This is a genomic window from Halomonas profundus (assembly GCF_020865425.1).
Classification (GTDB): domain Bacteria; phylum Pseudomonadota; class Gammaproteobacteria; order Pseudomonadales; family Halomonadaceae; genus Vreelandella; species Vreelandella titanicae.
This window is the reverse complement of record NZ_CP086344.1, coordinates 3330012-3386918: the sequence shown is the minus strand read 5'-3', so window position 1 is coordinate 3386918 and position 56907 is coordinate 3330012. Positions and strand designations below refer to the sequence as shown.

The following is a 56907-nucleotide window of genomic DNA, read 5'->3' as shown; positions in this document are numbered from 1 at the left end:
CAGCGCATAGGGGTTGTCGGCCCCAACGGCTGCGGTAAATCCACGCTGCTTCGTGTGCTTGCAGGTCAAATTGAGCCATTATCCGGAACCTGCAAAGTAACCTCTAAAAGCGTCTATCTCGACCAGCGACTAGCGAATCTTGAGCCGGATAAAACTGTGCTCGAACAGTTGCAAATGGCTAACCGCTCAACGACGGAAGGCGAGTTGCGTATGCTACTGGCCCAACTAGGCCTGGACGCGCAGAAGATCACCACACCCAGCGGACTATTAAGCGGAGGTGAACGTCTGAAAGGAGCACTGGCCTGCCTCCTCTACGCCGACTCGCCACCGCAACTATTGCTGCTGGATGAGCCAAATAACCACCTCGACCTGCCATCGGCACAAGCGCTGGAAACGCTGTTGCGCAGTTACCAAGGCGCGTTAGTAGTGGTATCCCATGATGATGCGTTTCTGGAAAACCTCGCCCTGACAGACCGCCTGCTGGCAACCGAACAAGGGTGGCATTTGGAGCCTCAATCCAGCTGAGCTTCTATTGCTGTCTTGTCGATCACCGACCAGACTTCCTGAATCTTATTATCACGGAAGAGGTAGAACGCGTTCTCGCAAAACGTCACTTTTTTGCCGTCCACCGCAAGGCCGAGGAAGCTACCTTTGGGTGTGACATCGAATCGCAACCTGCACGCGACATAGGGTGGATCAACGGTCAAAAGCTCAATGTTGAAGTGAAGATCTGGTATCTGTTCATAATCGGCTTCCAGCATGGCGCGATAGCCATCAACGCCTAGGCGCCTGCTGTTGTGGTGGACATCGTTATGCACGAACTGGTCAAGGTTCGTCCAATCCTGATTATTGAGGCAGGTGATGTAATCACGGTAGGTTGCTTCCAGGTCACGTTTGTTCATCTTGGTTCTCCTTTCCTGGTTAGGCGTGAAGGCATTCGCCAAGGGTATACAGGCTCAGTATCATAAGCAGCCTAAACCAAACCACAGAAGTCATCATTCATGTCGTGCCCACCTTGCCCCCATTGCCAATCCGAATTTGTCTATCAGGATCAAAGCCTGTTCATCTGCCCCGAGTGCGCCCACGAATGGAACCCTTCTGAGACTGAGGTGGAAGACACCGTGACGGTAAAAGATGCCCATGGCACGCTGTTAGCGGAAGGCGATAAGGTAACGATGATCAAAGACCTCAAGGTCAAAGGCAGCTCACTGGTACTCAAGGTGGGCACCAAAGCCGTTATCAAGCGGCTCTTGGATAGCAAGGATCACCAACTGGACTGCAAGGTCGACGGCGTCGGCGACATGATGGTGACCGCCCATTTTGTGAAGAAGGCCTGACTAAAATCTGAACTTACATGACAACCGTGCCGCCGATGACTGCTAGCCGACATTACCGCTGGATCATTTTGCTGATAGCCACCCTGGCTCAAGCAGCGGCATGCTTTTTCGTTCAAGGCATCGGCGCCATCAGCGTTTATATACAGGCAGATATGGCGCTCTCTGCATTTCAGATTGGGACGCTGGTCTCGGCGGCTCAGCTGGTGCCGTTGGTTGGGCTGTTGGTTGCCGGAGAGTTGCTAGACAGATTCAGTGAGCGTTTGGTGGTAGGGGTGGGAACCCTCGTTGTGGGCATTGCGCTTAGCGCTGCCGTGCTGGCGGAGAGTTACTGGGCCATGCTGCTGTTTTTGGTCATCGTAGGGGCAGGCTACAGTACCGCCCAACCCGGCGGTAGCAAATCGGTAGCCGCTTGGTTTGATAAATCCCAGCGCGGCTTTGCCATGGGGATTCGTCAGGCGGGATTGCCGCTGGGTGGTGCGCTGGCGGCGATTATACTGCCAACAGTTGCGATCACCTGGGGGTGGCGCGCCTCTTTTCTGGTGGGTGGGCTGATTGCGATCTTCGGGGCGTTGGTCTTTATGCTCTTTTACCGTGCCCCGGGTGGCGTGGTGCCGGTTGCAAGAGCCTCTGAAGGTAGCGTAAAAAAAGTCGTCTTATCGCGACTGGCGATGATTCGTGAGCCGGCCATGAAACAGATCATGGCGTCCGGTATTAGTTTGATCTCGGTTCAGTACGGCATTTTGATTTTTACCGTGCTCTATCTGCATAGTCGTTTGCAGATGGAGGTACTGCAGGCGGCGACTTTGCTATTCGTAGCCCAGGGGGCTGGGATAGCCGGGCGTATTTTGTTGGCGGCCTGGAGCGACCGCTGTCGCTCGCGCTATTTTCCGGTAATGGTGTGCATGGTGGCGGTAATAGTAGGGCTGCTGGTATTGGTTTGGCTGCCGCTACACTCAACGCTCATGCTGAGCGGTTTGATGGCCTGGCTGGGCTTTTTTGGTTTTGGTTGGTACGGCCCTTGGGTAGCTTATGTGGCTGAGTCTGCACCTGCTGATAAAACCGGTTTTGTACTGGGATTGGCTATGGCGATTAACCAACTGGCGATTGTATCGATACCACCACTCCTTGGGTGGCTGTTAGATATAAGTGACAGTTTTATGCTCGGCTGGAGTCTGCTGATCGCCATGACGTTATTGGGGCTATTAATGACCATCCAGCGGCAAGGAGAAATTAATGAAAGCGATCGTGTTTGACGTATTTGGCACTATTGTTGATTGGCGCTCCAGTTTGATTCATCAGTTCAATGAGCTAGAGAAAGATCTGGGGATTGAGCTGCCTAGTGAAGTGCTGGCTGATCAATGGCGTCAGCTTTATGCGCCTTCCATGGACAGGGTACGCAGAGGGGAAATCCCCTGGACGGTATTAGATGATCTGCATCGAGAAAGCTTAGTCAAACTACTCAATCAACATGGGATTGCGCTAGACGAAGCGACCATTGATCGCGTCAATTACTTTTGGCACCAATTAGAGCCCTGGTCCGATGTCCCACATGGCCTACAGCGCTTGAAAGAGCACACCATCATCGCAACACTGACCAACGGTAATGTCTCATTAATGGTCGATGTTGCCCGTCACGCCAAGCTACCCTGGGATATGATTTTTTGCGCCGAGTTATTCGAGCACTACAAGCCTGATTCGGAGGTTTATTTAGGCGCTTGCCGTCTGCTACGCCTACCGCCTGAAGAGGTAATGCTGTGTGCGGCGCATAATGCTGACCTGCGTGCTGCCCGTGCATTAGGAATGAAAACAGCGTTTATATCCCGTCGTACAGAATATGGCCCCCAACAGAGCAAAGATTTAGAAGCAGAAGAAGCATGGGATTTTGTGGCTGAAGACCTCGTCGCGTTGAGCGAGAGTCTAATAGAGTGAGCCAACAATACATGCCGTTAGGGCTGGATAGCATTTGTTGAGATAGTGGCAGCTATAGGTATTGAGTGTTTGAGCAGTGAGCTTATCCCCAGGCTTTATTTAATGGTAGAGCGAGCAGACGCGCGAACACTGCGCGTCTAGTAACATCTTTTTATCGCAAGGAATGCAAAATGCAGTTAGCTCGATTTTTTGTCGCCATCATGTTGTTTTTTTTCATATCGGCTCAAGCGGTAGCAACTGATTGGACTCCACCTGATAATCCTGATTTGCTTCAGATCTTACATGAGGCGCGACTGGATATGCAGGCCAAGCGGTACGAGTCTGCGCTGGAAAAGCATATTTGGTTTCACGAGAATGCAGAGCAAATAGATGAAAGTATCTCTGCAGTCAGAACATCATTTGCACTTTATGACTGGGTGAGGCTCGGACAAGAATATCCACCGGCCATGGATGAACTTCTTCAGGTGAGAGGAGGCCTGATCACTAAGTTGATCAATGAAGAGTATGATCGAAATGCATTTCGCGATCTTGTATCAATAAATGCAGTTCTCAATGAGGATTCAAAGACAACGGAAATCTTTAAACTCCTCGACTCGGAGCAACCAGAGGCTGCCAATAGAGCTTTCAATTTCGCGCAACCGGCGTTGATCAAGGGTAAAGAATATGAACTGTATGTGAAATACGTCAATCCACAGCATGACTTTCTACGTATGAAGCATAGCTTTGAAAGCGGCATGCTAAGCGCTAACAACTCAGATTCTAATACTTCTAGATCCGATTTCTATATTAATTCATTTCGCAATAAAGCAGCGACATTAGTTGCAGTTCTTGTGGTTAATGACCGCGAAGTAGAAGCAGCCGAAATTTCTACATTAGCGAAGGAAGTGCTTGATGACCCACAATTTCATGAGGAGTTGGAGGATGCGTTAGCTGGGACTGTACCTGTTCCTTGGCCTTAAGTTAATAAATATGGCAGCAGGCCGCAAACAACCCCGGGAGGTCTTTGATCAACTTCACTGATCAGCCAGCTACCCCATGCACGACGCAGTGAGCTGTAGTTCATCCAACAGCCTTAGGCAACTCCAGGTGTTTGTATGATCGAATGAGCTATAGGAGTTAATCCTCTGCTGTCAGCATGAAGGCTTCTACAGCAATTATTAGACGTGCTACTTACCTGATTTTTTTACCAAAACGATGATAAGAGTATTTGAAGACCAGGATTTTGAAGCCATAGAGGAAATTTACACCCTCGCCAAGCTAGATGAGTTCCGGTTTGAGCGAGGCCCGTTTGAGCTGATACCGCTTCGGCAAGACGAGGAGCGCCTACGAGGGCTGATGGAATCAGTGATATTTGTTTATGCTGATAAGGGCATTCGTGGGTACGGGGCAGTTTACGAAAATGAGATTCGCACGCTGCTTGTTCACCCGCTTTTTCGCCGCCAAGGCGTCGGTAATCAACTGTTTGGTCATATGATTGCCTGGATCGGAAGACCCGTTACGCTCTGCGTCGCAAGAAGCAACGTGGCGGCAAAAGCGCTCTATCAGCAATATGGTTTTAAAGTGACCGAGGAGTTTGAGGCCTGCTACAACGGTAAGCCGGTGTTAGCCAATAAGATGGAGCAGTCCAGCACTATTTTTGGAAAATCTAGTGCTGACACAGCGTTTTCTAGAAGCCGTACAAGGTAGATATCTGGAGCCGATCCAGTCTTGTTTTTTATACGGCAAAGCCGTATATTTAAGCAATGCTATTCATCGAAACGTCTACGTTCACCAAGCTATTACCGAGTTATCTTACGGATGAGGAGTACCGTGGGCTGCAAACGTATTTGTTGCAGAAACCAGATGCGGGCGACCTTATTAAAGGGTCGGGTGGTGTTCGTAAAGTTCGTTGGTCATCAACAGGTTCGGGAAAGAGTGGCGGTATCCGAGCTATCTATTATTGGAAGAAATCTGACCACGAGATATGGATGCTCACGCTGTATAGTAAAACGGAGCGCGCCAGTATCCCTGGGCACATGCTCAAGCAGATAGCGGAGGCAATCAAAAATGGTTAAAAGAAATCTTGGAGCAGAGATACTCGACGGCATTAATGAGATAAAACATTTCAAGAAAGGTAGGGGAGCGCTGCGCACTAACGAGTTAGCAGAGCCCTCGCCACCCAAAATGATTCGGTTGAAACTGAACCTATCTCAATCGGCCTTCGCAGGGCTTCTGGGAGTAAGCATACGTACCCTTCAGGACTGGGAACAAGGCCGTAGAGAGCCACAGGGCCCGGCCATTGCTCTTTTGCGTATTGCTGAACAACGCCCGGAAGTCTTTGATCAACTTCATTGATCAGGCAGCCACCCACCTCACGACGCTGTAAGCTGAGGCTCATCCACCACCACCGCGTCACGCAACGTTTCAGCGAAGCTTGCCAGGGCGGGTGTCCAGGACTCTGGTTCGGGGGCGACAAAATAGGTATCGACATTGGCGATGGACGTGGGCAGTTCCAGCGTATGAATCCCGAACCGGTGCTGGTGGGCTTCAACCGTCCCACGGGGTAGCACCGTGTAACCCATCCCGGCAGCAACGCAGCCAAGCATCGCGTCCAGGGAGCCGAACTCAAAAATCCGGCCTGCATTGACGCCGTAGGAAGCCAGCAACAGCTCAATACGCTGGCGGTAGCTGCACCCCTGGCGAAACGCCAAGAAAGCAGACGTCAGCAGTTCTTGTGAAGAGGGCATTCTCGTCATAGGTGTTGAGCCGACTAAGACAAGCTGCTCGCTAAATGCTTTGAGCAAGTGGTAGCGGCCATGCTCGAGTCGCCCGGCCACGAAGACACAGTCCACCTGCCCGTTAAGCAACAACTCGACCAGCTCAGCCGTGGGCCCGGTCTTTATCTGGATATCAACGTCAGGCTGCGCTGCGTGGTACGCCGCCAGTATCGGCGGAAGGCGCAACGCCGTCGTGGTCTCCATGGCGCCTATACGCAGCCGCCCACACGCCTTCTCTTGGCCTTTGAACAGCGATACCGCTTCGTCGTGGGCTGTCAGCATGCGCTCGGCGTACTCCACCAGCGCCGATCCGGCACTGGTAGGGCGAACGCGTCCTGCACGGTGAATCAGCTGTACGCCTAACTCTTCCTCAAGTTTCTTGATGTGGGCCGTCACATTGGATTGCACCGTGTGCAGCTGCTTAGCCGCCGTCACGAAGCTGCCGGTTTCGGCTACGGCCATGAATAGTCGAAGTGATTTCAATTGCACACGCCGTCTCCCTGTCAGGCTATCTTTAAACAAGATAATAGCGATCAAAACTAATCGTTTCTAGAAATAGCTCCTCACGCGTAGTCTGGTTGTGTACTAACGCGCTGCCCACCTTGCCCGAAAGGCGGCACGAAAAGGACACCACATGATGACTCGAACACTCACTAGCCACGACCTGCCCGCCCTGATGACAGGGATAATGGCGACCCTGGCGGGGATTGGCATTGCGCGCTTCGCCTATACGCCGCTATTGCCTGCGATTATTCAAGAGGGTTGGTTTACCGCGAGCCAAGGCGCCTACCTGGGGGCCGCCAACCTGCTGGGGTATTTTATCGGTGCACTCGTAGCTCACTCGCTGAGTGAGCGCTTTTCTCCTCGCTTGGTGATGGCCGCAAGCTTTGCGGGTATCGCGCTAAGCTTTGTGCTCTGCGCCGGGGCAGGTGGTTTCCTCTGGTTCTTCTTCTGGCGGTTGGTGTCGGGCATTGCCGGGGCCATCTTAATGGTCGTTGGCCCCTCGCTGGCGTTGGCGGCCACACCACCTGAAAGGCGAACGCGTGTTGGTGCCATGGTGTTTACCGGTATTGGCTTTGGGGCACTGCTTTCGGCCTTCATCGTACCGTTACTTCTTGGGTTAAGCCTGACAGTCACCTGGGGCACGCTGGGGCTGCTCTGTATTGCCGCTGGCCTTTTGTGCGACTGGGGAGTGGCGCACTTAACCTCACCCATAACGGCTAGCTCGGTGGGTAATAGCTCCACAGGGTATGCGGGTGTAAAGGTCGTTGTGCTGCTTGTCATTGGTGCTTATGCCCTGGATGCGATTGGCTTTGTGCCCCATACCGTGTTCTGGGTGGACTATCTCGCCAGGGAAAACGCCCTGGGCAATCAAGCGGCTTCATTGCAGTGGGGTATCTTCGGGTTAGGCGCCTTGTGTGGGCCGTTCATGGTGGGCGTACTGGCGCATCGAGTGGGCTGGCAGGGTGGCTTGATGATCGCCTTTGCGGCGAAGGCCGCCGCTGTCTTGCTGCCGGTGTTCTCGCTTGCACTGCTCAGCCAGTCGGTTTCCTCCTTCATGGTAGGGGCAATGATCCCCGGTATTGTGGCACTCACTTCTGGCCGCCTTGCTGAGTTGGTAGGGCCAACCGCCCACAAGAAGCTCTGGGGGCAAGCCACCGCCGCCTTTGCAGCCGCCCAGGCAGTGGCGGGCTATGCCATGTCCGCGCTTTATGGCGCTTGGGGCAGCTACACGCCACTGTTTGCCATCAGCGGCCTCATCCTCGTCGCTGGCTTTTTGCTGGTGCTGCTTAGCCGTGGCATACAGCAGCGCCACTCGCATCTTTCTGCCCAACAACTTACAAAGCACGCTACACAGCACTCTTCAAAGCACTTTACACACCACGGGAAGCAATAATGGAACTCTACCTAAACGCAACCTCGCCCTATGCGCGCCTGGTGCGCATCGTGTTACTGGAAAAAGACTTGGCGGACGCCGTGACGCTAAAGTGGTGCGACCCCTGGGCAGATGATGTAGATCTGTTAAAAGCCAACCCCGCCGGGCGTATTCCCGTGCTGGTAACGGAGGAGGGCACCACGCTTAGCGAATCAATGCTGATTGCCGTTTACCTGGATAGCGTTAGCCCCAACAAGCCAATGCTACCAGCAGCCAAACTAGGGGATGTGCTGCACCTGGCGGGGCTGGGCCAAAACCTGATGGATGCCGCGTTCAATACCGTGATTGCCAGAAAGCATTACGGCAAGGGGATTGATGATAGCGAGCTGGGGCAGAGGCGTTCGCGGGCCATTCAGCGGCTATTAAAGCAGCTGGACGGTGAGCTTGGCGAAATACAACAGACCTCAACTATCAATCTGGGTCACATCGCCACCGCAGTGGCGCTGGATTATCTCGCCTTTAGGCTGCCAGAGGTGAGCTGGAAAAAAGACTACCCGCAGCTTCTGGCATGGCACGCTAGCGTTACTGCGCGAGAGAGCTTTCAGCAGACGGCTTTCTGTTAGGACTTTCTATTAGGAGAAGTGGGGGAGGAAGCGAGCTCAGTGCTGGATCTCAGCCCGCAACTTTTCCACTTCTTCAACCGGCAGTTCTTCAATATCTGCGATCATTTGATCATCCATTTCGGTGCGAGCGATCAGCTTTCGGGCCGCGTTGCGTTTGCCTTCCAAGGCACGTTGCTCGGCTTCCTGACGCCCTTCCAGACGCCCTTCCTGACGCTCTTTTTGCACCAGATTTTCTAAGTTTTCTGCCAACATGTCTTTATCCTCCACCAAACTGTTGAGCCGCTCTAGATTAACTTCTGCACCAAGCCACTGCAGATGACGTTTAATCCAGCGCGTGATGACCTTATCAATGCGTTCTTTGTTCGGATCCGCTTTGATAATGGCCACAATACGATCAACGGCTAGTTGCAGGGCTTCCCAACTCTCACCGGCGTTTTCGACGCTGAACACACCGCTTAATGGTGTCTGAACTAAGCCTAGCTGTTCATCAGTATAGCGCCCTTCATCGACTAGGTAATAGCGTAGGTGGGGCTGATAAATCTGAAGAAAGTCGGGCGGTTCTGGGGTGATCATCTCGAAGATGTCTAGCGGTGCCGTCCATCGCTCTGAGCCGTTATACAACACGACAGGGAGCACGGGCGGCAACCCTTGGCTGGGCGTGATGATCTTCTGTTTGAATAGTTCGCTATAGAAACAGGCGACGTAGTGCAGTAGTCGAATGGGCATAGTGCGATCCACCGAGGACTGAAACTCCAGCAGAATATACAGAAATACTCGTTGGGTGAGGCCTTTCCATTTCACTTCAACCGACCACACCACATCTTCAATCTTCTCTTCAAAAAGCGGCGTAATGTAGTTGCCGCTGTGGCTCTTCAGGGTGGAGAAATCCATCAGCTTAGCAATCTCAGCAGGCGTAAAGCCTTCGATCAACTGTTGCACGAATTCGGGGTAGCTAAACAGCTCCTTGTAGCCGGTATCATGATGTTTGTGAATGGTGCCCACCATGAGTGCTCCTTATTCAATGTGCCTAAGCGAGTGCATCGCAAAAAACAATATACCTAAGAATAAATAGCGGGGGCTTGGCAAGCAACTGTTGTCGGGTTGGCGTTAGACACTGCCTGCATTTGATATATCCAGCCCTTATCACCCATGCCAGACTGCATATTCAAAATAAGAATATTAAATAATCCTTTTATGCTTTTTAGGAAATTAAGGATGCACTAAAATGGTGCCCTTTCTGAGCCAGGCCGCTGGGCGCTTGCCGCCGTGTTAGGCCAAAGATAGGGATGTCACCATGAGTGAGCCAGCAAGTGATCAAGAGGGGGCGCACTTTAAGCGCAGTATGCAGACGCGCCATTTGGTGATGCTCTCGCTGGGAGGCGTGATTGGCACCGGGTTGTTTTTGAGTTCCGGTTATACCGTGCAGCAGGCCGGGCCTATCGGGGCGGTGTTGGCCTATCTGGTGGGTGGCATCGTTGCCTGGCTGGTAATGATGTGCCTGGGCGAGCTGGCGGTGCATATGCCGGATTCAGGTGCCTTCAGTGCGCATGCCAGCCGCTATATCGGCCCGGGAACCGGCTATATGGTGGCTTGGATGTACTGGCTCACCTGGACAGTGGCGCTAGGGTCAGAGTTCACCGCGGCGGCGGTCTTTATGGGGCGCTGGTTTCCCGATATCCCCGGCTGGTACTGGAGTGGCTTGTTTGCGGCGATTGTCTTTGGCGTGAATGCGTTTACCTCGCGCTTCTTCGCCGAGTCTGAGTTCTGGCTTTCACTGATCAAAGTGATTGCGGTGGTGGTGTTTGTGCTGGTGGGTGCCGTGGCGATTATTGGCTGGGTACCGCTGCATGATGCCGCTGGCGCTGAGGTCGCCTCACCGGGGCTATCGGCACTGTGGGGAGAGGGCGCCATGCCGCCCAATCTGATGGCCATTGGTACCGCCTTACTGGCAGTGATGTTTGCGTTTTCCGGTACTGAGTTGATTGGGATTGCCGCCGGAGAAACGGTGGATCCGGCCCGCAATGTGCCCAAGGCGATTCGAGCGACCTTGTGGCGATTGATCCTGTTTTTCGTCGGCACCATCGTCGTAATTGCGGCGCTGTTACCTCAAGACCAAGCCGGGCTCAGTCAAAGTCCCTTTGTGGCCGTATTCCAACGCCTTGGCGTGCCAGGCGCAGCCGATATCATGAATTTTGTGATCATTACCGCGCTGCTGTCGGCGGCGAATTCAGGGCTTTATGCCTCGTCGCGCATGCTGTGGACGCTGGGGGATCAAGGCACCTTGCCCCCGTCGCTGGGCCGACTTAACAAGCGTGGCATTCCGATGAATGCGCTATTACTCAGCATGGTCGGCGGCCTGGGCGCTCTGTTTTCCAGCGTTTATGCCCCTGAAACTGTCTATCTGGTGCTGGTTTCGATTTCCGGTCTGGCCGTGGTCGTGGTCTGGATGGCGATTGCGCTTAGCCAGCTCAACTTCCGGCGCCAATACCTGCGCGAAGGAGGGCGGCTGAAGGATCTGGTTTATCGCACACCCTGCTATCCCTGGGTACCCCTGATAGCGTTTGCGGCCTGCCTGGCAGCGTGCATTGGTATCGCCTTTGACCCGCAACAACGCGTGGCGCTCTATTTCGGCGTGCCTTTCATTGGCCTGTGCTACCTGATGCACTTTGTGCGCCACCGTTCGGCCTCCCAACGTTCTGAACATTCGCCCAACGCCGTTGAGGAAAACGCCGTATGAATGAGTTAAATCCGATCAAAGCCCTGTTGGCCGATGTGCCCTTTATGGTCATCGACGGTGCCTTGGCCACTGAGCTGGAAGCGCTAGGCTGCGACCTCAATGACGCCCTCTGGTCGGCGCGCTTGTTGGCGCAGGCCCCGGAGAAGATTCGCCAAGTGCATCAGGCGTATTTTGAAGCAGGTGCAGATTGTGCGATTACCGCCAGTTATCAGGCTACCGTGCCGGGTTTTATGCAGGCGGGGATGCCGGCAGAAGAGGCGCGGGCGTTGATTCAGTTATCGGTCACGCTGGCGCAGCAAGCGCGGGATGCGGTCTGGCAGCCCGGTCAAACCGACCGTCCCAAACCACTGGTGGCCGCATCCGTAGGCCCTTATGGCGCTTATCTAGCAGATGGCAGTGAGTACCGAGGCGGCTATGACCTGGATCGTGCCGGGCTGGTTGAATTTCACCGCGAGCGTTTTGAACTCTTGCTGGCGGCGGGGGCGGATCTACTGGCCGCTGAAACTTTGCCCTCACTGGAGGAAGCGCTGGCGATCACCGATTTGCTAGCTGAGCACCCAGGCGCTCAGGCCTGGATAACCTTCTCGGCGAAGGATGGCCAACATATCAGCGATGGCACGCCGATCGCAGAATGTGTGAGGGCCCTGGCCAACTGCCCAGGCGTAGCGGCGATCGGTGTGAACTGCACGGCCTTGGCCCACATTGAATCGCTGATCCAGGCGATCCGGCGTCAATGCGATCTGCCTATATTGGTCTACCCCAACTCAGGGGAAGTTTACGACGCAGCGACCAAAACCTGGCACTCGGCCCAATGCGCTCATACCGCTGCGAATATTTCCGGGCTGGCACACGGGGTGGAGCAATGGTTGGTGGCTGGCGCGTCAGGCATTGGCGGTTGCTGCCGGACGACGCCGGAGGATATTCAAGCGCTGGCCCAGTGGCGCCGGTCGCGCCAGATTGTTTAGGCCTTAATACTGAGTCTCAGCCCGTAACTTCTCCACCTCTTCGACGGGCAGCTCTTCGATATCCGCGATCATCTGATCATCCATTTCGGTGCGAGCGATCAGCTTACGGGCCGCGTTTTGTTTGCTTTCCAAAGCGCGCTGCTCAGCTTCTTGGCGTCCCTTTTTAATACCCAACTGCTCGCCTGCCCGACGCTCTTTTTGCACCAGATTTTCTAAATTCTCTGCCAACATATCTTTATCCTCCACCAAACTGTTGAGCTGCTCCAGATTCACCTCTGCCCCAAGCCGTTGCAGGTGACGCTTGATCCAACGTGTAATAACCTTATCAATGCGCTCTTTGTTCGGATCCGCTTGAATGATGGCCACAATACGATCAACGGCTCGCTGCAAGGTTTCCCAACTCTCCCCTGCGTTTTCAACGCTGAACACGCCGCTTAACGGTGTCTGAACCAAGCCTAGCTGTTTATCAGTATAGCGCCCTTCATCGACCAGGTAATAGCGTAGGTGGGGCTGATAAATCTGTAGAAAGTCGGGCGGTTCCGGGGTGATCATCTCGAAGATGTCTAACGGAGTCGTCCAGCGCTCCGAGCCGTTATACAACACCACCGGAAACACGGGTGGCAAGCCTTGGCCGGGCGTGATGACCTTCTGCTTGAGTAGCTCGCTATAGAAACAAGCAGCATAGTGCAGCAGCCGAATAGGCATGGTGCGATCCACCGAGGACTGAAACTCCAACAAGATGTAAAGGTACACCTCTTGGGTGACGCCTTCCCAGGTGACTTCAACCGACCACACCACATCCTCAATCTTCTCCTCAAACAGCGGCGTAATGTAGTTGCCGCTATGGCTCTTCAGCGTGGAGAAATCCATTAGCTTGGCGATCTCTGCGGGCGTAAAGCCTTCGATCAACTGTTGCACGAACTCGGGGTAGCTAAACAGCTCTTTGTAGCCGGTATCGTGGTGATTGTGGACGGTGTCCGCCATGCGCGCTCCTTGTTCAATGTGTTAGCGGGATAGCATCGCAAAAAACAGCATTTCTAAGAATAAATAGCGGTGTACAGACAAGCAACTATTGGCACTGAGCTTCGCCCATCCTGCTCAATTTAACGTTGCATTTCGTTGAGTGCCTTTACTCAGCCGAACGAATAAAGGCTTTAACTGAAGGAGATAAATGACGGTAACCTAATGTGAGATTGAATTGAGCTGCAGAACCCGGTAACGAGCGATAGCTGATTCGGTTTCCCTGAAAGCCACTCATGCTTTCGGGAACAATAGCAACACCGCCTCCGACGGCTACCAGAGACAGCACGGCATGCATCCCGTGTGCCTCTTGCGCCACCCTGGGTACAAAGCCTGCATTGGCGCAAAGGTGGATAACCTGCAGGTGAAAACCACGCCCCTCCACCATCGGCCATAGAATGAAAGGTTCGTCAGAGAGGTCGGCAAGCGTTAATGTTGGCCGCCTACAGAGAGGATGATCTTTCGGGATGGCCATGCACAAGCGGTCACTATCGAAGTGTGTTTGCTCGATATCTTCAGCATTCACAAGCGGTGGGATCAAAACGCTCACGTCCAGTGTTTCGTCGCGTAACGCGTCAATCTGTGCAGCAGTCGTTGCCTCACGTAGCTCAAGACGAACCTCAGGATGGCTTGTCCGAAATTCACGAATGACATCAGGTAGTTGCCCATAAAGCGAACTTCCCACATAGCCTAGGCGCACTAAACCTGATCTGCCTGCCGCGACATCTTGCGTTGCGGTGATGGCCTGTTCGGCTCTTTGAAGGGTTTCGTATGCTTCATCAAGGAATCTCTTTCCCGCAGGGGTTAAGCCAAGAACACGGTTGCCACGCTCAATCAGGGTGACATTGATATCGCCCTCCAGCTTGCGGATCGCACTGGTAAGAGGGGGCTGCGATATATTCAAACGCGCAGCAGCACGGTGAAAGTGTAATTCTTCCGCCACAGCCACAAATTGCTCCATTGCACGCAAGGTGATACGAGCTTTGGTGTCTGACGTCATGCGGCAACTCCGAATATGCCATTAGTAATTCAATACTCTTATGATATTTAAAATATATCAAATAACTATATTAATAGTATTTTATGTATTGTATTGCCAGTTTCATACTTTCACTCGTGTTCTCAGAAAGCACGGAGTGTGAAATGGTGAATTTTAAAGGGCAGGTGGTACTTATCACTGGATCAGGTCGCGGGCTTGGTTTTTCGTATGCCCAATGCGTTGCACGACTCGGTGCAACAGTTCTGATCCAGGATAACGGTGCCGGTTCCGATGGTAATGGCGCGGATCCTCAGGTTGCGCAGCTTGCAGCAGAGCAACTTGGGTTGGAAGGTCTGGATGCAAGAGCAGTATCAGCAGATATTGGAACGCGTGAAGGCTGCCATGCACTAGTACGCAGTGCTCTGACAATCAACGGACGGTTGGATGCTCTGATTCATAATGCAGGGTGGGTAGCCTATGAAAACATTGACGCTATAGAGGAAAGCGCCTTTGACCAAATGATGGCCATCGCCGCCAAGGCACCTCTTTGGCTCGCACAGGCGGCTTGGCCTGCGATGAAAGCAGCGGGCTATGGCCGCATCGTCATGACCACTTCTTGTCGAGCGCTCTTCCCACAGTATGTTCAGAACGGGCTTGCTTCCTACGCGGCTGCAAAGATGGCGGTGGTGGGAATCATGAATGTGCTTGCTGCTGAAGGCAAAAAGGATGGGATTATCGTCAATGCAGTTTCGCCCGTTGCCAAGACACGCATGTGGGGAATAGAGGGTGAACCAGATGAACTGCGTCCTACCGATGTCGCGCCAGGCGTGGCGTATCTTGCATCTTCGGAATGCGCCGAAAGTGGCTGGATACTGCGTGCCGCGAACGGGCAGTTTCATGCCACCAGGGCGATGGAAGCCGAGAACGTGGACTATCCGCGTGACCTGCGTGCAGTACGTGTCTCAACAGCGGATGAGATGGCGGCGAACTGGCCGCTGATCGCTGTTCCTAGCGTGGAGCCGCGCTCATGAGCGAGGTAACTTTGGCATTTGCAAGCCAAGCAGTGCAGGGAGAGTCACCGGTTTGGAGCGGATCCACCGCTCGGCTTTTATTTCAGTGTTTGTCTTTGTAGTGGCATAGTGAATTTGGTCACCTAATTAGAAGTGCTAATTTGCACCAAGAAATAAATAGGTGGCAACAAGACCAAAACGTAATTTTTTCGCCCTGGTGATGCCTTAGTGAGCTTAGATAAGCAATCTATGAAGAGTTCTGAACAGCTAAATGAGCAACTGCTACAGCTACCTGATGATTCTGTAGTAACGTGACATTGAAAGCGGTTGTTTGTGCAGCGCTCTACGCGTTGCGTTTTTGGATGCCTCGGCACGATCATTCATCGCGCTTCTTACGCCGTACCTCGATCACGTAGCGGTACACGCGGAGTACCTCTGCAGCAAACTTCTCGATGCGCTGCTCCGCGGCTGAGCCTGAGGCTTGGCCGCTCATGCGTGCTTTAAGCGCGTCATCGCTGAGTAGGGTGTCGATACGCTGACTCCAAGATTGGGGGTCAGGTGCGGTTTTGTAGCCATTAACGCCGTGCTGGACGATATCCTCGATGCCGCTGGAGCGAATCACCACCACCGGAAGCCCCGCCGCCATGGCTTCTAGCACGACCATGCCCTGGGTTTCAGAGCGTGAGGCGAAAACAAAAATCTCGGCCAGGTGGCAGTACAATGCTACCTCTTCGGGCGGGACTGCGCCGACCAGCGTGACATGCTCGCTAAGCCCTAACGCTTCGATGCGCGCCTGTAGTCGGTTGAATTCGTTGCCCTCACCAAGCAGTAGTAAGTGAAAATTATGCGCGCTGTTATCACGCAATAGCACCAATCCATCAAGCATAAAATCGATGTTTTTCTCTTTGCTCAGCCGTGAAACCGATACCAGTACGCGCTTGCCCTCAAGCCGATAGCGGTGACGTAGGGTATCGAGCGCAGCACTGTCAGCGGCGGCAAACCGTGCGTAATCAATGCCGGTTGGTTGGACAAAAACCGGTTGTTTTACCCCGATGATACGTAGGTACTCTTCTGCAGAACTGGTGGGCACAATGACTGCGTCGCAGCCATTGGCAAATCGCTTGACCAGCGCGTGGGAGATCAAATTGCGAAACAGCGGCCCTGGCAATGGCACATAATGGGCGTAGTGCTCCAAACGCGTGTGGTAGGTGTAAACCACTGGCACCCGTAATAACCGGCCCAAAAGCTGACCGGCGCGACCGATCCAGAATGGGTGGTGCACGTGAATCACCTGCGGGGCAAAGGCGCGCACGCGCTTAAGTAGGCGCCAAGAGAAAATGTTCGCTAGGCGAAACTCGTTGTGGCGGCCCAGCGGCAAAAGCGGGGCCAGACGCAGCACATCGGCTTCCTCGGTGGTCGATGGCTGGGGGTAGCGTGGGGCGACTACCAGAACGCCATTATTAAGCTCGGTCAGGCCGAGTTTTAAGCGCTCAATGGAGATCGGCACGCCGCCAATAAAGGGCAGATAGTTATTGGTGAACATAGCCACCCGAAGTGGCGTGCCAGTGCCAGCGTCGGGGTCAATATCAAAATCGGGGTAATAATCCTGCTCGGTAAAAATCCGGTTGTGTAGCCAGAGCGCGATAGCAATGAACGTGGAAACGATCAAGATGAAGTTCAGGTAGCCTACATAAAACAACGAGTAGATAAAAAACCATAAACTCTCCAGCGTGCGCCAAACTGGGTGCTGGCCAATATCCAAGCGCTGTTCGCTGATATGAACCTCCTCGCCATCGACAGTGACCGAGACAAAATGGTGATAGCTTTCATTATCATTGAGCACAAGCCCGCCGGCGCCGCCGGTAACGATATAGTCGGTGTCGCCATGGCGCTGTCGATCAAAGAGCGGTACCTGGGAGGAGAAAACCGCATCCACACCGGCCTGCTCAATCTGGCGAGTGAACGCTTGGCGTGCGGCATTCTCAAGATGGTAGTCGTCGTCATCTTCTAGTCCGAAAAGGCCAGAGTGATCCACCGGGTAAAGTGGGTGGGCGCTAAACAGAAATTGATTCGGCTCGCGCCCTGCAGCGAGCACTTCCTTAAGCCAGCGCGTTTGCCAGCCGAAATCGGTGGTGCCGGTGCTGTCAAGAAAGGTGAAGCGGCTTTTTCCTGCGGCAAAACTAAAGTGATAGGGGCCGAAATGGTCATAAAAGCGAAAGCCACCGAGGCGGCTCTCCTCCTGGGGACCGAAAGTTAAAAGGAACGGCATTTCCAAGTGATTCAGGGTACCAAATAGCGCGCGGTATTTATCCTCGCCGCCGCTGGCGACGGCATTACCTGCTGAGACAATAAAGTCATAGCCCTCGCGATTGAGGCGCGGGATAATTTTGCGCTCAAAAATGCCTACCGAGTTATTAATGTTGCCCAGCACGGCAAAACGATACGCCTCACGCTCGGCCAGCATCGTCTCGATGGCGTTGACCTGGGCGGCGTGAGCGCTGGCAAAATCTTGTTCAAAAAAATTCAGGTAGGCTTTGTAACCCAACAGCGCGGCAATGAGGACAAGGTTGAGATAAAAAAACCACGAAATGAGTCGCTGGCGGGGCACTCGGCGTGTCTCCTGGGCAGGGGTTTGGCAATAGGGCGATAAGCTGCCACAAACGGATACGAACGTCGACAACACTATTTTTATTCGCCACGTTGGGTAATCGAAATGTGGCGTAAACAGGAGGCAGGGCGGATGGCGCGTTCCATGGCAATAGCCTTAAGTGTTTTAGCGGTGCTGCTAGTACTTGGTGGGCTATGGCAGTGGCTGACGGTCAATGACCTGGTGACGGTTGATAATATCCGTGCGTGGGTCGCATCGTCACCCCAGTGGCGGGATTCGCCTTGGGCGTTTGTGTGGGTGATGGGTGTTTATGTGGCCGCACTTTTGGTGATGTTTCCGCTGAGTATCCTGGTGGCGGTCACCGGGTTGATGTTCGGCCCGGTGTGGGGGTTCGTTTATGCATCGCTCGGGACGCTGGCATCATCAGTAGTGTCGTATGGCGTAGGACACCGCCTGGGTCGCGAGGCGTTGATAAACTACGGCGGTAAACACATGAACGGGCTTTCGCGCTACCTCTCCCGGCGCGGCATCCGGGCAATGACAGTGATTAACCTTCTCCCGTTGGCGCCCTTTACGCTGACCAACATGATGGCGGGCGCCTTTCACATCAAGTTTCGCGATTATATGATCGGTTCGACACTGGGTATCGTGCCGGGGCTGGCAGCGGTCACGCTGCTGGGCAGCCAGCTTGGCGCACTTGCCACCGCCAGTGACCGCCGCGATGTCCTGCTGGCACTGGCCGGTCTAGGGATTGGCCTCTTGCTTGTATTCGCACTTCGCCATTACTCCCGGCGAAAAGCGCGTGAGCGCTAACGGCAGGCTGAAACCGCCAAGCGAGTTAGCTAATACCGTGTCTCTCACGCCACCATGGCAGTTCATTGCGCTAACACCCCGCCACGGTGGTGCTATTCCTGATGATGCGAACGCGAATGATCCTGTCGCGTCGGGAGTGCGTCGCTCTGCTAGTGCTCTATGTAGCTTTTCTTGTCTGGATTGGCGCTGAGACGTTCGGAGTACTTGACTGGGTGCCTAGCCTGCCACCAGCCTCCTGATGTTGAAACCTGTACCGTTAAAAACCAGTTGCTTCAATGACATAATGTTTAGCCCAAGCAGGAGTGTCGAGGTCTACCCCATTCCCGTTGCGAAACGCTGTCAAAACTGCGCAAGATGTTGGCACTATATTTAATCATCCATTTCAGCCGTTATGCGTACTGATCAATGTACATTGTCGGCTCTACCAAAGGGAGTGAATCCTCCATGACCCACGCAACCATCCTTTATGAAGGCACCATCCACTGCTTTCCTGCGGGCTTGCGCGATGAGAGAGGCAAACTGGTTAATGCGGAAGTTTCTGCCGTACTCTATGATGGCAAGCGGCTCATTTTGGCCAGTGACAAGCCAATCCCCGGCGAGGATCGCTCGGCGGTTTTTGCTCTGCCCATGACGTCAAAGGGCCCCGATGACAGTTCCTTAGAATACTTCACGGCGCCGCTCATCAAACAAGCTGTCAAGTATGAGGACTTCGCTCTCACCACAGATGCACGCTATGTACTGGCCACCACCGGCTTTGACCGTATCGACGATGCCAGCCACGACCTCAACGACTACAATCACCTGCTGATTTGGCCGCTGGGGGAGCCTGACAAGGTTAAGGTCGTTGATCCCGATCCTAGGGACGGCGTTGAGGGGTCTTTGGAACTACGTAACAAACTTAATCACGCCATCGGTTTTCCGTACTATAAAATTGAAGGTCTTGCGACGATTCCGGGTGAACGCGGCGATGGTCTGTTGCTATTCGGGATCCGTGAACAGGGGCAAGCTCATAATGATTTTGAATACGTCAGCCGACTAGTGGGGGCTCACTACGAAATTAGTGATACGGGCAACCTAGTATTGGTCGACGAGATGCGTGACATCTACACTTTCGATCCAAGCGATAACGAGAGTGTGCGCTTTGAATGTGGCCTTTCGAGCTTGGAATATGATCCCTATCATGGCCGACTTTATCTGGTGACCAGCTTCGAATCCGAGCAGCAGGGCGCTCCACGTATCGGCGGTTATTTGTGGGTGATCAGTCTTGAGGATCTGCGTGCCGGGAGAGGCCCCACGCTAGTGACCTCACCCGAGGGCGACGCGATTGAGTTCGAACACAAGGCTGAGGGTCTCGCCGTACTCGACCATGAGCGTCTTTTTGTTGCTTATGACAACGACCGTCATCTTGGGCTAGGTAGCATCGACGAACGAGATGAACGACATGCCTGTGAAGCGCCCTATACTCTGCTTCACGTTTCCTGACCCGGCTCGTAACCACGAAGTTATACCCTAAACGGAAAGGGACTGTGCAACCGACTCAGCGTTTTGCGCTGAGAGCAACGTTGTTGTTTCCTTCCTGATACTCTGATTATGGTCAGGGCGAAGACATTGGCAGCTGATGGGCCATGAATAACACCATTTTTAATCACTGAGGAAACGCTTTGTTCTTACCTATTCTCGCCATCATCCTGGGGATCGTTTTGCTCCTATGGAGCGCCGACCGCTTCATTGACGGAGCTGCGGCGGTGGCCGTGCATCTCGGGCTGCCGTCACTGGTCATTGGCATGGTGATTGTTGGCTTCGGCACCTCGGCACCGGAAATACTCGTCTCTATAATGGCGGCCTTGGATGGCAACCCTGATCTAGCTCTCGGCAACGCATTGGGATCCAATATCTACAACGTTGGCCTTATTATCGGGGTTTCGGCTCTGATCGTGCCGATAGCGGTACATTCTGCGATCATCCGCCGTGAACTTCCGCTACTTATTTTGTTTGGCATGTTAGCCGGCGTGCTGTTGTGGAATGGCGTACTCAGTCAACTCGAATCGCTGCTTCTACTGGCGGGCTTCTTTGGCTTGATGGGCTGGACGATCTGGAAGGCGCTGCGGGGCAAGAATGATCCGTTGGCCGCGGAGACCGAACAGGAGCTCGTCTCGCATGCCATGACACTGGGGCGGGCCATCCTCTGGCTCGTCGTTGGCCTGGCACTGCTGCTGGTGAGCTCGCGGATGCTGGTCTGGGGCGCTGTTTCCGTGGCGAGTGCTCTGGGCGTAAGCGACCTTATCATAGGGCTAACCATCGTGGCCCTCGGCACCTCACTGCCCGAGCTGGCGTCATCAATTGCCGCAGTACGCAAGGGTGAACACGACATCGCCATCGGTAACGTCGTGGGTTCCTGTATGTTCAACTTGCTAGCGGTAGTAGGCATCGCCGGTGTCATAGCGCCGATGGAAACGCTTTCAGCGGACATCATGTTGCGGGACTGGCCGGTGATGATGGCCATGATCGTGGCGCTATTCGTCATGGGCTACGGCTTTCGCGGCCGTCAGGGCCGCATCAATCGCATCGAGGCCAGCGTATTACTGGTGGGGTTGGTGGCCTACAACGGTTGGCTGGCCAATACCGTGCTATCGGCTTAAGCCCTGCTAAAACGGTCAAACATCAGAAAGCCTTGCCAGTCATCATCACCCGGTGGGGGTTTATGACTTAGTAAACTGCAAGTTGATCGCGCTTTAGCCGTAAATAAAGCTTACTGCCTGAGCGTTTAAAGTCGATCATCACGGTTTTCTCCAGGCCGCTGCTCTGTCGTGTTGCTAGAAGTGTCCTGTGTTTGTTGTGGTGTCCGCTTGCTAGAATTGCGATTACGAAACTTGCTCCAGGCGGATTTGGCTTTCTGTTGATTTTCTGGTTTACGCAGCCAATTTACGGCTGCCATCATGATCCACTTCTTCATGCAAACCTTCTGGTTTCCTTTTGAGAGGCGTATGTGTGTCTTAGCATCAGGCTCATTAGATGCCGATGTCTTCGTCATAGTCATGTTCAGAATGCCGAATCAACTGGCTATCCTCATCACAGTCGGGGTCATGCCTGAAGGTTTGGGTGACATCGACTTCTCCCAGACTCTGAATAGTGCGACGCCCGAGTAGTACCGGATAATTCATATCATCGCGATCCTCTAAGCTGAACTGCTCCTCATGAAGGGTCTGGCCCATGCAGATCGTCATCAGCACTACGGGCCGATGATCTTCCCCACCAGCACCGGTGACTAACAGGTTACGAAACACCGCACGTTCAAAGGTGCGAGATACTACCTCATCAGTCTCTTCGTCTTCGACCTCGACGAGGAAGCTAACCCAGTCTTCGCCGTTACGTTCGAATGTCTCGATCTCTTCAGCCTGCATTGAGGAGGTAAGGGCGCCAGTGTCCAGCTTCACCTTGACCTCGGCTCCCCAGGGTTCGAGCGTGGCCGTTTCTACCCAGCCATAGATTGGCTTTTCTGATGCCTTGGCGAAGCCTGTCAGCCCCCCGGCGACAAGCAACATGCTGGCATAGGATACTGATGATAAAAATTTCATTTCTGGTTATTCTCCTTGAATAAAGTGCCATTTTACTCAGCGTCGCTTGGCTCTTATACCAAGACTGCCTTTGACCGGGCGGCTGCCGAGAAATTCCTATGCCCAAACCTTTGTGCATGTCAGTCAGGTCTGGAATGAAGGTTTTTTTGCGGTGCCTGTTGTTAAGGGCGCTTATTTACACTTGCGTGCCACCACTTTTCATAGTTGCCATTGGCGGCGCTATGGTGAGGCATTTGAGAAGCGCGGTAGGGATTGACCACTCCTCCAGCAAGGAACCGCAAGCAAGCAAAACGACGCGTAAATAATCACTAGCAGTCCCTTTTACTCACTCATTTAATGAATAGTCCTCCGTATCTTTGATATCTAACGTTTGAGGTAAACGGAGGCTCTTGCTTATTAGGGGTATGTGAGCGATTAAAAATAATTGTTCAACCCAAATTTGAAATCGTTTTTAACTACTTCTACCTTGAACGACGAGTAAGATAGTTAGACATGAACTCAGTCATGCAAGGAGGTATCCATGCAGGTACTGACTCGTAAAATCCCCGCAGTATTAACTATTACCGCTACTACTGCCGCGCTGGCAGGCCTGCCTTTGGCGGCCTTTGCTGCAGAGACCCCGTACTCAAAACCTGATGGAACATGAATTAGTTTAAGCGGCACAGCTGTTGAGACAAGCCCCGATAGCTTTGTTCTCGACTATGGTCAAATACTGTAACCGTCGAAATGGATGACTGGATCTGGTACGACCAAGAGGGCGTAGGCCTGATCGAAGGCGACCGAGTAACTGTCTACGGCGAAGTGGATGACGATCTTGCAGAGATGAGCAAAATCGAAGTCAGCAGTGTTTACGTAGAATCACTTGGTACCTATTTCTACTCCGACAGTGCGGATGAGGAGTCTTTACGTCTAAGCGTTGTTACACCGATTGTGGCAGGCTTCACTGAAGTCGTTGGTACCGTCACTAGCACAAGTGACCATGAGTTCACTGTCGACACAGATCTTCAGCAAGTGACGATTGATACGACTAGCCTGTTGTATAACCCAATGGATGACGTTGGCTATCAGCAGATTGACGAAGGTGACTTGGTCAGCGTCACGGGTGACATGGAAACAGACCTTCTTGAAAGCATGGAGTTGATGGCAGATAGTCTCGTGATTCTCAATAACGCTTAAGGTTTTCGACATACGCTAACGTGTGTTTAATATTAATTTTTACGCCGTCGGCAATGTGTTGGCGGCGTTTTTTGTATTTCAATAGATGAGTTAAGCACACGAACAGAACTGCTACTGGTGGGAGTGAATAGGAACTGCTCGCTACCGATAACTACTTTTTCAATCGGATTCTGCTTATGGTGCATGGCAGACTATATCAGGATAAGCTGAAGGACTGCTTGTGGCTGAGAACCGACACTACCATCAAAGGTAATTCCAATTTTGTTACAACCTCCCCATCCCACTAACCCGCATAACCTCCCTCGCCACCGCATCATTCAATATCCCGCGTTTGGCTTCGATCAGCGTGAGCCAGTCGCGGGCGCGGGTGATGCCGGTGTAGACCAGCTCGCGGGTGAGAATTGGGTTAGGTGTTTGCGGTAGCAACAGGGCAGTGTGCTGAAACTCCGAACCTTGGGATTTGTGTACCGTCATCGCGAACACGGTTTCTACCGCGTGCAGGCGGGAAGGCAACACCCAGTGAATCGGGTTGTCCGGGTCGCTGGTCGGAAAGGCGACTCTTAAGAGTGATCTTCCTGGCGCTCCTGATGAAGAGCGGGGGTCAGGCACCGACATTGTGATGCCAATATCGCCGTTCATCAGTTTCAGGCCGTAGTCGTTTTGGGTGACCAGCACCGGGCGGCCTTCGAACCAGCCTTTTTCAAGTGTGTGGTCGTTGCCGAACAGCAGCTTTTCGCGGCGCAATGTTTTGGCGATGCGGAGGTTTAAGCCTTCTACTCCCCAGGGGCCTTTGCGCAGTGCGCACAATAGCTGAAAGCGACTGTAGGCGTTGAGTACTTGCTTCGCCCAGGCATCGTAAGCGTCGCCGTTCTCTTCAAACGCCAGTGTCGTATCAGGCCGTTCACTCGATAGGGTATTCAGGTAGTACTGGTAGCCGGTGGGCGGTGCAATCGGTTCGCCTTTGAAGGTGGTGCGGCCTTCGCCTGCGTTGGGAAAGCGTTGCGGGCTGCCGGTGATTACCAGGCGCTCCAGGGCGCTGTCTTCATTTTGTGCGTCTGGCTTTAACACCAGGTGGTGCAGGTCGGCGTAGCCGTTATTCAGTACGCCATGCACGGCTTGGTGTTTATCCCGTTCCCGCAATGTCTCACTTAGCGGCTGGTTAATCGCCTGGGCGAGCTGGCCGATGCCGCTTGTTTCAGTAAAGCGGTGGCTTACCCGCAGCATGGTAATGGCTTGGTCTAGCGGTTGGCCGTCCGGGTCGATTAATTCATTCGGCAGCGGGTGGTCGGTGAGTTCGGCCAGCCACTGCGCCGTGGCGGGAGTGTAGTGGGCGGCGTCGGCGCGGCGGCATAGGTCGCCCAGCACGGCGCCCGCTTCCACTGATGCCAACTGGTCTTTATCCCCTAGCAGCACCAGCTTGGCGCTGGCGGGTAGGGCGCTGAGCAGCGCCGTCATCATTTCGATATCCACCATCGAGGCTTCATCCACCACCAGCACATCCAGCGCCAGCGGGTTGGCGGCGTTGTGGCGGAAGTGGCGGGTGTCTGCTCTTGCGCCTAATAAGCGGTGGAGTGTGGTGACTTCTGTCGGGATGGCTGCTTGTAGTTGCTGGGTGCTTGAATCTTCGTCGAAGTGTCGAACCAAAGCTGAAGCTCCCTCCCACAAGTTGACTAAGTCACTGACGGGGAGCTTAGCGACTTGCCCGGCAATGGATTCATTTAGCCGTGCGGCGGCTTTGCCGGTGGGGGCGGCCAGGCGGATGCGTAGCGGGTGGGCGTTGAGTTGGCTCAGTTGCAAGGTTTGCAGCAAGGCCAGTAGGCGTACCACCGTGGTGGTTTTGCCGGTGCCGGGGCCGCCGGTGATGATCGCGAACGGGCTGCGAGCGGCGAGGGCGCAGGCGGTTTTTTGCCAATCCAGGGTGTCGGTTGCCGGGAATAGTGTATCCAGAGCGCTTTTAAGTAGCGGCGATGGCTCTGAGCTATGTACCGGGCTATCCGCGCTAAGCCGAGCAGCGATTTCCTGGTGCAGGGTTTGCTCGAATTGCCAGTAGCGGCGCAGGTAGAGACGTGTAGTGTTCTGACCATCGCTGCGTACCAGGGGCGTATTGCCGGGGCCGTCGCTGATCAACGTGGGGTGGTGGAGCGCGGCCTGCCACTCGGGCAGCGTTAGCGTAGCCAGCACATGGCTGGGCAGCGGCGGCGGGTCGTTGAGGTCGTCGCCTTCCGGCGGCAGCGAAAGCGCAAAATCCGGCGCTTCCAGGGTGGTGGCTATATCCAGGCATACATGGCCACGGCCAAGCTGGTGGCTGGCCAGCGCTGCGCCCAGCAGTAGCAGCGGCGGGGCGTTTTGGGTTTCACGGTCGAGAAAGCGCACCAGGGCCAGATCCAGATCCCGCAGCCAGCCACGGGAAACCCAGCGTTCACACAGTAGGAATAGCGCGGCGGTATCGCTTAGCGCGGGGTGCGGCTGGGTGGCACTGGCGGCTGATTCTGTCGGTGGCGTTACCGATGCGGTTGAATCAGGTGCAGCGGGCGGCGCGTCATCGGCGAACAGGTCAAGGTTCATGGAGCCCCCGTTCTTGGAGGCTAAGTCACGCTTACTCATACTACCGCTTCCTGGTTTGTTACTGCGGTGTCTGCCGCTGTGCCTGTAAAGAGTGCATCCAGCGCTTCGATCAGCGCGACCGGGGCGGGCACGGCGTGTACGCCGCGGGCGGTGGTGCGGCTGCCACGCAGAAATACCGTCATCGAGCCGCCCAGGTGTTGGTGCGGGTCGTAGTCGGGCAGGCGTGCTTTTAGCAGGCGGTGGAGGGCGAGCATATACAGCGCCGCTTGCAGGTCGTAGCGCTTTTCGAGCATGGCGTTGCGCAGGGCGTCAGTGGTGTAGGCACTGTCGTCGCTGCCCAGGTAGTTGGATTTCCAGTCGAGCACATAGAAGCGGCCTTCATGCTCAAAGGCGAGGTCGATAAAGCCTTTGAGCATGCCGTTGAGGGTGTCGGCATCCAATACGGGGCGTGATACCCCTGGCAGTAAGTGGTCACTGACAAGCTCATCCAGCTTGCGCGTTTGTACCTGGTGCGCGGCAAACCAGAACTCCAGTTCCACCTGATAACTTCCGAGTTCACATAGCGCCACCTGGCTGCCTTCGCTGGGCTGTGCCGGGGCCAGTGAAGGAGATAGAGGCAGGGGAAGCGGCGTGGCGAGCAGTTCTTCCAGCCAGCCCGCCAGGGTGTCGTGCCATGCCTGCCAGCCGCGCAGCTGCACGCGCCGCCGCAGCATGTCTTCCCGGGCGGCGGGGTCTTGTAGCGCTTTGTTGAAGCCTAGCTGGCCCGCCCACTCCAGCAATCCATGCAGGAAAGTGCCGGGGCCAGGCCCTCGCGGAAACCGGTGCAGGTGAAACGCTTCGGTGTTGATGGCGTTGTCGTGGGGCTCGTCCAGCACTTCCAGAGTGGTGGCTTCCTGTGGCGTGGTGGGTTCCGGCGCGGGCGTTGTCAGCGGGATGGTGCTAGATCCAGAGACCGCCCCAGAAGTACGCAGCGCTGAGTAGCTGGCGATCCACCACTGTTCCCGAGCAGGGCGCAGAGGCGTGCGGGCGTGGCCCAGTGCCTGCTGCTCCGGCGCTGGTGTGAAGCGCAGCGCAGTGGGTTCCGGGGCGGCACTTAGCGCGATATCGCTGCCTTTCACCAACTCGCCTATCGCCTGGGTAAACGCGCTGGGGGCGATGGCCTTGCCACCGTTGATCAGGTGGCCGATGGCGCTGTTCTCGCTACCTTTCAGCGGCGCCAGCCCTAGCCAGGTGGCGTGGCGGGCGCGGGTGAGCGCTACGTAGAGCTTGCGCAGGTCTTCGCCGAGGCGTTCGCGGTCGGCGGTGGCCAGCGTGGCTTCATCTGCGCTCAGGCTGAGTTGCAGCGTGCCGTCGCTATCGTGCCAGCGCAGCGGCAGGTCGGTGTCGCTGACCGGGCGATGGTTGGCTATAAACGGCAGGAACACCAGCGGGTACTCCAGCCCCTTGGATTTGTGAATGGTCACTACTTTGACCAGATCGGCGTCGCTCTCCAGGCGCAGCTTGTGGCTGTCGCCGTGGCTGTCCGGGTCGGCAATGGCCTCGGCCAGAAAGCGAATCAGCGCGTGTTCGCCATCCAGTTCCTGGCTGGCATGCTGCAGCATTTCCCCCAGGTGGAGCAAGTCGGTTAGCAAACGCTCACCCTCGGCGAACTCGCCCAGCAGCCGTGCGGCGATATCGAAATCGACCATCAAACGGCGCACCAGCGGCAGCACGCCTTGGCGCTGCCATAGGCGGTGGTAGTCGCTGAACTGCTCGACCCGCGCTTCCCAGGCCAGCTCGCTCTGGTTGAGGTGGTCGAGTTCTTCAAGGCTCAGCCCTAGTACTGAGGTTGCCAGGGCGGCGCGAAGCTTGTCTTCCGCCTGGCGGGAGTTGGCCTGGGGTTCGGCGCAGGCGCGCAGCCAAATGGCTAGCTGCGGGGCAATGGGAGAGCTGAACACCTTGTCGTGATCGGAAAGGTAGACGCTCTTGATGCCCCGGCTGGCCAGCGCTAGGCGAATCGCCCGCGCTTCCTGCAGGCCGTTGACCAGCACGGCCATGTCCGAGGGGGCCAGCGGAGTGAGTGATTGCTCTCCGTTATCGTTGCTGTAATCGGCGGCTTTCGCATAGCCCTTCGCAAAGCCCGCTTGCTGTTGGCGGCCTGCTTCCAAAAGCATGGCCATGTGCGAGGCGCAGCGCTCGGCCATCTCGGTTTGGTAGGCGGTTTTGGAGAGCGGTTCTTCGCTTTCCAGTGGCCACAAGGTCATCGCGGGTAGCGGTTTGCCGTTGTGTACCAGCGTCTCCTTGGTGCCTTTGGCATTGACGGGGTTGAACGGCAGCGGGTTGTCGCCGCCATCGGCACGGAACAGGAAGGCGCCGGCATCATGCTGGTCGGCGTAACTGAAGCAGTGGTTGACCGCTGCTACCATGGCGTGGCTTGAACGGAAGTTGGTGCCCAGCGTGACGTGTCGGCCATCGGTGTCTTGGCGTGCCTGCAGGTAGGTGAAGATATCCGCACCGCGGAAGGCGTAGATCGCCTGTTTGGGGTCGCCAATCAGCAGGATGGCGCTGTCACGGCGGGGCGTTGCAACGTCATACACGGCGTTGAAGATGCGGTACTGGATCGGGTCGGTATCCTGGAACTCGTCGATCAGCGCCACGGGGAACTGGCGCTGAATCTGCGCGGCCAGGGCCTCTTTGTTGGGGCCTTTCAGGGCGCGATCCAGATGGGTGAGCAGGTCGTTGGGGCCCATCTCGGCGCGGCGTTCCTGTTCGCGCTCCAGCCGGGCGCGGCACCACTGTACGGCGTGAATCAGCAGGTCGTTGCGCGGCTCGGGTAGGGCATCCAGCGCTTTCGGTAGTTGTACCAGCGCTTCCCAGGCTTGCGGGCAGGGCGGTGCGCCCTCTTTCCAGATATCGGCCATGCCGTCGGGGGTCATGCGTTTCCAGGCGGCGTCGGTGAGCGCGGGGCGGTCGGCCTCCGTTTCGCACCACTCGCGTAGTGCGCCTAGCCAGTTGGAGCGGCTTTTGGCGTTGAAGCTCTGGCCTTTGAAGGCTTTGCGTGTGGCGGCCTCTTCCAGGGCGGGCACCAGTTCGTCCAGCCAGGCGGGCCAGGGGACTTTGAGCTCGCTGAGCTGGGCGGCTCGTTCGGCCTGGGTGGCGGCCAGGGTCTCGCTGGGCTCGGGCTTTTCGTCGCCCAGAGCTTCGCTTTCGGGCAGTAGCCGTTGCAGCGGGGCGTGCAGGTCGTCGGGTGATTTCCAGTAGCGAGTGACAATGCCGAGGGCATCGCTGTCCAGCGGGTAGTAGAAGCTGCGCCAGTAGTCGCGCACTACTTCCTGTTCGAGTTCGCGCTGGTCGTTCTCTAAATTGAGCGAGAACAGGCTGCCGCTGTCGAAGGCGTGTTCGCGCAGCATCCGGTAGCACCAGCTGTGAATGGTGGAAACCGCGGCTTCGTCCATCCATTCGGCGGCCAGCGCCAGGCGCCGCGAACAGGCGGGCCAGGTGGCAGGGTCGTATTGGTCGCGGAGTTCTAGGAGCAACGGATCTAGTGCAACCGGGGCTTCCCCGGCGGCAAGCCTACGTGGAGGCGCTGTGAACCCATCCGTGGGCGCTACATTCAACATCCCTGTTGAATGACCTCCACTACGGCTTGCCCCCGGCGCCCCTCCTTCTACGTCCTCAGCACGAAATACTTCTGCTGCTTCTACCAGCCGGTTGCGGATGCGTTCGCGTAGCTCCTGAGTAGCGGCGTTGGTGAAGGTGACGACCAGGATTTCTGGTGGCGTGAGCGGGCGGATAAACGCTGTGTCGTCGTCAACGCTGTGGCCGCCGAGTACCAACCGCACGTAGAGCAGGGCGATGGTGAAGGTTTTGCCGGTGCCGGCGCTGGCCTCTATCAGTCGGCTGCCGTGAAGCGGGAGGCTCAATGGATTGAGGGGGGCGGGCTGGCTCATAAGAAGATACTGTCAATTTCAGCGGAAAAATCTTGCCTAGCGGTGAACAACTGACTCATGCCGCTTCCTCATTTTCAATCGGGCTCGACTGTGCCAAGGCTATTGCTTGGAAGGGTGTGGGTTCAGCTGTCGAGACATAGGTCACGATATCTACAGGCAGTTGGAGGCGTTGTTCGAGTGCCATTTTGAGTTCGGCACAAGCAAGCAGCGGAATCGTTGTCTGGGAGATCAACAGTAGATCCACATCGCCGCCTCGCTTTGTATCATCAAGACGCGAGCCAAACACATGAACGTTGACATCTGTGCCCATGAATTCGTGCACGCCTGAAAGAATGGCGGTGCGCTGTGCTTGAGTAAGACGCATGAAGACAGCTCCTTGCTTGTTAAAGTCTAGCACTGACTATATGACAGCCCCGCCACCTAATAACCTAACGTTAAGTCACTCTTGGAATATTCAGTTTACGCTTCCTAGCCAATCGGGCGCGCTTCGGCTAAGACTCTCGCTTGGGTGGGGCTTGGCTCATCAGTCGATACATAGGTGACAATTTCCACCGGCAGTTTGAGGTATTCTTCGAGTATTTGCTTGAGTTCAGCGCAAGGCTGCGGCGGTATCGCTGTCTGGGAGATCAACAGTAGATCAACGCCGCCGCCTCGCTTTGAATCATCTAGCCTTGAACCAAACACATGAGTTTCCACCGAATCACCAATAAACTCGCTCACACCAGAAAGAATGATTGCGCGATGTGTTTGGGTAATACGCATGAAGTCAGCTCCTTAACTGTATGACAGCCCCGCCACCTGATAATCTTATCGCCGAGCCACTTTAGGTGCATTTTAGTTTACGCTACCGGCGGCTTCGGTTCACTCTAACGATGGGATCTCATGCTGACATCGCTGCTGGATAATGACTTCTATAAGATCACGATGCAGAACGCCGTGATCAAACGCTTTCCTTATGCCCATGCGCGCTACGCCTTTATCAATCGTGGCGAGCACGCGTTTCCTGATGGTTTTGGCGCCGAACTTCGCCGCGAAGTCGATAAGATGGCATCGCTACGGTTGAGCGATGAGGAGAAGCGCTATCTCGAAATAACGTGCCCTTATCTCGACCCTACGTATCTCGATTTCCTTGCCGGGTTTCATTACAACCCCAGCGAGGTGAGTGTAGAGCAGCAGGGGAGTGATCTTTCGGTGATCATTGAAGGGCCCTGGTACCGCACCATTCTCTGGGAAGTGCCGCTGATGGCGTTGATCAGCGAGCTGTGGTATCGGCTGCGTGGTGTGACGATCACTCCTGACGCTGATGCGATGATTGAACAGCGCGCCCAGGAGAAGATCGAACTCTACCGCCGTTTGGGTCTGAAAATCGCTGAGTTTGGCACCCGGCGGCGCTTCTCTTCTGACGTTCACGACCGGGTGGTTGGTGCACTTAGTCACCACGGCGGTGAGGCCTTCAGTGGCACCAGCAATGTGCTGATGGCCATGCACCACGGTGTTAAGCCGATCGGCACCCACGCTCACGAGTGGTTTATGTTCCACGGTGCTCGCTTCGGTTTCAAAATGGCCAATAGTCTGGCGCTGGAGCATTGGGTGGATGTGTATCGCGGTGATCTGGGGATCGCCTTAACTGATACCTTTACCTCTAAGGCCTTTTACGACAGCTTCGATAAGAAGTTCGCCAAACTGTTCGATGGCGTTCGCCACGATAGCGGCGACCCTATCGAGTTTGCTTCCCAGACCATCGACCATTACGAGCGCTTGGGCATCAACCCGCTAAGTAAGACGATTATCTTCTCCGACGCGCTAACACCGGAGAAGGTCGAGCGGATACATACCTTCTGCAAAGGTCGCATCGGCATGGCGTTTGGTATTGGCACCAACTTCACTAATGATGTCGGTGTTGAGCCGATGAACATGGTGATCAAGATGGTCGAGGCGCGCCCGGAAGGGCAGGGCTGGCTGCCGGTGATCAAGCTTTCCGACGTGGTGGAAAAGAACACCGGCGACCCGGAGATGATCTCGCTGGCGAAGCGCATCTTGTCGCTGAATGGGAATAGTATTTAGCCTGAGGCTCGTTGCTCTCGCTGATCGTTTAGGCCCCAGCCCGGCAACATTTCGTCATCCCTTGACCGAGCGATGCAGTGGCGCATAGAGCGCATCGGTCAGCGTGGCGAAGCTGTGGCCAAGGGCACGCTCGTTGAATAGCTTTTCAAAGCTCGGCCATTGGTGGGAGAGGTAGGCGCTTTGGGCAACTTCGCCGGTTTGAAAGCGGCCGCCTTCGTAGGCGGTTTCGGCGGCGGCGTAGGCGTCGCTCTCCCTTGCGCTATCGGCTTCCAATTCCGGCGTGCCTTGTTTGGCCAGCCAGGCGAAAGCGGCTTGCGGAGCTAGCGGTAGCGGGGCCTGCATGCCATCGCACCAGGCGCTGAGTAGGGAATCTAGCTGGAAGCGGGCATTCTCGGCATCTAAAGGCTCCAGGCGTACATGGCCTGCTTTGGAAAGTAGCTGGGTAGTCATCGGGCGCTCAATATTGCCCGCCAAGTGGGCGACCCAAGGGCGTAGCAGGTGCTGCCAGCGATATTGACCGCGGCCACGCCCCTGGCTGATTAAACTACTGCTGAGCAGTAGCAGACGGCAGCGATTGCCTGCGTCATCCTGGCGAAGTTCTCCCAGCCAATCTTCCAGCGTTACCTGCCCCTCAGCGCTTTCAACAACATGCACCGCCTGGGGCACCGCCACTACTTGGGGCCACTCTTGCAACGCTTCTTCGTAGGCGCCAAACAGGGCGTCCATTGGTTCTGCCAGCGCTTCGCGCATCCTCTCGCCAAAGGCACCCACAGCTAGCACACCCTGGCCCTTGAAGCGTTCCAGTGCTGTGTGCAGTGCTTCCACTCGCGGCTGGCCGTTATCCACGGCGTGGCGCTGGGCGGCGATTAACTGATCCTGTAGTTGCCAGTTCTGTAGCCCGTCCAAAGTGAAGGGCTCTACATCCAGTTGGGTAAGCTCTTCTTGCTCGAAGTAGACCCCCAGACGGGTGTTGAAAAACGCCTTAGCGGGTTCGCGTAGAAAGCTGCCTAGCTGGTTCAGGGTTAACGTGCCTTGTTGTTCGCTGTCTGGTTTAAGCGTCGCTGGTCTCTCGCCTGATTGGCTTTCGCTTCGCGGTGCGTGCAGGGCGTGCCACTCGTGAGCGTATGTGAACAGTCGTGCTTGAGCGGGGGAGTCGCTGGCCTGGGCAGAGAAATAGCGGCGGCTGAACGGTTGCAGCGGGTGCTCGGTGGTTAACGCTTCCAGCAGCGGCTCGCCGTTTTGCGTGTGCCAGCCCGCTTCCAGGTGGTCGCGCAACTGGCCGACCAACACCGAGGGCGGCATGGGGTTGTTGTCGATCTGGCTGCGGCCTACCCAGCTAATATAGAGCTGTTGGCGGGCAGAGAGCAGCGCTTCCAGAAACAGGTAGCGGTCGTCTTCCCGCCGCGAGCGGTCGCCGGGGCGGTAGTCGCTGCCCATCAAGTCAAAGTCCAGCGGCGGCTGGGAACGGGGGTACTCGCCGTCGTTCATGCCCAATAAACACACCCGCTTAAACGGAATGGCGCGCATCGGCATGAGGGTGGCGAAGTTGACCGCGCCCGCCAGGAAACGCTGGGAAAGACTATGCTCGTCGATTTGCCCCAGCCAGTGTTCACGCACCATGGAGAGCGGCAGCGGGTCAAAAAGTTCGGCCTCTTCGGTGCTGTCCAACAGCTGCTGTAGCGCGGTCTCCAACTTGGTGAGCATGACGCTTTCCTGGGCGTCGTCGGTCAAAAAGTAGGTTTCCAGCAGTTCTCGCAGCCGGGCCACCCAGCTGGCGGCGTCGGTGGGCTGGCAGAAGGTTTCCCAGGTGCTTTCCAGTTTTTCCAGCAGATTTGCCAGCGGGCCTGCCAGGGAAGCTTCCAGCCCGCCAATATCGTCGAATGGCTCGATACCTTGCCACGCCTCTGCACTTCCCACCGTATACCCCAGTAGCAACCGGCGCAGGCCAAAGGCCCAGGTGTTTTGGGTTAGCCCTTCGGGTAGATCCAGCCGGGTGCGCTGTTCGGCATTGAGCCCCCAGCGGATACCTGCACCCTCGATCCAGCGGCTCAGGGTCGGCAGGTCGTGTTCATCGATGCCAAAGCGTGCGCGCAGCGCGGGCACTTCCAGCAAATCGAGCAGATCGCTTACCGAGAGGCGCAGCTCCGGTAAGCGCAGCAGTTTTTCCAGCGCAATCATCATCGGCAGGCGGTGGCGGCTGGCCTGATCCGAAAGGGTATACGGAATGTAGCGCGGGTCGTCGGGTCTAGCGTTCGCGTTATAGCTACCGAAAGCGGAGCGGTACTGGCCGAACACGGCTTCAATATGCGGCGCGTAGCGGTCAATATCCGGCACCATGACGATGATATCTCGCGGGCGCAGATCCGGGTCGGCGCTGAAGGCCGCCAGCAACTGGTCGTGAAGAATCTCCACTTCCCGCTGGGGGCCGTGGGCGATATGGAACACAATGGAGTCGTCGCTGGCTGGGTCTAGCGCGGGCCAGTGGGTTTGGGTTTCCGCTACTGGGCGCAGCTCGCGGATATCGTCCTGTAGCTGGCTGAGCAGGCAGTTGCGCTCTTCGCCGCTGAAGGGCTCGAACATGTCGATGCGCAGCGCCTGCTGCTCGAATAGGGTTTGGTAGTTGCCTGAATCGTCGTGTTCGTCGAGCAGGCGCAGGTAGTCGCGGCCCTGCTTGCCCCAGGCGGCCAGCAGCGGTTGGGCGTGTAGATGCAGGGCGTCGTCGGCATCACCGGTGCCGAGTACGTCCAGGGCGTCGGGCATGCCGGCCTTGCGTCGCTGGCGGTAGCGGCTGGCGCGCAGCAGGTCTTTGTGCTCGATGATATCCGCCCAGTAGTACTGGCAGGGGTTGTGCACGCAGAGCACGATCTGGCAGCAGCGCGACAGCGCCGCCAGTGCTTCTAATGTCTGTTGCGGCAGCGATGAGATGCCGAAAATAATCAATCGTCGGGGCAGGCCGGGTGGGCACGCTTGGCCTTCAAGCTGAACGGCGGCTTCCAGAAAGCGGCTGTGCACCTGGGCACGGCTGCTGTTAAGGCCCGCTTGGCCTAGGTTATTAGCCACATCGTCGCGCAGTGCGCGCCATAGCTCTGGCTGCCATAGTTGGTGCGCTTCCAGCGGGCGGGCTTCGCCCCGGGCGGTGATCAGCACATCGTTGCCCTTGGCCCAGGCGTCCAGCCAGTCGGCGCGATACACCTGATACTGGTCGAACAGATCCGCCAGCCGCTCGGCCAGTTGGTAGTGCTTGCGCTGGTCGCGATCCACTTCTAAAAAGCGTGCCAGCGGCGCAAAAGCTTCCTGCTCGGCAAGGCTGGGCAGCAGGCGCAATAAGCGCCATATCAACCGCGATTTATCAAACGGCGAGGTTTCGGGCACTGCGTGCTCGTCGTGCGTTAAGTGAGTCAGCACCGTGCGGTAGGCCTGCCATAGAAAACGCGCAGGCAGGGTGACGTTCAATGCTGCTGCTATGCCTGCACCGCCTTGGGCCGGGTCTTCTGCTAGCGCCAGCTTTAGCCACTGCCCAATGCCGTTGCTCTGTACCAGAATGGTCTCGTTCTCTAGCGGCGAGAGCGGATGTCGGCGCATCCACTCCACCGCCAAACCGCGCAAATCTTCCAGGCGATTGGCATGTACCACCATAAAGCCCGGCGTTAACGGCGTTTGCGAGAGCAGCGAGTTTGCAGACATGCACTATGTTCCTTAGTTAATCATTCCTTTACGGCAGGGGCGGGATGACTAGGATATGTTGACGTTTGGGAATGAGGCACCGGCAAGATCAGCCGAACTCACTGGTCAGAGGTGTTGCTAAAAGCAAGGAATGGGCGATAAGCGCTCTAGCTGCCCGCTTCTGGCCGCGATAGCGGTTTAATAGATAGGCGCAACCCCAAGGAGTTGGCTACTTTGCTAATGGTCGCAAAAGCCGGGTTTCCTTCCCCCGATAGGGCTTTGTAAAGCCCTTCCCGGCTCATTCCAACGTCTTTGGCGAGTTGGCTCATGTTGCGAGCACGGGCGATATCACCAAGTGCGGCGGCAAGAAGAGCAGGATCATTTTCTTCCATTACTGCATCAAGATAGGCCGCAATATCCTCCTCAGTTTGAAGATAATCAGCAGTATCGTAGTGACTGAAAGTGACATTAGGAACGGTCATGGTGTTACTCCTTCCATTGCGCGGCAATGGCTTTGGCTAGTTCGATATCGTGGGATTGGGTGGCTTTATCACCACCGCACAGCAGAACCACGATTACTGGCCCTTTGGTAATATAATAGACGCGGTAGCCTGGCCCATAAGGAATTCGCAGTTCAGAAACGCCTTTACCGACCGGCTTCACATCTCCAGGGTTGCCCAGACTCAAACGTCGGATGCGGGCTTCAACCTTGGCGCGGGCACGGATATCGCGAAGCTCGCGTAGCCATCTATCGAAAACATCGGTTTTAATCAACTCGATCATGGTGATAACTATAGTTGGCAGTTCTGAGAGTGTCAACTTTGGTTGACGTCTAATCAAAAGCAAAGAAACGATGGGGGGAACGCTATGGTGTCAGGAGTTAATCATCTTGCGGGATGCGATATATATCGCCAAGCTATGCGGATACCGTGAACAACGCTAAGAGAGATTTCTAATGTCTGATTCATCGCAAAACTCCCGCCGCCACTCTTCCCAAGTAGTCGATGGCCCAGGCAAAGCCGCTAGCCGTGCCATGCTGCGCGCCGTGGGCTTTACGGATGCCGATTTCAAGAAGCCTCAGGTGGGTATTGCCTCTACCTGGAGCATGGTGACGCCCTGCAACAGTCATATTAACGAGCTGGCTGAGTTTGCCCGTGACGGTGCCGATGCAGGCGGTGGTAAAGGTGTTATTTTCAATACTATTACCATTTCCGATGGTATTGCCAACGGCACCGAAGGGATGAAGTACTCGTTGGTGTCGCGGGAGGTGATCGCCGACTCCATCGAAACCGTCGCCGGTTGTGAAGGCTTTGATGGCCTCGTGGCCATTGGCGGCTGTGATAAGAACATGCCGGGCTGTCTGATGGGCCTGGCGCGCCTGAACCGCCCCAGCGTGTTTGTTTATGGCGGCACCATTATGCCTGGCAAGGGGCATACCGATATTGTTTCGGTCTTCGAGGCCATGGGCGCGCACTCCCGTGGTGATATCGACCTGATCGAGCTTAAGAACATCGAAGAAACGGCGATCCCTGGCCCTGGCTCCTGTGGGGGGATGTACACCGCCAACACCATGGCGTCGGCGATTGAAGCCTTGGGCATGAGCCTGCCGGGTAGCTCGGCGCAAAACGCCATCTCCCAAGAGAAGCGCGACGACTGCAAAGCGGCGGGCGAGGCGGTGCTGGCGCTGTTAGCCGACGATATCAAACCCTCCGATATTATGACCCGCGAGGCGTTCGAGAACGCGATAACTGTCGTCATTGCTTTGGGTGGCTCTACCAATGCGGTGCTGCACCTTATCGCCATGGCGCGCACTATCGGCGTTGAACTGTCGCTGTCCGATTTCACTGAAATAGGTAAGCGCGTACCGGTGCTTGCCGACCTGCGCCCCAGCGGCCACTACATGATGAGTGAGCTGGTGGCGATTGGCGGTATTCAGCCGCTGATGAGAATGCTGTTGGATGCGGGCTTGCTCAACGGCAACTGCTTGACCGTCACCGGCAAAACGTTGGAAGAGAACCTTGCTGAGGTTGAGCCTTACCCTGCTGAGCCGCCGATTATTGCATCGCTGGGTAATCCGATTAAAACGGAAAGCCATCTGCGCATGCTCTACGGCAACCTGGCACCGGAAGGCGCGGTAGCGAAGATTACCGGGAAGGAGGGCACTCGCTTCTCTGGTTCAGCGCGGGTATTTGGCTCGGAAGAAGAAGCCCAGGCGCGTATTAACGATGGCACCGTCGTTGCCGGCGATGTGGTGGTGATTCGCTATGAAGGGCCGAAAGGTGGCCCCGGTATGCGCGAAATGCTCACACCGACCTCGGCGATTATGGGTCGTGGTTTGGGTAACGACGTGGCGCTCATTACCGATGGGCGCTTCTCCGGTGGCAGCCACGGTTTTGTGGTCGGCCATGTGTCACCGGAAGCTTTTGACGGCGGCCCGTTGGCGCTGGTGAAAGATGGCGATACCATCACCATCGATGCTGAAGCGGATACTATCGATGTTGACCTCTCCGATGAAGAGCTGATGCGCCGCCGCGCCGCCTGGCAGCAGCCAGAACCCCGCTATACACGCGGTGTGCTGGCTAAGTATGCGCGTTTGGTTAGCTCGGCCAGCACCGGCGCGGTGACCGACCAGGAGTAATCTGCGTTGCCGTTATGAGCGTATCCTCATGAGCACGCTGTCATAAAGAGTTAAAGCGCAAGGCTTAGTATAAAAGCCTTGCGCTTTTTTATTGGAATAACAGGTGGCCGAAATGGTGGAGCAAACGCAGGCACGTGGGCGCATAGGTGAGGTGTTTTGGGTATTTTTAGCACTCGGCTTAACGTCCTTTGGCGGCCCGGTAGCGCACCTGGGGTATTTTCGCACGGCCTTTGTGGAACGGCGCCAGTGGCTCTCTGAGCAGGCCTACGCTGATCTAGTGGCGCTGTGTCAGTTCTTACCGGGGCCCGCTAGCAGCCAGGTGGGCTTTGCTCTTGGCCTATTGCGCGCGGGGCCTTGGGGGGCTGCCATGGCGTGGCTGGCGTTTACACTGCCCTCGGCGATTATCCTGGTGCTGTTTGCGTTTGGCGCGGCGGTGCTGGATGGCCCTATTGGCAGTGGCATTATCCATGGCTTAAAAGTGGTGGCGGTGGCGATTGTTGCCCACGCGGTGTGGGGCATGGCGCGTAATCTCTGCCCGGATAAAACCCGCACGGGAATCGCGCTTGCGGCGGTATTGACGGTGGTGCTGGTCAGTGGCCCACTGGGTCAGGTGTCGGCGATTGTGTTGGGGGGCTTAGCCGGGCTAACACTGTGTCGCGATAGCGCTGTCGCTACGGCAAGTGAGTCGCTGCATTTTCCGGTGACGCGTAAGGCAGGCATGGTGGCGCTGGGGGTATTCGCAGGGCTGTTGATTCTGCTGCCGTTATTGGCGGGGATGGCAGTTTGGCTGGATATCGCCGATGCGTTTTACCGTTCAGGCGCATTAGTGTTTGGTGGCGGGCACGTAGTGCTTCCGCTGTTGGAAGCGGAAGTGGTGCAGTCGGGTTGGCTTACGTCGGATGAGTTTTTGGCTGGTTACGGTGCCGCCCAGGCGGTACCGGGGCCGCTGTTTACGTTTGCGGCTTACTTAGGCGCGCTGCTGCCCGGTATCAATGGTTTAGTCGGTGCTTTGCTGGCGCTGCTGGCAATCTTTATCCCCGGCTTTTTGCTGTTAGTGGGCGTGCTACCGTTTTGGAATCAATTTCGTCAGTGGGGCAGTGCCCAGGCGCTAATGCGCGGTGCCAATGCGGCGGTGGTAGGCATTTTAGGCGCAGCGCTTTATCAGCCGGTGTGGACGAGTGCGATCATTGGTGCAGAGGAGTTTGCCCTGGCGTTAACCGGTTTCTTGCTATTAACCGTATGGAAGCTGCCCGCTTGGGTAGTGGTGGTTGTTGTAGCGTTTGGGGGTATTGCGATTGCGCCATGAGCCGTCATTACGAACGAAGTGAAGTAATCTCGGGATTGGGGTAGGCGTGAAAAAAAGCTTTCTTGGCAGACCGCCGGGAGGCGGCCTGCGTGGAGTGGAGAAGTGGGAACAGCAGAAAAAGTGTCTGCTATGGCGCCTCCAGCTCTAAGGTGCGACGCAGGGCGTGAAGTTCATCCACTCCCAGATGCTCAAGCCTTCCGGCGAGCAGGTCGCTGATTTTCTGAACGGGAAGCCCAGCCCGGCGGGCAATTTCTCGGCTTCCTAAGTCTGATACGGCGATCAGACGCGTGATAATACGCATTAATCGCGTACGTTTTTCAAGTTCCCTGACGTCGAGGTCAGGGCTGCTTCGCGGAGGATCAAGCTGTTCCGCAGTGGCAGTTGCGCGTGCCGTGCTCATGTGGCTCCATCAGTCTGAAATGACAAACACACAATGCCGCCAACCGGTGCGCATTTCAATGCCTATTTTGATGAAAATTTCGCGACCTCGGCAACGCCCGCAAACGGGCTAGCTCTGGTAGACTATTCGCCTTCCTATTTTGATGTGTGCCTGACCCGGCGCACGCTGTTTTTTAATTTAGTTTCGCTTTTTATAGGCCGTTGGGCCGAGGAGTTTTGCATGTCGTCGAACAGCGCACCCAAGGTGGGCGTGATCATGGGATCCAAGTCCGACTGGCCAGTCATGGAGCACGCTGTTTCCATGCTGGAGCGTTTGGGCGTGGCTTATGAAACTCGCGTGGTGTCAGCACACCGTACACCTGACCTGCTGTTTGACTATGCCAAGAGCGCTGCTGAACGCGGTTTGCAGGTAATTGTGGCGGGTGCGGGTGGTGCTGCTCACTTGCCAGGTATGGTGGCCTCGCAAACGCCACTACCGGTACTGGGTGTGCCGGTGGAGTCGAAAGCGCTAAAAGGTTTGGATTCGCTGCTCTCCATTGCCCAGATGCCCGGCGGCATCGCAGTGGGCACCTTGGCGATTGGTAAAGCGGGCGCGACCAACGCAGGGTTGTTAGCAGCGCAGATCGTTGGCCTGCAAGATGCGACCGTACGCAGCGCGGTTGAAGCGTTTCGCGCCGAGCAGACTCAGAAAGTTCTCGACAACCCTGACCCGCGCCCCGAGCCGGAAGCGGAATAAGGAGTCTGGCTATGAACTCTGGTATTGCAAAAAACATTGGCGTACTGGGTGCAGGTCAATTAGGCCGCATGTTGGCGCTAGCGGGTTATCCGCTGGGTAATCGTTTCACTTTTTTAGATACTACGGGTAATCCCAGTGCTGGAATTGGCGATGTAATTGTCGATCCTAATAACCAGCACCTGGCTGAGTTTTTGGCCAAGGTTGATGTAGTGACCTACGAGTTCGAACACCTGCCCGTTCAACTGTTGCGCGAAATTGAGCAGCACAAGCCGGTTTATCCCAGCAGTCGTGCCATTGAAGTGTGCCAGAACCGGGTCGAAGAGAAGACACTGTTTGATCGTCTAGGCATTCCGACCCCTGCTTACCGGGTAGTGCAGAGCGCCGAGCAGCTTGAAGCCGCCGCCCGTGAGTTGGGTTGCCCGGTGGTGGCAAAATCGGTCACTGAAGGCTACGACGGTAAAGGCCAGGCCGTCTTGAAACAGCCCGAGCAGGCTGGCGAGGCGTGGAGCGCAATTGGCCATTCGCAGTTGGTCGTTGAGGCCTTCGTCGACTTCGTGCGGGAAGTCTCGATGATTGCCGTGCGCGGTCGTGATGGTGAGGTGGTGTTCTACCCCATGGCCGAAAACCAGCATGTGGATGGCATCCTGCGCTACTCCGTGGCGCCACTGCCGGATCTGGATGCAAGCGTTCAGCAAACCGCTGATGGCTATATTCGTGCGCTGCTCGATGAGCTGGATTATGTGGGCGTGCTGGCGCTAGAGCTGTTTCAAACCCGCGATGGCAGCCTGCTCGCCAACGAAATGGCGCCCCGGGTGCATAACTCCGGCCACTGGACGATGGATGGCGCGGTGACCAGCCAGTTCGAAAACCACCTGCGCGCGATACAGGGCTTGCCCTTAGGCGATACCCAGGCGATTGCCCCCACCTGCATGATTAACGTGATTGGTCGTGAAGGTGATAACGCAGAGATTCTAGCGCTTGCCAATACGCACCTGCATCGCTACGACAAAGCTGAGCGCGCTGGTCGCAAGCTTGCCCACATCAATATTCTGGCACCTAACCATGCCGAACTACTGGAAAAAGTTAACGTCTGTAGTGCGTTACTGCCGGAGGCGCCGCCGCCACAGCTAAGCTTTTCCATCAAACAGTAGTTTCTACAGCCGCCTGCTTAGCTCAGGCGGCTTTTTTCTACCAATGTTGTCCAATCATGCAACTTTTATCGCTAAAAGTGACTAAATGCGCTAAAAAGGAGCCACAACAAAAAATCAGCTAATTATGCTGATCTTAATAGCGACTTTTAGGCGGATAGTTAGTATGCCTCACTCTTCAACTACTGGGTCTGCCCCTGGGCTGCGCAGTGGTTTCCATCGCGACCACCATGTCACTGTAAAGCGCCTGCATAGCGAAAAAGTACGTCTGCTGTACGACAACCTTTGGCAACCGGTGCTAAGCAGCGTGTTGGCAGGCATGCTGCTAGTCGCAGCCATGTGGCCAGTGGTCGCAAGCTGGGTACTGCTCACCTGGCTCGCAGTATTGACCTTTGTTTCGTTCGCTCGCCTTGCCTTGGCCTACTATTTTCGCCGCTTACCGGCACAGCAACAGCAGCGCCGCCGCTGGCTATACCGGTTTAGCGCCGGGGCAGTTTTAGCTGGCTGTGTCTGGGGAGTCGGCGGGGTCGTTCTGTTTACTGGCGAAAATCACGGTCAGGTGGCTGCGCTTTCGATTGTATTGGCGGGCATTGCTGCCGGTGGTGTCACAACGCTTTCGGCCGTTTGGTGGGTGGCACTCGGTTTTGTGCTGCCGATTTTGCTTCCCCTGCTAGTGCAGTTTTTACTATTAGGTTCACCGCTGGCAGTTTTAATTGGTGCCATGCTTAGCCTGTTTCTTGGCCTGATTGTTACCACTAGTCGACGTTTAAGCAGAATTATTCACGATAACATTGCCCTGCGGGTGAATATGTCGGCCCGGGAGGCGCAGTTGCAAGAGAGCGAAAATCGCTACCGCTCTATCTTTCAACGCTCGCCGTTGGGAGTGCTGCATTTTGATAGCCAGGGTTTCATCACTGATTGTAATAGTAAGCTGTTGGAGATACTGGACGTTAACCGCGCTCAGTTGCTCGGCTATAAGATGCTATCCAGCTCGGCGAATCCAGAGGTTGCCAAGGCCGTGCGCAATGCCCTCGCTAAAGGAACTGGCTATTATGAGGGAACTTACTATTTGCCCAAAGCGAGCGCAGGCACCCCGCTACGGGCATTCTTCAACGGTGTGCATAGTGCCAGTAATGAGATGGTCGGCGGCGTAGCCATTATTGAAGATTTCACCGAGCGTAAGCGTGCTGAGGCGATCATTTACCGTCAGGCTTTTTATGACTCTCTCACCGATCTACCCAATCGGCGGCTGTTTATCGAGCGTTTGGCAACTCTTTGCGATGAGAAACAAACAGAGCCTCAGAGCGGGTTACTGATGTTTTTGGATATGGATCGCTTTAAGTTGATTAATGACACTTTGGGACATGCAGCGGGCGATAATCTACTAGTGCAAGTGGCTCGCCGCCTTGAAAGCTGCTTGAACGGGGAGGATATGGCTGCTCGTCTCAGCGGGGATGAGTTTGTGCTAATGGCCCTGCTTGGCAAGGGGGCAGATGAGACCCTGGAGGCGCGTGCTGAGACTTATATGCTTAAGGTTCAGCAGGCTCTCTCTCAGCCTTACCGACTGGCAAGTAACGATACCAACGTAACGCCCAGCATAGGCTATACCTGCTTCACAACCGTCGCTTGCGATTACGAAGAAGTACTTAAACAAGCGGATATTGCGATGTATCGTGCAAAAACAGAAGGCCGGGCGCAGCTTTGCCGCTACCAGCCCTGGATGCGCGATAAAATGCAGTGATCCGAACGCTTAAGCCAATTGACCGATTAGCAGCACCCATAAAGCGATTAACGCAAAGTGGCCGGGGTACCACGCTAACCATAAACGTCGCGGCATCACTAAGTAGACGGGGGGGATTCGTTGCGCTGCACCTGCAGCAAGTACCAGCACGATGAGGCACGTACCTACAGTAAACGATTTGGCCATGTCAGAGGCATTCATTTGCCCGGCAATCCAGAGTGCTGGAAATGCCGCTAGGCCTGCCCATAGGCGCGCTTGGAAATGGCTCTCAGTTTGGCTCAAGGCGTGCATCGCGAACATTAATAGCGGAATCAGCAGCAGCCCGTTGTGCCCGTACTCCACCCAAAAACCGAGCAGATACCACACGGTCACACCTACCGCTGCACCGGCTAACAACCAGGGCAAACCTAACGTTTGCTGCTGGTAGTGCTGCCAGCCTTGGCGCACTAGCGCACCTAAGGTTAAACCACTGGCCAGGGTAAAGCAGACGTTGAGGATAAATGCGTCTGATGCGCGTGGCATCATCATGTAGGGGAGTTGGGCAACCAAGCCGATAATTAGAATTCGGCGCGAGTAGCGCAGTGGGTTGCGGGTATTAAACAGGCCGTGCCAGGCCACCATGGCGGCAAACAGCGGGAAGGCGATACGGCCAATGGAAGACCCGGCCCAGCTTAGATCCCAATCGCCGGGCAGCACATAGCGAGTGAGGTGATCCACGGTCATGGTGATCAGGGCCAGCCACTGCCCCCAGCCGGTCCAGTGAGAAGAGAGGCGAGGTAGCGTGCCTGCATGTGGGCTAGTCGGGTGAGCCATAAAACCTCCGTGTTGAACATGCTCGATGATACACAGACAGAGGCAGCTTTACCTAGTTCACTGAATTTTCAGCGTTAGGTAGAAACGCATCACCCCGGCGGTTGCCGGGGTGATGGACACTAGGGCCTGTTGACGTTTCATCGCGAACCGCGTTGCCCCACAAAGCGCGTCAGACAAGGCGCAAAACGCTGGGAAGGGTGGTTCCCTTTTCAAGTTTTGCAACGCCGTATGGCGCGCTTTGCGGGGCAACCCGAAGGGCTGGGCCCGTTTTTATCCGCGGCGGCGTTAGTCGTCGTTCATTTGGAACCACCAAACTTCTCTCCTCCTGCCTTGCCGCGAATAAAAACGGGCTCCAGCGCGGCCGCGAGTGAAACGTCAACAGGCCCTAGGGCTTGCTGTGATGCTTACTCTTGCCCACCGAAATAACGGTTGTAGATCTCGTCGTAAGTGCCGTCTTCTTTCACTTCAGCCAGGGCTTCGTTGAACTGCTCAGCGAGTGCTTCGTCGCGTTGACGGAACGCGATACCAAAGCCATCACCAAAATACTCTTTAGGTTCGGTGAGCATCTCGCCGACAACAACGTAGTTGCCTTCTTCGCTATCCAGTAACGTGGACTTACCGACTGGGTAGTCGAGGAACAATATGTCCAAACGCTCGGACTCCATGTCCAGCACCATGTCATCGGCGGTAGAATAGCGGTTGATGTCGGCGACATCGCCATACATGTCGGTGACGTAATTGTCCTGCAGAGTGCCGCGCTGAACGCCGATAGTCATGCCGGCGAGCGACTCTTCATTGGTTGCATCAAGGTCGGTGCCTTCAGGAGCAAACCAGGCGGACGGTGGGGTGATGTAGGGGTCAGAGAACAGCACTTGCTCGCGACGGTCATCATTGATCGTCATGGAGGACATAATAGCGTCGTATTTACGTGCCATGAGACCCGGGATAATGCCGTCCCAGCCCTGTACAACCCATTCACATTCAACGCCGATACGCTCGCAGAGGGCGTTGCCCAGGTCGATATCAAAGCCGGTCAGCTCGCCATCCGGCGTGCGATATTCCATCGGCTCGTAAGGCACATCAACCCCGATACGTAGTTGGTCTTCTTGCGCCTGGGCGGCGCTTGCTGCAACGGCTAAGCCTAGCAGTGAGACAGACAGCAGTTTTTTCATTATGTATCTCCTTGGAAGCAGAGTTCATCTAAGCAACCACTGCCTAATGATGGCGTTGCCTATAGGGCGTTGACCACGTTAGTCACAGGTTGCGTTGTGATGATCATTGATAACTTATCCTAACTCGGCGTTGACGAAAAGCGCTTGATGATTCGTAAACCAACGTTTGTTTCACACTAGGAGTTCTGTGGCTGTAGATGTGCGAGCAGCTTTTTCTCTAGATAACGAAAGAGATACAGGATGGTGAAGGTTAAACACAGGTATATCGCTGCCACAAACAAGAATGCGTCAAAAGGTGCATAAAAACGCGCATAGACAAAGCGCGCCGCGCCGGTCAGGTCCATAATCGTCACTACGCTGGCAATAGCGCTGGCATGTAGCATGAAAATGACTTCGTTGCCGTAGGCCGGCAGTGCGCGACGAAAAGCGCTGGGGATAATAATGCGCCGCATGGTCTGCTGAGGTGACATGCCATAGGCACGAGCCGCTTCAATTTCACCTTTCGATGTAGACTTAATCGCGCCGCGAAAAATCTCGGTCGTATAGGCGGCGGTGTTGAGGGTAAATGCAATGAGTGCGGGAACGAACGGTTCTTCAAGTATCACCCATAGCCAGCTTTCTTGGATTCCGTCCACAAACACCACGCCGTAATAAATCAGGTAGAGTTGGATGAGTAGCGGTGTGCCACGAAAAACATAGGTGTAAGCAAAAATAGGCCACTTAATCCAGGCGTGTTTTGAACCACGCCCAATGGCAAGGGGTACCGCAGCGATTAAGCCAATGACCAGCGATAAAAAGACCAGTTGCACCGTGGTGGTCAGCCCATCGCCATAGTAGGAAAGCGTTTGCAGCGTGAAAATACTGTTCTCGGCAAGCTGATTTTCGAGCCATGTCATGAAAGCGGTCATTAGTCTGCCTCCCCATAGCCAATGTTGTAGCGTTTTTGCAGACGAGCAAAGATCCATTCCGAAACGCTGGCGATGAGTAGATAGATAAGCGCGACAATAATCATGAAAGTGAAAGGTTCGCGCGTCGCTTTAGAGGCTTCTGAGGCGACACGCACCATATCAGAAAGCCCGATTACCGAGACCAGTGCTGTGGTTTTGAGCAATACCATCCAGTTGTTGGAAAGGCCAGGCAGCGCATGGCGCATCATCTGCGGAAAACGGACGCGACGAAAAACCAGCCCATCGCTCATGCCATAGGCTTTACCTGCTTCGATTTGCCCATTATCCACCGCCATAAAAGCGCCGCGAAAGGTTTCCCCCATATAGGCCCCGAAGATTAGCCCAATGGTGACAACGCCCGCGACGAAGGCATTAATATTGATAAAAATATCGATATCGAACGAGTAGTAAATCCAGTCGGTGATCATGTTGACGCCAATTTGGCCGCCGAAAAAAAACAGCATCATCAACACGAGGTCGGGCACACCGCGAATAAGTGTGGTGTAAAGCGTGGCAAGACGATGAGCTAACCAGTTGCGCGACATCTTCGCGCTGGCGGTCAGGAGCCCTAAAATAATCGCTAAAATCAGCGACAACACCGCTAATTGGATGGTGACGCCAGCCCCTTCGATCAGCCGGGGGCCATACCCTTGTAAATCAATCATGGTCAGCCTCGCGGATCAGTAATTAGGTGCCAGGAATTGCTGCAGGCGCGGTGATTGCGGGTTGCCTAACACTTGATCGGGCGGGCCAGCCTCTTCCACCAGGCCCTGGTGAAGGTAAATCACTTGGCTAGAGACATCACGGGCAAACCCCATCTCGTGAGTCACCACGACCATGGTGCGCCCCTCTTCAGCGAGGTCGTGCATGACTTTCAATACGTCACCGACCAATTCCGGGTCAAGGGCGGAGGTGGGTTCGTCAAACAGCATCACTTCTGGATCCATCGCCAGTGCGCGGGCAATAGCGCCGCGCTGCTGTTGGCCGCCGGACATCTGTGCTGGGTAGGCGTTGGCGCGGGCCGTTAAGCCAACCCGATCGAGCAGTGCATGGGCGTGCTCCAAGGCTTCTTTTTTGGGTTTTTTCAGCACATGAATCGGCGCTTCGATGATGTTTTCGAGCAGCGTCATGTGGGCCCACAGGTTAAAGCTCTGGAACACCATGGAGAGCTTGGCGCGCATTTGTACCACCTGCTTCCAATCTTCAGGTTCGCGGCCGTGCTTCGTGGTCTTAAAGCGAATGGGTTCGCCATGGACAATGAGGTCGCCATCGTCGGGCTGTTCAAGCAAGTTCATGCAGCGCAAAAAAGTACTTTTACCCGATCCAGAGGCACCAATCAGGGTAATCACATCGCCCTTTTGGGCTTGTAATGAAAGACCTTTCAGAACTTCCGTATCGTCAAAGCGTTTTTTAATATTACGCACTTCAAGGGGAGTAGGCGTAGCGGCCATATCATTGGCTCCAGTACAGAGTTGCCGCAGCAACAAGTGGGTTTGTTTGATGCGGCTGGCGCGAAAAAGGGGCGATTCTATCAGGCTGGGCGCATTATGCGCGCTTTCCTTCTAACATTATGCACTCGACGATAGTCGTATCGACGTCGAGGGTCCTGTTGTCGCCTCACCATTGTTATTGTCTTGGCTAAAGTAGATCCTGCTTGGGGGGTTAAACGATAGGCGCCACCAACAGCGCGGCACGGGCGCCCACCTCTACTTGTGCGTTAGGAAACACCACATGAAGGGGCGTATCGCCTACCCGAAACTCACCCGACTTACCGTCTTGGGCCAGCAGAGTGCCGGGCTCAAAGCGGCTGAAGTTGGCTGTGTCCTCGGCAAAACAGAGTGTAAAGTCCTCCGAGTGACGCATTAATTCGTGTTGAACCTGGAAAAACTGCATTTGCGTGGCGGGCTGATTGGGTGGCGTATGTCCTTCACTAAGCGCGGTGAGTAGTGTACGCATCGGTTGTAATGATGCCATATCGTTGTGGCCAAAAGGCGCTACCCGCCCTAGCTCAAAGGTAAATGCCTGAGCGGCGTGATAGTGCTTGCTGTAGTGGGAGAATGTCCAGCTGTGCTGATGTTGGTGCAGCACCGCCTGCATACCCGCCGCCGCCAGCCAGCCCCACTGCTCAGCATCGGTGGAGGATTCGGCAAAAGGCTCCACTACAAAACGGGGGTAGCGGCTATCCCGAATTGCAGTATGTAGGTCGTAGTGCAGTTTGGGGCGCCCGGCATGGCGGGCATAAAAACTATCCACCGCGGCCATTAATTGCCTGGCGCGATCTGGCTCCTCGCCCTTGGCGGCTAGTTCGCGGCTAAACAGCCGGTTTAAATTGGTGGTAAGGAAACGCTGCTGCGCCTTAAGCGCGGGCAGGTTGCCTAAAATCACCAGCACAGGAGCGCCGAGCGATATGCTGCCCGCTTCTACGCCGCTTAACCATTCACCCACCAGTTCAACCGGTGCGGTTTCATTGCCATGGATCGCCGCTGAAAAAATGCACGTGTGGGCGCTTTGGCTTACCGTGTTAGGGGTGAGCTCCAAAATACCAGGCGCATGCAAATGATAAGTGCCGCTGGCGAAGACGCCTTGGCTGGCGGTGGGGAGTTGCCCATCAAGCGACCAGTCGAGCCATTGGCCTAGCATTGTCGCTCCTCAGTTAACTGTTTTGAGTATCGTTGTCAGTATAAAAGCGAGCCTAGGTTTACCACGCTGGGCGTATGCCACAAGCCCGCAGGTCGTTCGCGTGTAAAACCCTAGCGTATTCGTGAAAAAGCGTCTTCATGAAACACGCGGAAGCTGACAAAGTGGCTTTATTTAATCGCTAACAGCAAAAAACGCCCATGGGGTGCATGAGCGTTTTTCAATTTGTTCATCACGTTACGCTGAACGCTGGCGCTGCATTTCTTCCTGGTACTCGCTAGCAAGCGATGTCTTTTGTTTATCTTGCAGGCCACGGCCCGCCAGCTGGAAAACCTCTTGCTCTTCTTCATCCAGGTGGTGAGTGACTAAATCCTGGAGCTGTTTGGCGTGGGTTAACCAGTGGGTGGCACTGTAGTCAGTTTCATCAAGCAGTTCTAAAAGCTCATCAATTTCATGATGTTCGGCAACGCTATGGCGGGCTTTTTCCTGAGTCAGGTCGATTGACATCATTGGGATATAGAGCGCCCGCTCTTCGGCAGCGGCGTGATAATGCAGCTCTGCCCGTACCTGCTGATACAGTTTATCTCGCTCATCGCTGTCTCCATGTGTTTCAACTAAGCGGGCGAGCAGGTCGCGCTGAATATCGTGATCCTTGCGCAGGGCTTCAAAAATCGTCATTCCAGACTCCTTGGATACGTTTGATGTAGGCAAGTCAAAAGCTAGTGGTGGTTGGCGTAAAGTGCAAGATGGCGTTCGTCGATGAAATCGACGCCCACGGACGAAAACATTCGCTTTTTTCTATGCTTGAGTGCGCTATGTTGTGTTTACTACTTATTAGGCGACGCCCACTTTAGGCGACGCTCACTGCACTACTCATAACTGCACTATTCATAACTGCACTATTCATAAGTGAAGGAGATAGTAATGACAAAGGTACTGGTACTTTATTATTCCATGTATGGCCATATTGATACGCTGGCTCAGGCCGTGGCAGAAGGCGCAAAGGGTGTGAGCGGTGTTGAGGTGGCGGTGAAACGCGTTCCTGAAACCATGCCTGAAGAGGCGTTCAAGAATGCAGGCGGTAAGCAGGATTACGACACGCCGGAAGCGACGCCTCAAGAGCTTGCCGATTACGATGCGATCATTTTCGGTACGCCCACCCGCTTTGGGAATATGGCCGGTCAAATGCGTACCTTCCTGGATCAGACCGGTGGCCTGTGGGCGAACGGTGCTCTGCGTGGCAAAGTCGCTAGCGTGTTCACTTCTACCGGTACTGGCGGCGGTGATGAGATGACCATCACCTCTACTTGGACCACGCTGGCCCACCACGGCATGATCATCGTGCCGATTGGTTACGGTCTCGAAGAGCAATTTGATATTTCCAAAGTCAGCGGCGGTACGCCTTACGGCGCCGCAACCATTGCTGGTGGTGATGGCTCACGCCAACCTGACGAGCGTGAGCTGAAAATCGCCCGTTTCCAGGGCGAGTTGGTCGCGAAAACGGCGGCTAAACTGGCCAGTTAATTAGTTCACTAGCCAAGACATATACGAGTCAGCCATGTAAAAGCCTCGCTGGATATATCCGGCGAGGCTTTTTTGGGCTGGGATATTGGCTGGGATTATAGTCTTACTACGCTCCACGTGCCGCCGTGTAAATTGTGTAGACGGATTGGCTGGCCGTCATAAATAGTCGATTGCGGCTCTTGCCCGCAAAACACACGTTCGAGCAGACTTCAGGTAGCAATACTCGGCCCAGCAAGGTGCCTTCCGGTGAGAAAACCACTACTCCGTCGATACCTTCACCACCATTGGCACTTGACCAGATATTGCCATCCACGTCGCAGGTCATGCCGTCGAAAATCGTGTCTTCGCTGGTCACGATAACTTGCCGGTTACTGACACTGCGACCATCTTCACCCAGCGACCAGCGAATAATTCGCGCGGGTTCGTCGAAATGGGTGGGGGCACTGTCACTGGCGTAGAACCCTTCGCCATCCGGCGTTAATACAATACCGTTTGGCTTATAAATATCGTCGGTCAGCATGATGGGCTCATCCAGGCTGTCATCGACGTAATAGATGGCCGTTTCTAGCTCCAGGTCTCGTTTTTTGCCCTCGTAGTCGAAGTGAGCACCATAGCCTGGATCAGTGAAGATCACTCCACCCGAGGGCAGTGCCACCACGTCATTAGGGGCATTGAGCGGTTTGCCCTGATAGCGCTCGGCGAGCACCGTTGTGCTGCCGTCCCACTCGTAACGCAAAACGCGTGAAGGGTAGTGTTCGCAAGCAATTAGCCGCCCCTGATGATCGAAGGTATTACCGTTAGAGTGGCCGACATGGTCTCTCAATACGCTGACTTGGCCAGTGGATTCGTCCCAGCGCATCTGCTTGGCACGAGGTATGTCGCTGAAAACAACATAACGACCTACGGCGTTCCATGCTGGCCCCTCTGTCCACAGACCTCCACTCCAGTGGCGTTCTAGAGGACTGTTAAAAATCATGTAATCACTAAAGCGGGAATCTTCGACTTTCCAGGCATCGATTGGGTATCGTTCCGGGGTGGAACCTTGTGAGCTCTGCAAAGCAAAAAGCTGGGGTGATGTGCCAACAGCGGCCAGGGCGGCCGATGCCGAAAGGAACTGACGGCGTCCAAGTTTCATAGCATTGTCCTGATGGTTGTTTGTTGATGTTGTTATGAGCGAAGTGAAACTGATGTTTCTTCCACCCTCAGGACAAATGTAGAACATAAGCGATTAAAAAACATACATTGGCTGCCCGGTTGGATTCAACCAGACAGCCAATCTTTATGCCATATGTGTGTCAGTGCGAAATAGCGTTGGCAATCGCCTTGCCTAGGCTTGCAGTGGTGCCTTCTCCACCCACATCGCGGGTAAGTACTGTGGCATCCCCTTCGCTCAATACTTCCTCAATGGCCGTGACTATTGCGTCACCGGCTTCTTTGTAACCGAGGTGCTCCAGCATCATGGCGCCTGACCAAATTTGACCGATAGGGTTGGCAATACCCTTACCGGCGATATCCGGCGCGCTGCCGTGTACTGGCTCGAACAAGCTCGGAAAGTTGCCTTCTGGGTTGATGTTGGCTGAAGGGGCAATGCCTATCGTGCCGGTGCAGGCGGGGCCGAGATCAGAAAGAATATCGCCAAACAGATTGCTGCCCACGACGACATCAAACCAATCCGGGTGGAGAACGAAGTTGGCGGTAAGAATATCGATATGAAATTTATCCACCGCGATTTCAGGGTAGCCCTTCGCCATTTCGACCACACGTTCATCCCAATACGGCATAGTGATTGAGATGCCGTTGGACTTGGTCGCAGAGGTGAGCTTTTTACGCGGGCGAGTTTGGGCCAGTTCAAAAGCGTATTTCAATACGCGGTCTACGCCGGTGCGGGTCATGACCGTGTCTTGAATGACCACTTCACGGTCGGTGCCTTCAAACATTTTGCCACCAACGCTGGAGTACTCGCCTTCAGTGTTCTCACGCACCACGTAAAAGTCGATATCGCCGGGTTTACGGCCTGCTAGCGGGCTTTTAATGCCGGGCATGAGCTTGCAGGGGCGCAGGTTGATGTACTGATCAAAGCGGCGCCGGAATTGCAGCAGTGAGCCCCACAGGGAAATATGGTCGGGTACTTTGTCGGGCCAGCCCACCGCGCCATAAAACAGCGCATCAAAACCTTTTAACTGCTCAAACCAATCATCCGGCAGCATTTTGCCGTGTTCCAGGTAGTAGTCGCAGCTGCCAAACTCAAAGGTGGTGAACTCAAGATCAAGATTAAAGCGCTTGGCGGTCGCTTCAAGGGCGCGGATGCCTTCAGGCATGACTTCGGTGCCGATGCCGTCACCGGCGATAATGGCAATACGGTGGGTCATAGTGGTTCCTTACCTTGTTAGTTACTTTTTATGCTTGTGAGTCGTGAGTCGTGAGTCGTGAATAGTAAATAGAGTGTAGCGGCTATTTTGGTGGAGATAATCAGGCTACTATTCAAGTTATTGTTGCGTGAAAGTGCAGAATGACTGAGGAGCGATATGGTGCACCTGGATGATTTGGCGTTTTTTCAGCACTTGGCGCGGGCGGGAAGCCTGACGGGGACTGCTCGCGAGCTGGGGCTATCGCTCTCGGCAGTAAGCAAGCGGCTAAAACAATTGGAGGCGCGCCTGGGGGTAGAGCTAGCTGCTCGCACTACGCGGCGGTTGACGCTGACCGCAGAGGGTGAGCGCTACTTGGCCCGTGGCGCGCTGATTTTAGATGAGTTGGATGAGTTGGAAAATTCACTGGGTGAGGGGGTCGATCAGGCGCTTAGCGGACGTTTGCGGGTAAACGCCACTTTTGGCTTTGGGCGCCGCCATATTGCGCCACTGCTGTCACGCTTTTGTGCCGATCACCCCGAGGTGGAAGGGTGGTTGGAGTTAACCAATTTTCCGCTTAATTTGAGCGATCACGGCTTTGATATTGGTATTCGCGTGGGCGAGCCACCGGAGTCGCGCTTGGTCGCCCGGCGTATTCTGGCCAATCGGCGGGTGCTCTGCGCGTCGCCTGCTTACATTGCCCAGGCACCGTCTTTGCAAGTACCGGCAGATTTACAGCAGCACGCTTGTTTGGTGATTCGCGAGAATGACAGTGATTTCCCCCTCTGGCGCTTTGAACAAGTCGCTCAGTCTGCAAAAGGACTGCCTGGGCAGACACAGTCGATAAAGGTCAGCGGTCGATTAGCCAGCAACGATGGCGAGGTCATTACCCGCCTGGCCTTGGACGGCCACGGTGTCATGCTGCGCTCCTGGTGGGACGTTAACGAGCACCTTGCCAGTGGCGCATTGGTAGCGCTGTTGCCAGGCTGGCAGGGGGTGCGGGCAGATTTTTATGCGGTGTTTGAGCAACGCCGCCATGTGCCCGCCCGGCTGCGCGCTTTTATTGACTCTGTTCAGCGTGAGATAGCGGGGCGAGTGCCGAGATTGCCGGAAGGGAACTAATCAGAAGCTACTTATCGGCTAGGGCAAGCCTCGCCTTGGATAACATCAATCAGCTCTTCAGTAGCGAAATCCAGCTCGGCTGCCCGCTGACGCAGGCGTCCTTCTGTCGCACTATCCATTTCCTCTGTGCGTGAAAGTATCCACAGGTAGTCGCGGTTAGGGCCTGCCACCAACGCCCATTGGTACTCCTCATCCAGCTCAAGGACGTTATAGCCGCCGTAAAAGGGGCCAAAGAAGCTTACCTTTAAGCGCCCAACGCTTTCATCGTCAATAAAGTAGGCGCGGCCTTCAGCCTCATCCCACTCTTGCTCTTCAAGGTTGTAACCACGGTTGATTACTCGAACACCGCCATCATCGCGCAGGCTGTAAGTAGCGGTCACGCAATCAAGACCGCGTTCAAAGGAGTGATCCAGGCGGGCAATTTCGAACCACTGACCCAGGTAGCGGTCTAGCTCAAAGTCTGCTACTGGCTGCGTGCCATCCGGAATGCCAGTGCAGCCGGTGAGTAGGGTCATACTAACGATGCTGCTTCCTAGCAGGGTTTTCATTAACGCGCTCCTTGGCGATGATTCGCGGGTGATCGACTATGGTTAGTGCTATCTGTTGCTATTTTGCCATACAGCAGGAGAAGGCGGTGATGGAGTACATAACAAATAAAGGAGTGTGTATGTGGTGCCAACAAGAGATTCATTTGCCCGAAATGGCGCGCGGCTTTCATTTGATTACGGATGATGTGGCCCGCGCACTGCCTTGTTTAAGTGACTGCCAAGCTGGCATGCTGCATTTACAGCTGATGCACACTTCTGCCTCGTTAACGCTCAATGAGAACACTGATCCGGATGTGCGCCACGATTTAGATGCTTTTCTGCGTCGACTGGTGCCCGAAGATTTACCCTATTTCCGCCACACCCTGGAAGGGCCTGATGATATGCCCGCCCATGTAGCCGCCAGCCTGCTGGGTACACAGCTAACTCTGGCGGTGCGCGATGGACGCCTGGCTTTAGGTACCTGGCAGGGCATATGGCTGGGAGAACACCGCAATCAGGCTGGGCCACGTCGATTACTGGCCACCCTAAACGGGTGTGAAGCGCGCTAGCTTGGCGCGCCACCTCGACTCAGCGTTGCTGTATAGTGGTTAATAACCTCATATTATCTTTGAAAAAGCGCTTTTAAATGCCACGACGCTCCTTTCTTCGCCTTTCCCGACAGCGCAGGTTGCGGCTGTTCTTTTTTCTTAATCTTGCTCTGGTGACTGGGCTAATTGCTCACCAAATTTGGTTGTATGTAGCAGAACCCAAATTTGAGTCGGTGCATACCCTTGAGGTGGCGAATATTCGCGAGGTGTTGAAGGAGCGAACCGACTATCGCTTTGCGGTGGTGGGCAATATCAATAACTCGGTGAGCGTGTTTCAAAAGGAGATTGTGCCGCTCATCAATCAGAGCGGCATCGACTTCCTGATTTCCGCTGGGAATGCCGTCAATAGTGGGCAGCAGGAGAGCTATCAGGCGATTTATCGGAGTCTGGAGCAGCTCAATGTCCCTTACTTACTCACCTACGGTGAAAATGAAGATAGCGATTTCGGTAGCTATCTGTTTTACGAATATTTTGGGCCGCACTTTTACTCGTTTGTAGCGGGCAATAGCCACTTTATCTTTCTTGACGGTACCGGCAAGTCCTCTACCTCCTGGCAGCTTGATTGGTTGGAGCGTGAGCTTACGGCCTCAGAAACACAGCATCGGTTTCTATTTGTTGGTTTGCCGCTGCACAACGTAGTGAGCGACGCGCCGCTGTTTGAAGCGGACAATTATCTCAATGATTCTCGCTTAGCCGATGGCATTATGGCGCTGGCAGAGGAACATGACGTTGACACCGTATTTTCCGCCAACTTAACGCTCTTTTCCCAGCAGACGATTAATGGCGTGGATTACGTGACCACCGGAGGCGCGGGAGGCATCCTCATCGATGCCGATAGCAGCTTTCACCACTACGTCATCGTCAATGTAGAGGGTGAGAATGTCGCTATTGCGCCGGTGCGGTTAAATGTGGATAGCCCTGGCTGGTGGCGGATGGTGAGTAGTGTGGCTTCCACGGTGTATGCATTTTTCTACGTTAGCTATACGCGGTTTTTGCTGATTGTGGGTATGTTGACGCTGCTCGCACTGCGCTTATATCGGCTAATTTTCGAAGATCGCGACTACTATCCTGATTTTGATATCGACCCAACGCCTTTCCTGGGTAAATCTCTGCGCGTAGCGATGATCTCTAATAACTACTTTCCTTTTGTATCGGGGGTATCGGTCTCGGTGGATCGCCTGCGCAATGGCTTATGCGATCTAGGCCACACCATCCAACTGTTAGTGCCGCGCTACCGAGAAACGTGGCAGGACGACAGTTCAATAAAACGCATCCCCACGCTAATGGCATTTGGGCAGAAGGGTGAGTTCCGGTTAACCAATCCGTTCAGTGCGCGTTTCCGCCGCTGCCTGCGTGGGTTTAAGCCGGATGTTATTCACGTTCATCATCCCTTTTGGCTCGGCTCCATGGGCCTGTTTATGGGGCGTCGGCTCAAGGTGCCAGTGATCTACACCTATCACACCCGCCTGGAGCACTATGCCCACTTCGTGCCGCTGCCCGGTGCGCTGTTTCGTAATTTGATTTCCCATACCCTGATTAAGCGCTTTTCTAATCGCTGCCAAGGAGTGATTGTGCCGACTTACTCCGCCGAGGAGTATCTGCGCATGATTGGAGTGAAA

General features: G+C 55.2%; 52 protein-coding genes (2 of these 52 running past the window's edge). 27 read left to right on the top strand and 25 right to left on the bottom strand.

The features are described 5' to 3' along the window. Positions 1–525, top strand: the 3' portion of a protein-coding gene (locus LMS44_RS15410; RefSeq protein ID WP_498945592.1) for an ABC-F family ATP-binding cassette domain-containing protein. The gene continues 1095 nt to the left of window position 1, outside the view; the window shows 525 of its 1620 coding nt (coding positions 1096–1620); the start codon falls outside the window, past its left edge; it ends in the stop codon at positions 523–525. On the opposite strand, the gene LMS44_RS15405 is transcribed toward LMS44_RS15410, so the two are convergent. Next, the gene (locus LMS44_RS15405; RefSeq protein ID WP_498945590.1) at positions 513–902 is read right to left on the bottom strand and encodes an ester cyclase; all 390 of its coding nucleotides are present in this window, start codon (positions 900–902) and stop codon (positions 513–515) included. The genes LMS44_RS15410 and LMS44_RS15405 overlap by 13 nt on opposite strands. A gap of 99 nt (positions 903–1001) precedes the next feature. Between LMS44_RS15405 and LMS44_RS15400 the strand changes: the two genes are divergently transcribed. The 6 genes from LMS44_RS15400 (at position 1002) to LMS44_RS15375 (ending at position 5600) form a co-directional block, all read left to right on the top strand. Next, complete coding sequence (locus tag LMS44_RS15400) at positions 1002–1337, top strand: zinc ribbon domain-containing protein YjdM (protein WP_190372880.1); 336 nt, start codon at positions 1002–1004, stop codon at positions 1335–1337. A gap of 17 nt (positions 1338–1354) precedes the next feature. Next, a complete protein-coding gene (locus LMS44_RS15395; RefSeq protein ID WP_498945588.1) occupies positions 1355–2590 on the top strand; it encodes an MFS transporter in 1236 nt (411 codons plus the stop codon). Further along, positions 2571–3266 carry an HAD family hydrolase gene (locus LMS44_RS15390; RefSeq protein WP_498945586.1) on the top strand — a complete coding sequence of 232 codons (696 nt, stop codon included), beginning with the start codon at positions 2571–2573 and terminating at the stop codon, positions 3264–3266. The genes LMS44_RS15395 and LMS44_RS15390 overlap by 20 nt, the downstream gene beginning before the upstream one ends. A 170-nt stretch (positions 3267–3436) precedes the next feature. Further along, complete coding sequence (locus tag LMS44_RS15385; RefSeq protein ID WP_498945584.1) at positions 3437–4225, top strand: hypothetical protein; 789 nt, start codon at positions 3437–3439, stop codon at positions 4223–4225. Between the two features lie 235 nt (positions 4226–4460). Beyond that, positions 4461–4952, top strand: a complete 492-nt coding sequence (locus LMS44_RS15380; protein ID WP_022522633.1) for a GNAT family N-acetyltransferase — start codon at positions 4461–4463, stop codon at positions 4950–4952. Between the two features lie 360 nt (positions 4953–5312). Beyond that, complete coding sequence (locus tag LMS44_RS15375; RefSeq protein ID WP_022522635.1) at positions 5313–5600, top strand: helix-turn-helix domain-containing protein; 288 nt, start codon at positions 5313–5315, stop codon at positions 5598–5600. 17 nt (positions 5601–5617) lie between these two features. Here LMS44_RS15375 and LMS44_RS15370 read toward each other — a convergent pair whose 3' ends face one another. After that, positions 5618–6511, bottom strand: coding sequence for a LysR family transcriptional regulator (locus LMS44_RS15370; RefSeq protein ID WP_022522636.1), 894 nt, complete (start codon positions 6509–6511; stop codon positions 5618–5620). 145 nt (positions 6512–6656) lie between these two features. On the opposite strand from LMS44_RS15370, the gene LMS44_RS15365 reads away from it, so the two are divergent. After that, positions 6657–7919: an MFS transporter gene (locus LMS44_RS15365; RefSeq protein WP_498945580.1), complete on the top strand. Its 1263-nt coding sequence runs from the start codon at positions 6657–6659 to the stop codon at positions 7917–7919. Then, positions 7919–8521, top strand: a complete 603-nt coding sequence (locus tag LMS44_RS15360) for a glutathione S-transferase N-terminal domain-containing protein (protein WP_498945578.1) — start codon at positions 7919–7921, stop codon at positions 8519–8521. The genes LMS44_RS15365 and LMS44_RS15360 overlap by 1 nt, the downstream gene beginning before the upstream one ends. Before the next feature lie 36 nt (positions 8522–8557). Here LMS44_RS15360 and LMS44_RS15355 read toward each other — a convergent pair whose 3' ends face one another. Beyond that, the gene (locus LMS44_RS15355; protein ID WP_233974253.1) at positions 8558–9526 is read right to left on the bottom strand and encodes an Rpn family recombination-promoting nuclease/putative transposase; all 969 of its coding nucleotides are present in this window, start codon (positions 9524–9526) and stop codon (positions 8558–8560) included. Between the two features lie 289 nt (positions 9527–9815). Between LMS44_RS15355 and LMS44_RS15350 the strand changes: the two genes are divergently transcribed. Together LMS44_RS15350 and mmuM are read left to right on the top strand one after the other, a co-directional pair. Beyond that, positions 9816–11258: an amino acid permease gene (locus LMS44_RS15350; protein WP_498945576.1), complete on the top strand. Its 1443-nt coding sequence runs from the start codon at positions 9816–9818 to the stop codon at positions 11256–11258. Beyond that, the gene (mmuM, locus tag LMS44_RS15345; RefSeq protein ID WP_498945574.1) at positions 11255–12223 is read left to right on the top strand and encodes a homocysteine S-methyltransferase; all 969 of its coding nucleotides are present in this window, start codon (positions 11255–11257) and stop codon (positions 12221–12223) included. Before LMS44_RS15350 ends, mmuM begins: the two co-directional genes overlap by 4 nt. Positions 12224–12226: 3 nt before the next feature. Here the strand turns inward: mmuM and LMS44_RS15340 are convergent, their stop codons facing one another. Next, positions 12227–13207, bottom strand: coding sequence for an RpnC/YadD family protein (locus tag LMS44_RS15340; protein ID WP_498945573.1), 981 nt, complete (start codon positions 13205–13207; stop codon positions 12227–12229). 145 nt (positions 13208–13352) lie between these two features. Beyond that, the gene (locus LMS44_RS15335; RefSeq protein WP_498945571.1) at positions 13353–14243 is read right to left on the bottom strand and encodes a LysR family transcriptional regulator; all 891 of its coding nucleotides are present in this window, start codon (positions 14241–14243) and stop codon (positions 13353–13355) included. Between the two features lie 143 nt (positions 14244–14386). Here LMS44_RS15335 and LMS44_RS15330 point away from each other — a divergent pair, with 143 nt between their 5' ends. Next, positions 14387–15253 (top strand): SDR family NAD(P)-dependent oxidoreductase, encoded by an 867-nt coding sequence (locus LMS44_RS15330; protein ID WP_498945569.1) that lies wholly within the window; start codon positions 14387–14389, stop codon positions 15251–15253. A gap of 355 nt (positions 15254–15608) precedes the next feature. On the opposite strand, the gene LMS44_RS15325 is transcribed toward LMS44_RS15330, so the two are convergent. After that, positions 15609–17840 carry a glycosyltransferase gene (locus LMS44_RS15325; protein ID WP_498945567.1) on the bottom strand — a complete coding sequence of 744 codons (2232 nt, stop codon included), beginning with the start codon at positions 17838–17840 and terminating at the stop codon, positions 15609–15611. A 105-nt stretch (positions 17841–17945) separates the two neighbouring features. On the opposite strand from LMS44_RS15325, the gene LMS44_RS15320 reads away from it, so the two are divergent. The 3 genes from LMS44_RS15320 (at position 17946) to LMS44_RS15310 (ending at position 21292) form a co-directional block, all read left to right on the top strand. Beyond that, a complete protein-coding gene (locus tag LMS44_RS15320) occupies positions 17946–18653 on the top strand; it encodes a TVP38/TMEM64 family protein (RefSeq protein WP_498945565.1) in 708 nt (235 codons plus the stop codon). A 444-nt stretch (positions 18654–19097) separates the two neighbouring features. Next, positions 19098–20135: a hypothetical protein gene (locus LMS44_RS15315; protein ID WP_498945563.1), complete on the top strand. Its 1038-nt coding sequence runs from the start codon at positions 19098–19100 to the stop codon at positions 20133–20135. A gap of 179 nt (positions 20136–20314) precedes the next feature. Next, the gene (locus tag LMS44_RS15310; RefSeq protein WP_498945562.1) at positions 20315–21292 is read left to right on the top strand and encodes a sodium:calcium antiporter; all 978 of its coding nucleotides are present in this window, start codon (positions 20315–20317) and stop codon (positions 21290–21292) included. A gap of 369 nt (positions 21293–21661) precedes the next feature. Here LMS44_RS15310 and rloA3 read toward each other — a convergent pair whose 3' ends face one another. Then, a complete protein-coding gene (gene rloA3 / locus LMS44_RS15305; RefSeq protein ID WP_498945560.1) occupies positions 21662–22228 on the bottom strand; it encodes an ATP-dependent zinc protease family protein in 567 nt (188 codons plus the stop codon). 520 nt (positions 22229–22748) lie between these two features. On the opposite strand from rloA3, the gene LMS44_RS15300 reads away from it, so the two are divergent. Both LMS44_RS15300 and LMS44_RS15295 read left to right on the top strand, forming a co-directional pair. Then, positions 22749–22874 (top strand): hypothetical protein, encoded by a 126-nt coding sequence (locus LMS44_RS15300; protein WP_498945558.1) that lies wholly within the window; start codon positions 22749–22751, stop codon positions 22872–22874. A gap of 80 nt (positions 22875–22954) precedes the next feature. After that, positions 22955–23404, top strand: a complete 450-nt coding sequence (locus tag LMS44_RS15295; protein WP_498945556.1) for a hypothetical protein — start codon at positions 22955–22957, stop codon at positions 23402–23404. Between the two features lie 264 nt (positions 23405–23668). Here the strand turns inward: LMS44_RS15295 and recD are convergent, their stop codons facing one another. The 4 genes from recD to LMS44_RS15275 form a co-directional block, all read right to left on the bottom strand. Next, on the bottom strand, positions 23669–25969 hold the full coding sequence (gene recD / locus LMS44_RS15290) for an exodeoxyribonuclease V subunit alpha (RefSeq protein WP_498947299.1): 2301 nt from the start codon (positions 25967–25969) through the stop codon (positions 23669–23671). 35 nt (positions 25970–26004) lie between these two features. Then, positions 26005–29898, bottom strand: coding sequence for an exodeoxyribonuclease V subunit beta (gene recB, locus LMS44_RS15285; RefSeq protein WP_498945554.1), 3894 nt, complete (start codon positions 29896–29898; stop codon positions 26005–26007). Positions 29899–29953: 55 nt separating this feature from the next. Next, entirely contained in the window at positions 29954–30262 is a 309-nt protein-coding gene (locus LMS44_RS15280; RefSeq protein ID WP_190372916.1) for a nucleotidyltransferase family protein, read from the bottom strand. Positions 30263–30366: 104 nt separating this feature from the next. Further along, positions 30367–30660: a nucleotidyltransferase domain-containing protein gene (locus LMS44_RS15275; RefSeq protein ID WP_041158177.1), complete on the bottom strand. Its 294-nt coding sequence runs from the start codon at positions 30658–30660 to the stop codon at positions 30367–30369. A gap of 120 nt (positions 30661–30780) precedes the next feature. Between LMS44_RS15275 and pncB the strand changes: the two genes are divergently transcribed. Next, positions 30781–31962 (top strand): nicotinate phosphoribosyltransferase, encoded by a 1182-nt coding sequence (gene pncB / locus LMS44_RS15270; RefSeq protein WP_498945552.1) that lies wholly within the window; start codon positions 30781–30783, stop codon positions 31960–31962. A 54-nt stretch (positions 31963–32016) separates the two neighbouring features. Here pncB and recC read toward each other — a convergent pair whose 3' ends face one another. The 3 genes from recC to LMS44_RS15255 all read right to left on the bottom strand — a co-directional run bounded on the left by recC (position 32017) and on the right by LMS44_RS15255 (position 36408). Continuing rightward, positions 32017–35646 carry an exodeoxyribonuclease V subunit gamma gene (gene recC / locus LMS44_RS15265; protein WP_498945550.1) on the bottom strand — a complete coding sequence of 1210 codons (3630 nt, stop codon included), beginning with the start codon at positions 35644–35646 and terminating at the stop codon, positions 32017–32019. Between the two features lie 146 nt (positions 35647–35792). Beyond that, positions 35793–36107 (bottom strand): addiction module antidote protein, encoded by a 315-nt coding sequence (locus tag LMS44_RS15260; RefSeq protein ID WP_022522689.1) that lies wholly within the window; start codon positions 36105–36107, stop codon positions 35793–35795. 4 nt (positions 36108–36111) lie between these two features. Further along, positions 36112–36408 (bottom strand): type II toxin-antitoxin system RelE/ParE family toxin, encoded by a 297-nt coding sequence (locus LMS44_RS15255; protein WP_022522690.1) that lies wholly within the window; start codon positions 36406–36408, stop codon positions 36112–36114. 172 nt (positions 36409–36580) lie between these two features. Here LMS44_RS15255 and ilvD point away from each other — a divergent pair, with 172 nt between their 5' ends. Next, on the top strand, positions 36581–38263 hold the full coding sequence (gene ilvD / locus LMS44_RS15250) for a dihydroxy-acid dehydratase (RefSeq protein WP_009287633.1): 1683 nt from the start codon (positions 36581–36583) through the stop codon (positions 38261–38263). A 112-nt stretch (positions 38264–38375) separates the two neighbouring features. Further along, on the top strand, positions 38376–39569 hold the full coding sequence (chrA, locus tag LMS44_RS15245; RefSeq protein ID WP_498945547.1) for a chromate transporter: 1194 nt from the start codon (positions 38376–38378) through the stop codon (positions 39567–39569). A 127-nt stretch (positions 39570–39696) separates the two neighbouring features. Here the strand turns inward: chrA and LMS44_RS15240 are convergent, their stop codons facing one another. Next, positions 39697–39969, bottom strand: coding sequence for an XRE family transcriptional regulator (locus LMS44_RS15240; RefSeq protein WP_008958942.1), 273 nt, complete (start codon positions 39967–39969; stop codon positions 39697–39699). A 219-nt stretch (positions 39970–40188) separates the two neighbouring features. On the opposite strand from LMS44_RS15240, the gene purE reads away from it, so the two are divergent. The 3 genes from purE to LMS44_RS15225 all read left to right on the top strand — a co-directional run bounded on the left by purE (position 40189) and on the right by LMS44_RS15225 (position 43593). Next, positions 40189–40704 carry a 5-(carboxyamino)imidazole ribonucleotide mutase gene (purE, locus tag LMS44_RS15235; RefSeq protein WP_022522693.1) on the top strand — a complete coding sequence of 172 codons (516 nt, stop codon included), beginning with the start codon at positions 40189–40191 and terminating at the stop codon, positions 40702–40704. A gap of 11 nt (positions 40705–40715) precedes the next feature. Then, complete coding sequence (locus tag LMS44_RS15230) at positions 40716–41855, top strand: 5-(carboxyamino)imidazole ribonucleotide synthase (RefSeq protein ID WP_159177043.1); 1140 nt, start codon at positions 40716–40718, stop codon at positions 41853–41855. Positions 41856–42018: 163 nt separating this feature from the next. Next, entirely contained in the window at positions 42019–43593 is a 1575-nt protein-coding gene (locus tag LMS44_RS15225; RefSeq protein ID WP_498945545.1) for a diguanylate cyclase domain-containing protein, read from the top strand. A gap of 9 nt (positions 43594–43602) precedes the next feature. Here LMS44_RS15225 and LMS44_RS15220 read toward each other — a convergent pair whose 3' ends face one another. From LMS44_RS15220 to LMS44_RS15190, 7 genes are all read right to left on the bottom strand, one after another. Beyond that, on the bottom strand, positions 43603–44406 hold the full coding sequence (locus tag LMS44_RS15220; protein WP_009287638.1) for a TraX family protein: 804 nt from the start codon (positions 44404–44406) through the stop codon (positions 43603–43605). A gap of 404 nt (positions 44407–44810) precedes the next feature. Then, the gene (locus LMS44_RS15215; protein ID WP_009287639.1) at positions 44811–45578 is read right to left on the bottom strand and encodes a transporter substrate-binding domain-containing protein; all 768 of its coding nucleotides are present in this window, start codon (positions 45576–45578) and stop codon (positions 44811–44813) included. 176 nt (positions 45579–45754) lie between these two features. Beyond that, positions 45755–46486, bottom strand: a complete 732-nt coding sequence (locus tag LMS44_RS15210) for an ABC transporter permease (protein WP_022522697.1) — start codon at positions 46484–46486, stop codon at positions 45755–45757. Further along, positions 46486–47190, bottom strand: a complete 705-nt coding sequence (locus tag LMS44_RS15205; protein WP_027960125.1) for an ABC transporter permease — start codon at positions 47188–47190, stop codon at positions 46486–46488. Before LMS44_RS15205 ends, LMS44_RS15210 begins: the two co-directional genes overlap by 1 nt. Before the next feature lie 15 nt (positions 47191–47205). Then, on the bottom strand, positions 47206–47976 hold the full coding sequence (locus tag LMS44_RS15200) for an ABC transporter ATP-binding protein (RefSeq protein WP_498945541.1): 771 nt from the start codon (positions 47974–47976) through the stop codon (positions 47206–47208). A gap of 211 nt (positions 47977–48187) precedes the next feature. Continuing rightward, positions 48188–49165, bottom strand: coding sequence for a succinylglutamate desuccinylase (locus LMS44_RS15195; protein ID WP_022522699.1), 978 nt, complete (start codon positions 49163–49165; stop codon positions 48188–48190). A 234-nt stretch (positions 49166–49399) separates the two neighbouring features. After that, positions 49400–49840, bottom strand: a complete 441-nt coding sequence (locus LMS44_RS15190; protein WP_022522700.1) for a hemerythrin domain-containing protein — start codon at positions 49838–49840, stop codon at positions 49400–49402. Positions 49841–50086: 246 nt separating this feature from the next. Here LMS44_RS15190 and wrbA point away from each other — a divergent pair, with 246 nt between their 5' ends. Beyond that, complete coding sequence (wrbA, locus tag LMS44_RS15185; RefSeq protein ID WP_041158170.1) at positions 50087–50686, top strand: NAD(P)H:quinone oxidoreductase; 600 nt, start codon at positions 50087–50089, stop codon at positions 50684–50686. A 106-nt stretch (positions 50687–50792) separates the two neighbouring features. Here wrbA and LMS44_RS15180 read toward each other — a convergent pair whose 3' ends face one another. Both LMS44_RS15180 and LMS44_RS15175 read right to left on the bottom strand, forming a co-directional pair. After that, positions 50793–51821 carry an SMP-30/gluconolactonase/LRE family protein gene (locus LMS44_RS15180; RefSeq protein WP_498945538.1) on the bottom strand — a complete coding sequence of 343 codons (1029 nt, stop codon included), beginning with the start codon at positions 51819–51821 and terminating at the stop codon, positions 50793–50795. 160 nt (positions 51822–51981) lie between these two features. Further along, positions 51982–53055 (bottom strand): tartrate dehydrogenase, encoded by a 1074-nt coding sequence (locus LMS44_RS15175; protein WP_009287642.1) that lies wholly within the window; start codon positions 53053–53055, stop codon positions 51982–51984. A 156-nt stretch (positions 53056–53211) separates the two neighbouring features. Between LMS44_RS15175 and LMS44_RS15170 the strand changes: the two genes are divergently transcribed. Continuing rightward, complete coding sequence (locus LMS44_RS15170; protein ID WP_498945536.1) at positions 53212–54153, top strand: LysR family transcriptional regulator; 942 nt, start codon at positions 53212–53214, stop codon at positions 54151–54153. Between the two features lie 11 nt (positions 54154–54164). Here the strand turns inward: LMS44_RS15170 and LMS44_RS15165 are convergent, their stop codons facing one another. Beyond that, positions 54165–54701 carry a lipocalin family protein gene (locus tag LMS44_RS15165; RefSeq protein ID WP_498945534.1) on the bottom strand — a complete coding sequence of 179 codons (537 nt, stop codon included), beginning with the start codon at positions 54699–54701 and terminating at the stop codon, positions 54165–54167. A 119-nt stretch (positions 54702–54820) separates the two neighbouring features. Here LMS44_RS15165 and LMS44_RS15160 point away from each other — a divergent pair, with 119 nt between their 5' ends. Further along, positions 54821–55249: a secondary thiamine-phosphate synthase enzyme YjbQ gene (locus tag LMS44_RS15160; protein WP_022522705.1), complete on the top strand. Its 429-nt coding sequence runs from the start codon at positions 54821–54823 to the stop codon at positions 55247–55249. A 77-nt stretch (positions 55250–55326) separates the two neighbouring features. Continuing rightward, on the top strand, positions 55327–56907 hold the 5' portion of the coding sequence (locus LMS44_RS15155) for a glycosyltransferase (protein ID WP_498945532.1). It continues 666 nt past the right edge of the window; only the first 1581 of its 2247 coding nucleotides appear in the window; it begins with the start codon at positions 55327–55329; its stop codon lies beyond the right edge, outside the window.

Bases quoted from the DNA above. Each gene is read 5' to 3' on its own strand.
- LMS44_RS15405 (WP_498945590.1), bottom strand. From the start codon at position 902: ATGAACAAACGTGACCTGGAAGCAACCTACCGTGATTACATCACCTGC.
- LMS44_RS15400 (WP_190372880.1), top strand. From the start codon at position 1,002: ATGTCGTGCCCACCTTGCCCCCATTGCCAATCCGAATTTGTCTATCAG.
- LMS44_RS15395 (WP_498945588.1), top strand. From the start codon at position 1,355: ATGACAACCGTGCCGCCGATGACTGCTAGCCGACATTACCGCTGGATC.
- LMS44_RS15390 (WP_498945586.1), top strand. From the start codon at position 2,571: ATGAAAGCGATCGTGTTTGACGTATTTGGCACTATTGTTGATTGGCGC.
- LMS44_RS15385 (WP_498945584.1), top strand. From the start codon at position 3,437: ATGCAGTTAGCTCGATTTTTTGTCGCCATCATGTTGTTTTTTTTCATA.
- LMS44_RS15380 (WP_022522633.1), top strand. From the start codon at position 4,461: ATGATAAGAGTATTTGAAGACCAGGATTTTGAAGCCATAGAGGAAATT.
- LMS44_RS15375 (WP_022522635.1), top strand. From the start codon at position 5,313: ATGGTTAAAAGAAATCTTGGAGCAGAGATACTCGACGGCATTAATGAG.
- LMS44_RS15365 (WP_498945580.1), top strand. From the start codon at position 6,657: ATGATGACTCGAACACTCACTAGCCACGACCTGCCCGCCCTGATGACA.
- LMS44_RS15360 (WP_498945578.1), top strand. From the start codon at position 7,919: ATGGAACTCTACCTAAACGCAACCTCGCCCTATGCGCGCCTGGTGCGC.
- LMS44_RS15355 (WP_233974253.1), bottom strand. From the start codon at position 9,526: ATGGTGGGCACCATTCACAAACATCATGATACCGGCTACAAGGAGCTG.
- LMS44_RS15350 (WP_498945576.1), top strand. From the start codon at position 9,816: ATGAGTGAGCCAGCAAGTGATCAAGAGGGGGCGCACTTTAAGCGCAGT.
- mmuM (WP_498945574.1), top strand. From the start codon at position 11,255: ATGAATGAGTTAAATCCGATCAAAGCCCTGTTGGCCGATGTGCCCTTT.
- LMS44_RS15340 (WP_498945573.1), bottom strand. From the start codon at position 13,207: ATGGCGGACACCGTCCACAATCACCACGATACCGGCTACAAAGAGCTG.
- LMS44_RS15335 (WP_498945571.1), bottom strand. From the start codon at position 14,243: ATGACGTCAGACACCAAAGCTCGTATCACCTTGCGTGCAATGGAGCAA.
- LMS44_RS15330 (WP_498945569.1), top strand. From the start codon at position 14,387: ATGGTGAATTTTAAAGGGCAGGTGGTACTTATCACTGGATCAGGTCGC.
- LMS44_RS15320 (WP_498945565.1), top strand. From the start codon at position 17,946: ATGTGGCGTAAACAGGAGGCAGGGCGGATGGCGCGTTCCATGGCAATA.
- LMS44_RS15315 (WP_498945563.1), top strand. From the start codon at position 19,098: ATGACCCACGCAACCATCCTTTATGAAGGCACCATCCACTGCTTTCCT.
- rloA3 (WP_498945560.1), bottom strand. From the start codon at position 22,228: ATGAAATTTTTATCATCAGTATCCTATGCCAGCATGTTGCTTGTCGCC.
- LMS44_RS15300 (WP_498945558.1), top strand. From the start codon at position 22,749: ATGCAGGTACTGACTCGTAAAATCCCCGCAGTATTAACTATTACCGCT.
- LMS44_RS15295 (WP_498945556.1), top strand. From the start codon at position 22,955: ATGGATGACTGGATCTGGTACGACCAAGAGGGCGTAGGCCTGATCGAA.
- recD (WP_498947299.1), bottom strand. From the start codon at position 25,969: ATGAACCTTGACCTGTTCGCCGATGACGCGCCGCCCGCTGCACCTGAT.
- recB (WP_498945554.1), bottom strand. From the start codon at position 29,898: ATGAGCCAGCCCGCCCCCCTCAATCCATTGAGCCTCCCGCTTCACGGC.
- LMS44_RS15280 (WP_190372916.1), bottom strand. From the start codon at position 30,262: ATGCGTCTTACTCAAGCACAGCGCACCGCCATTCTTTCAGGCGTGCAC.
- LMS44_RS15275 (WP_041158177.1), bottom strand. From the start codon at position 30,660: ATGCGTATTACCCAAACACATCGCGCAATCATTCTTTCTGGTGTGAGC.
- pncB (WP_498945552.1), top strand. From the start codon at position 30,781: ATGCTGACATCGCTGCTGGATAATGACTTCTATAAGATCACGATGCAG.
- recC (WP_498945550.1), bottom strand. From the start codon at position 35,646: ATGTCTGCAAACTCGCTGCTCTCGCAAACGCCGTTAACGCCGGGCTTT.
- LMS44_RS15260 (WP_022522689.1), bottom strand. From the start codon at position 36,107: ATGACCGTTCCTAATGTCACTTTCAGTCACTACGATACTGCTGATTAT.
- LMS44_RS15255 (WP_022522690.1), bottom strand. From the start codon at position 36,408: ATGATCGAGTTGATTAAAACCGATGTTTTCGATAGATGGCTACGCGAG.
- ilvD (WP_009287633.1), top strand. From the start codon at position 36,581: ATGTCTGATTCATCGCAAAACTCCCGCCGCCACTCTTCCCAAGTAGTC.
- chrA (WP_498945547.1), top strand. From the start codon at position 38,376: ATGGTGGAGCAAACGCAGGCACGTGGGCGCATAGGTGAGGTGTTTTGG.
- LMS44_RS15240 (WP_008958942.1), bottom strand. From the start codon at position 39,969: ATGAGCACGGCACGCGCAACTGCCACTGCGGAACAGCTTGATCCTCCG.
- purE (WP_022522693.1), top strand. From the start codon at position 40,189: ATGTCGTCGAACAGCGCACCCAAGGTGGGCGTGATCATGGGATCCAAG.
- LMS44_RS15230 (WP_159177043.1), top strand. From the start codon at position 40,716: ATGAACTCTGGTATTGCAAAAAACATTGGCGTACTGGGTGCAGGTCAA.
- LMS44_RS15225 (WP_498945545.1), top strand. From the start codon at position 42,019: ATGCCTCACTCTTCAACTACTGGGTCTGCCCCTGGGCTGCGCAGTGGT.
- LMS44_RS15220 (WP_009287638.1), bottom strand. From the start codon at position 44,406: ATGGCTCACCCGACTAGCCCACATGCAGGCACGCTACCTCGCCTCTCT.
- LMS44_RS15215 (WP_009287639.1), bottom strand. From the start codon at position 45,578: ATGAAAAAACTGCTGTCTGTCTCACTGCTAGGCTTAGCCGTTGCAGCA.
- LMS44_RS15210 (WP_022522697.1), bottom strand. From the start codon at position 46,486: ATGACCGCTTTCATGACATGGCTCGAAAATCAGCTTGCCGAGAACAGT.
- LMS44_RS15205 (WP_027960125.1), bottom strand. From the start codon at position 47,190: ATGATTGATTTACAAGGGTATGGCCCCCGGCTGATCGAAGGGGCTGGC.
- LMS44_RS15200 (WP_498945541.1), bottom strand. From the start codon at position 47,976: ATGGCCGCTACGCCTACTCCCCTTGAAGTGCGTAATATTAAAAAACGC.
- LMS44_RS15195 (WP_022522699.1), bottom strand. From the start codon at position 49,165: ATGCTAGGCCAATGGCTCGACTGGTCGCTTGATGGGCAACTCCCCACC.
- LMS44_RS15190 (WP_022522700.1), bottom strand. From the start codon at position 49,840: ATGACGATTTTTGAAGCCCTGCGCAAGGATCACGATATTCAGCGCGAC.
- wrbA (WP_041158170.1), top strand. From the start codon at position 50,087: ATGACAAAGGTACTGGTACTTTATTATTCCATGTATGGCCATATTGAT.
- LMS44_RS15180 (WP_498945538.1), bottom strand. From the start codon at position 51,821: ATGAAACTTGGACGCCGTCAGTTCCTTTCGGCATCGGCCGCCCTGGCC.
- LMS44_RS15175 (WP_009287642.1), bottom strand. From the start codon at position 53,055: ATGACCCACCGTATTGCCATTATCGCCGGTGACGGCATCGGCACCGAA.
- LMS44_RS15170 (WP_498945536.1), top strand. From the start codon at position 53,212: ATGGTGCACCTGGATGATTTGGCGTTTTTTCAGCACTTGGCGCGGGCG.
- LMS44_RS15165 (WP_498945534.1), bottom strand. From the start codon at position 54,701: ATGAAAACCCTGCTAGGAAGCAGCATCGTTAGTATGACCCTACTCACC.
- LMS44_RS15160 (WP_022522705.1), top strand. From the start codon at position 54,821: ATGTGGTGCCAACAAGAGATTCATTTGCCCGAAATGGCGCGCGGCTTT.